General features: G+C 31.3%; 57 protein-coding genes and 1 tRNA gene (2 of these 58 only partly in view). 30 read left to right on the top strand and 28 right to left on the bottom strand.

Annotated elements, in window-relative coordinates:
• Together ACP15M_RS08940 and ACP15M_RS08935 are read right to left on the bottom strand one after the other, a co-directional pair.
• Window positions 1-957, bottom strand: the 5' portion of a protein-coding gene (locus tag ACP15M_RS08940) for an ABC transporter permease (protein ID WP_425076851.1). Its footprint begins 138 nt before the window's first position; 957 of the gene's 1,095 nt are visible here — the first part of the coding sequence; it begins with the start codon at window positions 955-957; its stop codon lies beyond the left edge, outside the window.
• 1 nt (window position 958) lies between these two features.
• Complete coding sequence (locus ACP15M_RS08935) at window positions 959-3,118, bottom strand: carboxy terminal-processing peptidase (protein ID WP_425076887.1); 2,160 nt, start codon at window positions 3,116-3,118, stop codon at window positions 959-961.
• 213 nt (window positions 3,119-3,331) lie between these two features.
• On the opposite strand from ACP15M_RS08935, the gene surE reads away from it, so the two are divergent.
• The 5 genes from surE (at window position 3,332) to ACP15M_RS08910 (ending at window position 8,188) form a co-directional block, all read left to right on the top strand.
• Window positions 3,332-4,108, top strand: a complete 777-nt coding sequence (gene surE / locus ACP15M_RS08930; protein ID WP_425076850.1) for a 5'/3'-nucleotidase SurE — start codon at window positions 3,332-3,334, stop codon at window positions 4,106-4,108.
• Window positions 4,098-4,382 carry a hypothetical protein gene (locus ACP15M_RS08925; protein ID WP_425076849.1) on the top strand — a complete coding sequence of 95 codons (285 nt, stop codon included), beginning with the start codon at window positions 4,098-4,100 and terminating at the stop codon, window positions 4,380-4,382. The genes surE and ACP15M_RS08925 overlap by 11 nt, the downstream gene beginning before the upstream one ends.
• A gap of 40 nt (window positions 4,383-4,422) precedes the next feature.
• Window positions 4,423-5,532, top strand: coding sequence for a lipid-A-disaccharide synthase (gene lpxB / locus ACP15M_RS08920; protein ID WP_425076848.1), 1,110 nt, complete (start codon window positions 4,423-4,425; stop codon window positions 5,530-5,532).
• A 75-nt stretch (window positions 5,533-5,607) separates the two neighbouring features.
• Window positions 5,608-6,114, top strand: a complete 507-nt coding sequence (locus ACP15M_RS08915) for a C40 family peptidase (protein ID WP_425076847.1) — start codon at window positions 5,608-5,610, stop codon at window positions 6,112-6,114.
• Between the two features lie 40 nt (window positions 6,115-6,154).
• Window positions 6,155-8,188 carry a ComEC/Rec2 family competence protein gene (locus ACP15M_RS08910; protein ID WP_425076846.1) on the top strand — a complete coding sequence of 678 codons (2,034 nt, stop codon included), beginning with the start codon at window positions 6,155-6,157 and terminating at the stop codon, window positions 8,186-8,188.
• 5 nt (window positions 8,189-8,193) lie between these two features.
• Here the strand turns inward: ACP15M_RS08910 and ACP15M_RS08905 are convergent, their stop codons facing one another.
• The 3 genes from ACP15M_RS08905 to ACP15M_RS08895 all read right to left on the bottom strand — a co-directional run bounded on the left by ACP15M_RS08905 (window position 8,194) and on the right by ACP15M_RS08895 (window position 12,855).
• Entirely contained in the window at window positions 8,194-8,748 is a 555-nt protein-coding gene (locus tag ACP15M_RS08905; RefSeq protein ID WP_425076845.1) for a thioredoxin family protein, read from the bottom strand.
• A gap of 86 nt (window positions 8,749-8,834) precedes the next feature.
• Window positions 8,835-10,952 carry a peptide MFS transporter gene (locus ACP15M_RS08900; RefSeq protein ID WP_425076844.1) on the bottom strand — a complete coding sequence of 706 codons (2,118 nt, stop codon included), beginning with the start codon at window positions 10,950-10,952 and terminating at the stop codon, window positions 8,835-8,837.
• A gap of 70 nt (window positions 10,953-11,022) precedes the next feature.
• On the bottom strand, window positions 11,023-12,855 hold the full coding sequence (locus tag ACP15M_RS08895) for a peptide MFS transporter (protein ID WP_425076843.1): 1,833 nt from the start codon (window positions 12,853-12,855) through the stop codon (window positions 11,023-11,025).
• 195 nt (window positions 12,856-13,050) lie between these two features.
• Here ACP15M_RS08895 and ACP15M_RS08890 point away from each other — a divergent pair, with 195 nt between their 5' ends.
• Both ACP15M_RS08890 and ACP15M_RS08885 read left to right on the top strand, forming a co-directional pair.
• Window positions 13,051-14,349: a hydroxymethylglutaryl-CoA reductase, degradative gene (locus ACP15M_RS08890; protein ID WP_425076842.1), complete on the top strand. Its 1,299-nt coding sequence runs from the start codon at window positions 13,051-13,053 to the stop codon at window positions 14,347-14,349.
• A gap of 3 nt (window positions 14,350-14,352) precedes the next feature.
• Window positions 14,353-15,297 carry a GYDIA family GHMP kinase gene (locus ACP15M_RS08885; protein ID WP_425076841.1) on the top strand — a complete coding sequence of 315 codons (945 nt, stop codon included), beginning with the start codon at window positions 14,353-14,355 and terminating at the stop codon, window positions 15,295-15,297.
• A gap of 51 nt (window positions 15,298-15,348) precedes the next feature.
• Here the strand turns inward: ACP15M_RS08885 and ACP15M_RS08880 are convergent, their stop codons facing one another.
• The 7 genes from ACP15M_RS08880 to ACP15M_RS08850 form a co-directional block, all read right to left on the bottom strand.
• On the bottom strand, window positions 15,349-17,502 hold the full coding sequence (locus tag ACP15M_RS08880; protein ID WP_425076840.1) for a SurA N-terminal domain-containing protein: 2,154 nt from the start codon (window positions 17,500-17,502) through the stop codon (window positions 15,349-15,351).
• A 170-nt stretch (window positions 17,503-17,672) separates the two neighbouring features.
• Window positions 17,673-18,962, bottom strand: a complete 1,290-nt coding sequence (locus tag ACP15M_RS08875; RefSeq protein WP_425076839.1) for a hemolysin family protein — start codon at window positions 18,960-18,962, stop codon at window positions 17,673-17,675.
• Between the two features lie 6 nt (window positions 18,963-18,968).
• Complete coding sequence (locus ACP15M_RS08870) at window positions 18,969-19,157, bottom strand: hypothetical protein (protein ID WP_425076838.1); 189 nt, start codon at window positions 19,155-19,157, stop codon at window positions 18,969-18,971.
• Between the two features lie 57 nt (window positions 19,158-19,214).
• Window positions 19,215-19,784 carry an LPS export ABC transporter periplasmic protein LptC gene (gene lptC, locus ACP15M_RS08865; RefSeq protein WP_425076837.1) on the bottom strand — a complete coding sequence of 190 codons (570 nt, stop codon included), beginning with the start codon at window positions 19,782-19,784 and terminating at the stop codon, window positions 19,215-19,217.
• A complete protein-coding gene (locus ACP15M_RS08860; protein WP_425076836.1) occupies window positions 19,785-21,167 on the bottom strand; it encodes a hypothetical protein in 1,383 nt (460 codons plus the stop codon).
• Between the two features lie 15 nt (window positions 21,168-21,182).
• On the bottom strand, window positions 21,183-22,490 hold the full coding sequence (locus ACP15M_RS08855) for an OmpP1/FadL family transporter (RefSeq protein ID WP_425076835.1): 1,308 nt from the start codon (window positions 22,488-22,490) through the stop codon (window positions 21,183-21,185).
• The gene (locus ACP15M_RS08850; RefSeq protein WP_425076834.1) at window positions 22,490-23,218 is read right to left on the bottom strand and encodes a type III pantothenate kinase; all 729 of its coding nucleotides are present in this window, start codon (window positions 23,216-23,218) and stop codon (window positions 22,490-22,492) included. The genes ACP15M_RS08855 and ACP15M_RS08850 overlap by 1 nt, the downstream gene beginning before the upstream one ends.
• 192 nt (window positions 23,219-23,410) lie before the next feature.
• Between ACP15M_RS08850 and ACP15M_RS08845 the strand changes: the two genes are divergently transcribed.
• Together ACP15M_RS08845 and ACP15M_RS08840 are read left to right on the top strand one after the other, a co-directional pair.
• Window positions 23,411-23,486 (top strand) — tRNA-Phe (locus ACP15M_RS08845).
• Window positions 23,487-23,577: 91 nt separating this feature from the next.
• Window positions 23,578-24,048 carry a nucleoside deaminase gene (locus tag ACP15M_RS08840; protein WP_425076833.1) on the top strand — a complete coding sequence of 157 codons (471 nt, stop codon included), beginning with the start codon at window positions 23,578-23,580 and terminating at the stop codon, window positions 24,046-24,048.
• A gap of 332 nt (window positions 24,049-24,380) precedes the next feature.
• Here ACP15M_RS08840 and ACP15M_RS08835 read toward each other — a convergent pair whose 3' ends face one another.
• Window positions 24,381-25,949 (bottom strand): tail fiber domain-containing protein, encoded by a 1,569-nt coding sequence (locus ACP15M_RS08835; protein WP_425076832.1) that lies wholly within the window; start codon window positions 25,947-25,949, stop codon window positions 24,381-24,383.
• Between the two features lie 3 nt (window positions 25,950-25,952).
• Complete coding sequence (locus ACP15M_RS08830; protein ID WP_425076831.1) at window positions 25,953-26,441, bottom strand: T9SS type A sorting domain-containing protein; 489 nt, start codon at window positions 26,439-26,441, stop codon at window positions 25,953-25,955.
• 240 nt (window positions 26,442-26,681) lie between these two features.
• Between ACP15M_RS08830 and ACP15M_RS08825 the strand changes: the two genes are divergently transcribed.
• The 6 genes from ACP15M_RS08825 to ACP15M_RS08800 all read left to right on the top strand — a co-directional run bounded on the left by ACP15M_RS08825 (window position 26,682) and on the right by ACP15M_RS08800 (window position 32,642).
• Window positions 26,682-27,701, top strand: coding sequence for a hypothetical protein (locus ACP15M_RS08825; RefSeq protein ID WP_425076830.1), 1,020 nt, complete (start codon window positions 26,682-26,684; stop codon window positions 27,699-27,701).
• A gap of 62 nt (window positions 27,702-27,763) precedes the next feature.
• Window positions 27,764-28,099, top strand: a complete 336-nt coding sequence (locus ACP15M_RS08820; RefSeq protein WP_425076829.1) for a DUF3291 domain-containing protein — start codon at window positions 27,764-27,766, stop codon at window positions 28,097-28,099.
• 119 nt (window positions 28,100-28,218) lie between these two features.
• A complete protein-coding gene (locus ACP15M_RS08815; protein WP_425076828.1) occupies window positions 28,219-28,764 on the top strand; it encodes a dihydrofolate reductase family protein in 546 nt (181 codons plus the stop codon).
• Window positions 28,765-28,836: 72 nt separating this feature from the next.
• Entirely contained in the window at window positions 28,837-30,033 is a 1,197-nt protein-coding gene (locus tag ACP15M_RS08810; RefSeq protein ID WP_425076827.1) for a histidine kinase, read from the top strand.
• Window positions 30,034-31,878, top strand: coding sequence for a sensor histidine kinase (locus ACP15M_RS08805; RefSeq protein WP_425076826.1), 1,845 nt, complete (start codon window positions 30,034-30,036; stop codon window positions 31,876-31,878).
• 5 nt (window positions 31,879-31,883) lie between these two features.
• Window positions 31,884-32,642 (top strand): LytR/AlgR family response regulator transcription factor, encoded by a 759-nt coding sequence (locus tag ACP15M_RS08800; RefSeq protein ID WP_425076825.1) that lies wholly within the window; start codon window positions 31,884-31,886, stop codon window positions 32,640-32,642.
• A 155-nt stretch (window positions 32,643-32,797) separates the two neighbouring features.
• On the opposite strand, the gene ACP15M_RS08795 is transcribed toward ACP15M_RS08800, so the two are convergent.
• Genes ACP15M_RS08795 through ACP15M_RS08770 form a run of 6 tightly spaced genes read right to left on the bottom strand, consistent with a single transcriptional unit; the run spans window position 32,798 to window position 37,545 of the window.
• Window positions 32,798-33,508 (bottom strand): LytR/AlgR family response regulator transcription factor, encoded by a 711-nt coding sequence (locus ACP15M_RS08795; RefSeq protein ID WP_425076824.1) that lies wholly within the window; start codon window positions 33,506-33,508, stop codon window positions 32,798-32,800.
• Window positions 33,505-34,611 (bottom strand): sensor histidine kinase, encoded by a 1,107-nt coding sequence (locus ACP15M_RS08790; RefSeq protein ID WP_425076823.1) that lies wholly within the window; start codon window positions 34,609-34,611, stop codon window positions 33,505-33,507. The genes ACP15M_RS08795 and ACP15M_RS08790 overlap by 4 nt, the downstream gene beginning before the upstream one ends.
• A 4-nt stretch (window positions 34,612-34,615) precedes the next feature.
• Window positions 34,616-35,278, bottom strand: coding sequence for a CPBP family intramembrane glutamic endopeptidase (locus tag ACP15M_RS08785; RefSeq protein WP_425076822.1), 663 nt, complete (start codon window positions 35,276-35,278; stop codon window positions 34,616-34,618).
• Between the two features lie 6 nt (window positions 35,279-35,284).
• Window positions 35,285-35,962: a hypothetical protein gene (locus tag ACP15M_RS08780; RefSeq protein ID WP_425076821.1), complete on the bottom strand. Its 678-nt coding sequence runs from the start codon at window positions 35,960-35,962 to the stop codon at window positions 35,285-35,287.
• Between the two features lie 3 nt (window positions 35,963-35,965).
• Complete coding sequence (locus ACP15M_RS08775; protein WP_425076820.1) at window positions 35,966-36,724, bottom strand: hypothetical protein; 759 nt, start codon at window positions 36,722-36,724, stop codon at window positions 35,966-35,968.
• A gap of 5 nt (window positions 36,725-36,729) precedes the next feature.
• Window positions 36,730-37,545 (bottom strand): ATP-binding cassette domain-containing protein, encoded by an 816-nt coding sequence (locus ACP15M_RS08770; protein ID WP_425076819.1) that lies wholly within the window; start codon window positions 37,543-37,545, stop codon window positions 36,730-36,732.
• 470 nt (window positions 37,546-38,015) lie between these two features.
• On the opposite strand from ACP15M_RS08770, the gene ACP15M_RS08765 reads away from it, so the two are divergent.
• The 10 genes from ACP15M_RS08765 to ACP15M_RS08720 all read left to right on the top strand — a co-directional run bounded on the left by ACP15M_RS08765 (window position 38,016) and on the right by ACP15M_RS08720 (window position 45,561).
• Window positions 38,016-38,186, top strand: a complete 171-nt coding sequence (locus ACP15M_RS08765; protein WP_425076818.1) for a hypothetical protein — start codon at window positions 38,016-38,018, stop codon at window positions 38,184-38,186.
• Window positions 38,187-38,293: 107 nt separating this feature from the next.
• Window positions 38,294-38,629: an arsenosugar biosynthesis-associated peroxidase-like protein gene (locus tag ACP15M_RS08760; RefSeq protein WP_425076817.1), complete on the top strand. Its 336-nt coding sequence runs from the start codon at window positions 38,294-38,296 to the stop codon at window positions 38,627-38,629.
• Window positions 38,630-38,747: 118 nt separating this feature from the next.
• A complete protein-coding gene (arsS, locus tag ACP15M_RS08755; RefSeq protein ID WP_425076816.1) occupies window positions 38,748-39,812 on the top strand; it encodes an arsenosugar biosynthesis radical SAM (seleno)protein ArsS in 1,065 nt (354 codons plus the stop codon).
• A gap of 1 nt (window position 39,813) precedes the next feature.
• Window positions 39,814-40,308, top strand: a complete 495-nt coding sequence (locus ACP15M_RS08750; RefSeq protein WP_425076815.1) for a rhodanese-like domain-containing protein — start codon at window positions 39,814-39,816, stop codon at window positions 40,306-40,308.
• Window positions 40,301-40,930 (top strand): TIGR04282 family arsenosugar biosynthesis glycosyltransferase, encoded by a 630-nt coding sequence (locus ACP15M_RS08745; RefSeq protein ID WP_425076814.1) that lies wholly within the window; start codon window positions 40,301-40,303, stop codon window positions 40,928-40,930. The genes ACP15M_RS08750 and ACP15M_RS08745 overlap by 8 nt, the downstream gene beginning before the upstream one ends.
• Complete coding sequence (locus ACP15M_RS08740; RefSeq protein WP_425076813.1) at window positions 40,923-41,735, top strand: purine-nucleoside phosphorylase; 813 nt, start codon at window positions 40,923-40,925, stop codon at window positions 41,733-41,735. The genes ACP15M_RS08745 and ACP15M_RS08740 overlap by 8 nt, the downstream gene beginning before the upstream one ends.
• A gap of 76 nt (window positions 41,736-41,811) precedes the next feature.
• Window positions 41,812-42,780: an arsenosugar biosynthesis arsenite methyltransferase ArsM gene (gene arsM / locus ACP15M_RS08735; protein WP_425076812.1), complete on the top strand. Its 969-nt coding sequence runs from the start codon at window positions 41,812-41,814 to the stop codon at window positions 42,778-42,780.
• A gap of 47 nt (window positions 42,781-42,827) precedes the next feature.
• A complete protein-coding gene (locus ACP15M_RS08730) occupies window positions 42,828-43,712 on the top strand; it encodes a sterol desaturase family protein (RefSeq protein ID WP_425076811.1) in 885 nt (294 codons plus the stop codon).
• The gene (locus ACP15M_RS08725) at window positions 43,713-44,672 is read left to right on the top strand and encodes a DUF547 domain-containing protein (RefSeq protein WP_425076810.1); all 960 of its coding nucleotides are present in this window, start codon (window positions 43,713-43,715) and stop codon (window positions 44,670-44,672) included.
• A 100-nt stretch (window positions 44,673-44,772) separates the two neighbouring features.
• The gene (locus ACP15M_RS08720) at window positions 44,773-45,561 is read left to right on the top strand and encodes a TIGR04283 family arsenosugar biosynthesis glycosyltransferase (protein ID WP_425076809.1); all 789 of its coding nucleotides are present in this window, start codon (window positions 44,773-44,775) and stop codon (window positions 45,559-45,561) included.
• Here ACP15M_RS08720 and ACP15M_RS08715 read toward each other — a convergent pair.
• Together ACP15M_RS08715 and ACP15M_RS08710 are read right to left on the bottom strand one after the other, a co-directional pair.
• Complete coding sequence (locus ACP15M_RS08715; protein ID WP_425076808.1) at window positions 45,558-46,289, bottom strand: metallophosphoesterase family protein; 732 nt, start codon at window positions 46,287-46,289, stop codon at window positions 45,558-45,560. The two genes, ACP15M_RS08720 and ACP15M_RS08715, sit on opposite strands and share 4 nt — an antisense overlap.
• Window positions 46,290-46,316: 27 nt before the next feature.
• Window positions 46,317-47,318 carry a glycoside hydrolase family 113 gene (locus ACP15M_RS08710; RefSeq protein WP_425076807.1) on the bottom strand — a complete coding sequence of 334 codons (1,002 nt, stop codon included), beginning with the start codon at window positions 47,316-47,318 and terminating at the stop codon, window positions 46,317-46,319.
• 93 nt (window positions 47,319-47,411) lie between these two features.
• Between ACP15M_RS08710 and ACP15M_RS08705 the strand changes: the two genes are divergently transcribed.
• The 5 genes from ACP15M_RS08705 (at window position 47,412) to ACP15M_RS08685 (ending at window position 54,138) form a co-directional block, all read left to right on the top strand.
• Window positions 47,412-48,716, top strand: coding sequence for an NAD(P)/FAD-dependent oxidoreductase (locus ACP15M_RS08705; RefSeq protein WP_425076806.1), 1,305 nt, complete (start codon window positions 47,412-47,414; stop codon window positions 48,714-48,716).
• A gap of 106 nt (window positions 48,717-48,822) precedes the next feature.
• Window positions 48,823-50,412 (top strand): 4Fe-4S binding protein, encoded by a 1,590-nt coding sequence (locus ACP15M_RS08700; protein WP_425076805.1) that lies wholly within the window; start codon window positions 48,823-48,825, stop codon window positions 50,410-50,412.
• 41 nt (window positions 50,413-50,453) lie between these two features.
• The gene (locus ACP15M_RS08695; protein ID WP_425076804.1) at window positions 50,454-51,146 is read left to right on the top strand and encodes a glycosyltransferase family 2 protein; all 693 of its coding nucleotides are present in this window, start codon (window positions 50,454-50,456) and stop codon (window positions 51,144-51,146) included.
• Complete coding sequence (locus ACP15M_RS08690; RefSeq protein ID WP_425076803.1) at window positions 51,143-52,633, top strand: cellulose synthase family protein; 1,491 nt, start codon at window positions 51,143-51,145, stop codon at window positions 52,631-52,633. Before ACP15M_RS08695 ends, ACP15M_RS08690 begins: the two co-directional genes overlap by 4 nt.
• Window positions 52,633-54,138, top strand: a complete 1,506-nt coding sequence (locus ACP15M_RS08685; protein WP_425076802.1) for a mannosyltransferase — start codon at window positions 52,633-52,635, stop codon at window positions 54,136-54,138. The genes ACP15M_RS08690 and ACP15M_RS08685 overlap by 1 nt, the downstream gene beginning before the upstream one ends.
• Before the next feature lie 19 nt (window positions 54,139-54,157).
• On the opposite strand, the gene ACP15M_RS08680 is transcribed toward ACP15M_RS08685, so the two are convergent.
• From ACP15M_RS08680 to speB, 6 genes are all read right to left on the bottom strand, one after another.
• On the bottom strand, window positions 54,158-54,502 hold the full coding sequence (locus ACP15M_RS08680) for a hypothetical protein (protein ID WP_425076801.1): 345 nt from the start codon (window positions 54,500-54,502) through the stop codon (window positions 54,158-54,160).
• 169 nt (window positions 54,503-54,671) lie between these two features.
• Window positions 54,672-55,085, bottom strand: coding sequence for a VOC family protein (locus ACP15M_RS08675; RefSeq protein ID WP_425076800.1), 414 nt, complete (start codon window positions 55,083-55,085; stop codon window positions 54,672-54,674).
• A gap of 88 nt (window positions 55,086-55,173) precedes the next feature.
• Window positions 55,174-55,947, bottom strand: a complete 774-nt coding sequence (locus ACP15M_RS08670) for an RMD1 family protein (protein ID WP_425076799.1) — start codon at window positions 55,945-55,947, stop codon at window positions 55,174-55,176.
• Window positions 55,947-56,270: a hypothetical protein gene (locus ACP15M_RS08665; RefSeq protein ID WP_425076798.1), complete on the bottom strand. Its 324-nt coding sequence runs from the start codon at window positions 56,268-56,270 to the stop codon at window positions 55,947-55,949. The genes ACP15M_RS08670 and ACP15M_RS08665 overlap by 1 nt, the downstream gene beginning before the upstream one ends.
• A 2-nt stretch (window positions 56,271-56,272) precedes the next feature.
• Window positions 56,273-57,250, bottom strand: coding sequence for a deoxyhypusine synthase family protein (locus ACP15M_RS08660; RefSeq protein WP_425076797.1), 978 nt, complete (start codon window positions 57,248-57,250; stop codon window positions 56,273-56,275).
• Window positions 57,237-57,671, bottom strand: the 3' portion of a protein-coding gene (gene speB, locus ACP15M_RS08655; RefSeq protein WP_425076796.1) for an agmatinase. The gene runs 507 nt beyond the window's last position; the window shows 435 of its 942 coding nt (coding positions 508-942); its start codon lies off the right edge, out of view; its stop codon occupies window positions 57,237-57,239. Before speB ends, ACP15M_RS08660 begins: the two co-directional genes overlap by 14 nt.

Genomic DNA, 57,671 nt, shown 5'->3' with positions numbered 1-57,671 from the left:
CATTGCTCCCCAACTTGACATTGGTGGTTGCGCTCCTATTCCTAGAAAACTAAGACCACTTTCAATTAAAATAGCAGCAGCAAAGTTAGCCGCAGAAACCACTATAATTGGCGCCATAATATTAGGCATTATATGTTTAGATATGATTCTATAGTCATTAAAACCTAAGGCTCTAGCTGCAGTGACATATTGCATTTCTTTAGCACTTATAACTTGTCCTCTCACAACTCTTGCCACTTCAACCCACATGGTTAAACCCACAGCTATAAACACTTGCCAAAACCCTTTACCAAGAGCTAAAGTAATAGCAATTACAAGCAATAAAGTCGGAATTGACCAAGTCACATTAATAATCCACATAACCATTGCATCAATTTTCCCACCATAATAACCTGCAATGCTTCCCATAGCAATCCCAATAATCAAAGAAATAAAAACTGCTATAAACCCTATAAAGAAAGAAATACGCGATCCAACTAAAATACGACTCAACAAATCCCTTCCGTACTTATCTGTCCCGAAAAGGAATGTTTTTTCTTTAATGTATGTTTTATAATCTTGATTTGGAAAACGATTTAAATCGATTGATTTTCTTTCACCAGTTAACCCATCTGAAGCATATTCAGTGTAAATTAGCATTTGATTATCAACCTCATATTCTGAAATTGGTATTTCGGTATCTGTTTTTAATTTTCCGTAGAAAACTTTAGATAGATAACTTTGATTGTCTTCTATTGTTGAAGGCAAACTCAATAAAGTTACTTTAAATCCTGGAGGTTTAGAATGTATAGACAAATGCATCTGATTCGCATTTTGCGAATCGTCTGGAGCGATAACATAGGCAAAAATAGAAATGAGACCAATAACAACTATGAGCCAAAAACTAAAAACGCCCCAAAAGTTCTTTTTGAACTTTTGAAGCGCTAATTTGCTTAATGAGCCCGAACTATTACTCATCTTAATTTTGTACTGAAGACGCTACTTTTCTTTTAATTCCGTAAGTCATTTTTAAATCGTTTAGCACATTAAGCGCTTCTTCGATGTAAACATCTTTACTTAGACTAGCAAACCATCGTTCGCGTTTTTCTTTTAAAACAGAATCTTGATCCATTAGCTTTAACTCTTGAGATAATGGTTGAAACGTTAAGTTGTTTTTATAATTTGAGAGTTCTTCAAAACGTTTTGCTTCATTTTCACTGGCATCAATAGACGCCTTATAATCGTCATATTTAAGCGAAAACAACTCTTTGTCTCTTATCTTTTTTACCCATTTTGCATTTTCGTCGATAAGCTTCAATTGTTCATTATTTGCCATTCGTGCTTTACTCTTTGCAATGGTCGCATCATAATCAAAATAACTATCCCATTCCTCATATTCTGCAGGTTCTATTTCGCTCCAAGGCAATGGATTTTCTTCATTCTTTTCACCAATATCAATATAACTGTATCGGTTAGGAATAACTACATCACTTTTTACGCCTTCAAGCTGATTTGAACCTCCATTAATTCTGTAAAATTTTTGGATTGTAAATTTCAAATCTCCTAAATCAATATCTGAATTTCTCACTAAACGATTCAAATCAAAAACGGTTTGAACTGTTCCTTTTCCGAAGGTTTGATTACTACCAATGATAATTGCTCTTTTGTAATCTTGCATTGCAGCCGCTAAAATTTCGGATGCTGAAGCTGAAAATTCGTTTACTAAAATAACTAAAGGACCATCCCAAACGATAGAGCGATCTCTGTCTTTATGCACTTCTTTTTCGCCATCAATTGTTTTGACTTGAACAACTGGACCATCTTTAATAAAAAATCCAGCCATATCTACAACAGTTTGTAAAGAACCTCCTCCATTATTTCTCAAATCGATAATAAGACCTTCCATGCCTTCAGACTTTAATTTTTCTATTTCTAGTTTTACATCTGAAGCTGCATTTCTATTATTAACATCATCAAAATCTACATAGAATTTTGGCAAATCAATGATGCCATACTTTTTGTCATCTTTGATTACTGTAGATGATTTAGCATACGTTTCACCCATTTCTACAACATCTCTTGTAATGGTAATATCTTGAATGGTACCATCTACTTTTTTTACAGTAAGTGTCACATCAGTCCCTTTTGGTCCTTTTATAAATTTTACTGCATCACTAGTTCTCATACCAACAACATTAAGGCCTTCCTCTTCATCTTCTTGTCTTACCTTTAAAATTTTATCACCAACTTCTAATTCATTTTGTCTCCAAGCTGGTCCTCCTGCGATAACTTCCATAATGGTAATTACATCCATCTTTTTTTGAAGTCTAGCTCCAATGCCTTCAAACTTTCCTGAAATTTCAGCATCGAAACGATCTCTATTTTCAGGTTCATAGTAGGCTGTATGCGGATCATATTCTCTAACAATGACATTAACATATACAGACAATAAGTCTTTTCGTTGCCTGTCTTCCATATATTCATAGAGTTCATCAAGAGATTTTTGGGTAAGTTCTCTTGCTTCTCTTTCAAGTTCTGCTAAAGATTTTTCTTCTGGTATTTCTTTCTTTTCATCAGCATCAGCTTCTTTAGCCTGTTTAATTTCATTTTCTTGTTGCGAAATTAAATCATCGTAATTAGCTATAGTTGAAAACTTAAGTTGATGTCTCCAACGCTCTTTCAGCTCTTTCTTAGAATTCACAAAAGATAAGTCTTCATATTTTGTAGAAAACGCTTCATCAATTGAAAAATCAAATGGTTGCTTAAGAACTTCTTTATAGATTTCTTTAGATTCAGCTAAGCGTATAAGATAACGCTCATACGTTAAATTAAAGAATGACAAATCATACGCTTTTATTTGATCGTCTAACTCGGTTTTATGAGCTTCAAACTCTTTAATATCTGAAGCATGAAAATAACGTTTTAAAGGATCTAATTGCTGAATGTATTCTTCAAAAATCTCTTGAGAAAAATCATCATTCATCTCCTGAGGATTAAAATGATTTTGTTCTAGCATATAAGTTACTAATTGAACTAATAGCTGGTCTTTATTTGGGTCTTCAAACTTTTTAGATGTAAAACTGCAAGACGCGAAAGCCAACAGTAACACCAAAAGCAATAATTTATAATTTCTTCGCATAATATTTTTCATAGTACATTTTTTATGTAACATCATATTTTAGGGCTTTAAAGTAAGCTAATATACACAATGACATAGAATTTCATAATTTCTACTAAAGTAAAAGAAAAAACCATGCCAATAAAATTGAGTGCTACTAATTTTTTGTTAAACCTCTATTTATAGGAATTTCAAGCGTGTTTATGTACTTTTGACCTATTATAAAAGCTAGATATGTCAAAAAAACCTCTTATTTTAATTACCAATGATGATGGCATCACTGCTCCAGGCATTAGAGCTTTAATTGAAGTCATGACTACACTTGGTGATGTTGTAGTTGTCGCTCCTGATAGTCCACAAAGCGGAATGGGTCATGCAATTACCATAAACTCAACATTACATGTTGAAAAAGTAACTATTGAAGACGGACAACAATTAGAATACAGCTGCTCTGGAACTCCAGCCGACTGCGTAAAACTTGGCGTAAAGCAATTACTAGATAGACGACCTGATTTGTGTGTTTCTGGCATTAATCATGGTTCAAACTCGTCTATTAATGTTATTTATTCAGGCACGATGAGTGCTGCTATTGAAGCTGGTGTAGAAGGAATTCCAGCGATAGGATTTTCACTTTGTAATTATAATTGGAGTGCTAATTTTGAAGCTTGTAAGAGCTATGTAAAAACCATAGCAGAAAATGTTTTAAAACATGGTTTAGATAGTGGAATTGTGCTTAATGTAAACATTCCTAACCTTGAACAAAAACACATAAAAGGAATTAAAATTTGCCGACAAGCTAAAGCAAATTGGGAAGAAGAGTTTGACAAACGTACCAATCCACAAGGTAGAGAATACTACTGGCTCACAGGTAAATTTGTCAATCTAGATCAAGGAGAAGACACAGATGAATGGGCTTTGGCAAATGGTTATGTTTCTGTAGTTCCTATTCAATTTGACTTAACAGCTCATCATAGCATTCAACAATTAAATACTTGGACATTTGGAGACTAAAGAAACTATCATTGGAATCGTTATTGGCATCATTGCAAGTGCTATTGGATTAACCTTATCCTTATTGTTTTTTGGAACTGGCGATTCTATTAGCGATTCGTTAAGTATTGCTATAGCTCAAGGCGTATTTACAAAACTCGTAAGCATTGGAGCACTTTTAAATTTAGGTGCTTTCTTTTTGTTTATAAATACGAACAAAGAAGCTAGAGCAAAAGGTGTTCTTATTGCAACAATAGTTGTTGCCTTAATTACCATTATTATTAGATTTACATAACTGAATAATTGGCATTTATAATTCAAGGGATTTTTAAATAATGAAGTATTATATCATTGCTGGTGAAGCCTCTGGCGACTTACATGGTTCTAATTTAATGAAAGCATTACAAAAGCAAGATGTAAATGCTGAATTTAGATTTTGGGGAGGCGACCTTATGCAATCTGTTGGCGGCACTTTAGTTACGCATTATAAAGATCGTTCGTTTATGGGTTTTGCTGAAGTCATTTTAAATCTTCGGAAAATCTTAGGCCTAATTAGTTTCTGCAAAACTGATATTAAAAGCTATCAACCTGATGTTATTATTTTTATAGATAATTCAGGATTTAACCTTCGAATTGCAAAATGGGCAAAAGAACACAATTACAAAACACACTATTATATTTCTCCCCAAGTTTGGGCTTCAAGAGCTGGTCGTGTTGAAAAAATAAAACGTGATATTGATGCTATGTATGTCATTCTTCCTTTTGAAAAGGAGTTTTATGCAAGGTACAATTATGACGTTCATTTTGTTGGCCATCCCTTAATTGATGCAATCTCAGATAGAACTCAGGTTGACGACAAAGTTTTTAGAACAGCATATAATCTTAGTGACAAACCTATTATTGCGCTTTTGCCTGGAAGCAGAAAACAAGAAATTACAAAAATGCTAGGTGTTATGCTTAGTTTGGTTAATGATTTTAAGGACTATCAGTTCGTTATTGCTGGAGCTCCGAGTCAAGAGTTTGACTTCTACAAGTCTTTTATTAAACAAGATAATGTCTCATTTATATCGAATAAAACGTATGACTTACTAAGCGTCTCTCATGCAGCTTTGGTAACTTCAGGTACAGCAACTTTAGAAACCGCTTTGTTTAAGGTTCCTCAAGTGGTTTGCTATAAAGCCAATTCAATTTCATATCAAATTGCCAAGCGAATCATTACTTTAAAGTTCATTTCACTCGTTAATTTAATAATGGATCGCGAAGTGGTTACTGAATTAATTCAAGGTGACCTGAACAAAAAGCGACTCAAAAAAGAGTTAGAACAAATTCTTGATGAAAACAGGCGTGTACAAATGTTTATAGATTATTATGATTTGGAAAAGAAACTAGGCGGAAAAGGCGCCAGCAACAATGCTGCAAAGCTAATTTTTGAGTCTTGTAAATAACATTGTTAAAAACACAATGGTTTTCTTTTAACTACATTCAATCTAATATCTATTTTTGAGAATTAAATGTCTTCTATGAAAAAGATTATTCTACTACTTATATTATGCATCAGCTTTGGCAGTTGTAATTCTTCAAAAGGTATAAAAACCAAAAAACCAAAAACGACTAGAACAAAAACAGTTTCTTCTAAACCATCAAAAACTATTGCAAGCATCATAGATTATGCTCAAACTTTTGAAGGCACACGATATAAATATGGAGGCACAACAAAACTTGGCATGGATTGTTCTGGCCTTGTAGTTACTGCATTTCAAAAAGAAAACATTCAATTACCTAGAACGACAGCCGACTTAAAGAATACTGGACAATGGATTGATGTAAAAAAAGTAAAAGAAGGTGATCTTTTATTTTTTGCAACTAAAAAAAACAGCCGTAAAGTAAATCACGTTGGTATCGTTACTAAAACCAGACCTGGTTATGTGGAGTTTATTCATTCTACTTCTAGCAAAGGTGTTATTACTTCAAATTTATCAGAGCGTTATTGGTATTTAGCTTATGTTCAAGCTAGAAGAATATTGTAGAATATTTACTAAATATTAGATTATTTACTATATTGAGTGTGTGAAAGCTCTCAATTTTATAATCATCAAATTAACTTTCTTCCTTGTAGTAGGCATTCTGCTTGCGCATTCTTTTCATCTATCCTTAGCACATACATTTTACATTATCATTGGTGTCATAATTCTGTCAGCCATTACATTTTATATAGAAAACCAATCATTTAGCAAACATATTTGGTTTGGACTATTAGCATACATCTTTATGTTAGTGTTGGGAATGTTTACTTACAACACACATCATCATAAAAATTTTGCTCGTCATTATTCAAACATAAAAAGTGTTGATATTACTGATTCGAACTATATATACTTCAGAATAAAAGAACGATTGAAACCAACTCAATATCATAACAAATATGTTGTTGAATTAATAAAGTTGAATGATCATTATGCTAAAGGAAACACACTATTAAACATTAAAAAAAGTCAAAATTCAAAACCCTTTAGTGTAGATGATATATTATTAGTTCAGTCTGCATTTGAAGATATTGGCAGTCCGTTAAACCCAAATCAATTTAATTACAAAGCCTATTTAGAAAAGCAATACATCTATCATCAACTGTATACACAACAAGAACACATCTTTAAATTAACTTCAAATCATAAAACCATTTTTGGTTATGCAGATATGCTAAGGCAAAACATTAATAAGCAATTAATTACTTATGATTTTAAACCTGAAGAATTAGCGATTATCAACGCACTTATACTTGGTCAGCGACAAGATATGGACAGAGAAATGTATACCAACTATGCAAATGCTGGAGCCATTCATATACTAGCAGTTTCTGGCTTACATGTTGGGATCATACTTATGATTTTAAATATTGTTTTAAAGCCTTTGGAGCAGTTAAAGCGAGGACATATTATTAAAGTCATTAGCATTTTAATGCTTCTGTGGAGCTTTGCTATTGTCGCTGGATTATCGGCTTCAGTTACAAGAGCTGTGACGATGTTTAGCATTGTTGCAATAGCGATGCATGTAAAACGACCAACAAACATTTATAATACACTATGTATCTCAATATTCATTCTGTTGTTGTTTAAACCTATATTCTTGTTTGATATTGGGTTTCAAATGAGTTATTTAGCTGTATTTGCAATCGTTTCAATTCAACCTTTACTAAGCAAATTATGGATTCCTAAATGGAAGCTTTTAAATTATTTCTGGCAAATATTTACTGTTACTATTGCTGCACAACTTGGTGTATTACCAATTAGTTTGTTCTATTTTCATCAATTTCCAAGCTTATTCTTTATTTCAAACTTGGCAATTATTCCATTTTTAGGATTGATTTTAGGCTTTGGAATTTTAGTCATTATGCTATCAGTCATCAATATGCTTCCCGAAATGCTAGCCAATATCTACGGAAGTCTTATTAGCACAATGAATCTTGTAGTCTCTTGGGTTTCTAAACAAGAGGCTTTTTTAATTAAAGACATCTCTTTTGATGCCTCTCAGGTTATTACCAGTTATATCTTCATACTAGCTTCAGTATTAGCCTATCGGAAATTTCATTTTAAGCGAATTATAATGTTTTTAATATCGATAATGTTATTACAAGGTACTTTCATACAATTAAAACACATAAACAGCACTGAAGCATTTGTAATATTTCATAAGAGTAGGCATAGTATTATAGGAAAAAAGAAAAACGACGATTTAAAAATATGGCATAGTTTAGATAATGATGCCATTCAAAACGAAAACATAATTAGCAACTATAAAGTTGGAAACTTTATCAATTCAATCTCATTCGATTCCTTATATAATGTTTACAAAACGCCACACAAAACGCTTTTAGTTGTTGACAGCTTAGGCGCATATAATGTAAGTTTTAAAACAGATTATGTTTTATTGAGGAATTCACCACGAATTAATTTAAAACGTTTGATTGATTCGTTACAACCCAAACTCATTATTGCAGATGGCAGTAATTATAAATCGTATGCACAACGATGGAAAGCAACTTGCTTAAAAGAAAAACTCCCTTTTCATTATACATATGAAAAGGGAGCATTTATATTAAAATAAACAATTTATTGTTGAAATTCTGGCTTAAAAGCAGCATAATAGGCATTAAATTCTTCTTGAGTGGTCATAGACTTATAGTCATCTCCAAGAAATAATTTTAAGTACAATTCAATTTGTTGTGGTTTTTGATAACCTCTAATAGGTGAGATCACCTTAGCATCTACATCAAAAAATACAATTGTTGGATATGCACTTACTTTTAAATAACGTGTAAGCTCGTGCACACTATTTCTTCTACTTTTTAATTCCTCCTTGTAGTTAGGATTACTAAAGGTTTTACCATCATATTCTAATGTAGAATTACCTTCAGCATCAAATTTAACAGCGTAGTAATTCTTATTTACAAACTCAACCACATCTTTATTATGGAATGTATTTTTATCTAACATTTTACAAGGTCCACACCAGTTTGTGTAAACATCCATCATAATTTTTTTTGGATTTTTTTTCTGAAGTTCTAAAGCCTCTTCAAAGGTTACCCAATTAATTTCTTGTACTTGAGCGAAGCTACTAAGCGAAGTTAATAGCGCTAAAACGAATATATAAGTTATTTTTTTCATAATAGATATGTTGCAATTTCTGTTCCGAACTTACAAAAAATGCTCCATAAACGGAGCATTTTGCGATATTTTTAACGATTTACTCGTTATTTAACACCATGCATTAGTTTTTTTAATACAGGGTTTAAAGCAAAAACCAATAGACCTGCTACAACAGGAACAATTGTAAAAATTAAGAAAAATGTCGACAAACTATACTCTTCAGTTATATTCTCAATTTGACCTCCCAATACAGCCGCTAACTTATTTCCAATAGCTATTGCCAAGTACCACATCCCGAACATTAGAGCTATCATTCTCGCTGGAACAAGCTTACTAACATAAGACAATCCAACTGGAGACAAACATAACTCACCAAGAGTATGAAACAAATATGCCAAAATCAACCATATCATACTAACCTTAACTCCATCAACAAGGCCATGTGAACCAAAAGCTAAGAGTCCAAAACCTACTCCCATAACTATCAATCCTAAAGCATATTTTGTTGCAGCACTAGGGTTATATTTACTTTCCCACCATTTTGAGAAAAAAGAAGCAAAAACAATAATGAAAAATGAATTTAAAATACTGAACCAAGACACAGTGATTTCAACTTCATTATCTCTAACTTTAGTTATTTCAGCTGAAATAATTCCATTATCTCTTTTTAATTCTAAACCTCTATTCTTAGTAAACTCTAGTCTCTTTTCATCTAAGAAACCAAATTCAGTACCATCATTATTTTTGGCTATAATATTTAATCTGTCTCCAACATTAAAGCTTAGAGGTTCTGCAATTGATGTCGTTTGCATTACAACTTTATCAATAGAACCATTAGGTTGATTATTCTCTGTTATTGGAATATATATATACTTAAGGTTCCCTAAATCATCAGTTTTTTGGTTACCCTTTTCGTCAATATCAGGCTTTTCAATCGCAGAATAACTGACATCATATGCTATGGTATTGAAGTCTCTATTAAGCATCCAACCAACAATTCCCCACATAAGCAAAAAACAAATAACTAAAACCACATTTGATCCTGGAACTTTCTTAAATGTCTTTTTCCAAAGAAGATATAGTACCCACGAAATTATAATTAATGGTATTACTGTAAGTAGAGTATTGATAATATTAAATGCAATAGCAGAATTACCACTTAGCATTCTATCAACACTATCTCTTGCAAAAATCACCAATGATGAAGCACCTTGTTCAAAAGACAGCCAGAAAAACACTGTGAAAAATGCAAATATTATAAATGCAAACATTCTATCTCTAACGATTGCAGAATATCTTAAAATTCTTCCTATAACTAAAATCAAAAACAATCCTAACGCAAATAACACAGCTGTATATTGACCTTCAAAATCTCCTATCTGAAAAACTGAAAAAATGTCTATTCCTGCAATTTTTGACATTGGATCATTTATAGCATAACCAAGTCCAATTACAGAAGAAACAACAATAAGTACTTTATCAAATAATGTAAAAGGATTTGGTTTTTCAATATCTTCATCTAAATGATTGTCTACATTCTTTTCATTAATATTCTGTGGTAATTCAACCTCATGTATTTTAGTTGGTTTAGCTCCAATTTTCCCAAATAAAGATCCTGCCAACCAAAATTGAAGAGTTCCTAAAAGCATAAAAATTCCAGCCAATCCAAATCCATAAGCCCAACCTATTTTCTCAGCTAAATAACCACAAAGCATCATTCCAAAAAATGCACCAGCATTAACTCCCATATAATAAATAGTATAAGCACCATCTTTTTTCTCTGGATTTTTTTTATACATTTCAGAAATTATAGAGGTCATAGTTGGCTTAAAAAAACCTGTACCAACTACAAGTAATACTAAACCTAAATACAATGAAAACTCTGTTTCTAAAGCCATAGATGCATGACCAAGAGTCATTATCAAAGATCCAATAATTACTGCCCAACGATAACCTGTGTATTTATCAGCAATATATCCTCCAATAATTGGTGTTACGTACAACAACATCGCATAAGTACCAAATAAAGCTCCTGCATTTTCTACCGACCATTCCCAACCTGGATTATACCCAATGGCAGCCATGGTTAAGAAATTAACAAGAAGCACTCTCATACCATAAAATGAAAAACGCTCCCACATTTCAGTAAAAAACAATACAAAAAGACCAGCAGGATGGCCTAAAACTTTGTCTTTAAACAGGTTTTCAATATCAGTATTCATAAAAGAAAGAATTTAGTTAAAAAAGAGAAACCCATAAACTATAGTTAATAAGGTTTTTTTATATTTAGTATTAGCTATTAGATTTTGAATCAGCAAGTTCAAATCCTTCGGTTTCTTCGTTAATTGTTCCTTCTTTATCCTCTGCTCCATGAGTAAGTTTCTTCAATTTCTTTAAGAATAAAATTAACAACAGGCCAAAGATAACAGTGAAAAATGTTAGGAACTGAAATATCTTATACTCTTGTTCATTCTGTTCTTCTTCAATGACAAAAGACACTCCATAATTCTTTCCGTCTCCTTTGTTTTCGACAACCTGTGCTTTATCAGCATCTTTTTCAAACTTTAAATTAACATGATAAGGATTGTCAGCTGTAACATTGTTGTCGTTCAAATATTGAATTAAATTCTCCTTAGAATCATTTACATCATTTAAGGCAAAAGTGTTTCCTAAATCTTCACCATTTTTATAGCCTTTAAAAACAACATCGTTATTCTCTACATATACTTTACCTTTTATTGAAAAGTTTTTATCTTCTTCAATTGGATATACAAATACATCATTAATTACCTTCTTACCGTCAACAATTTTTTTAACCTTAATACTATCCTTTGAAGTAAATTTATATGTATCTTCTTTACTCATAGTCATTGTTCCTTGATATGCTTCAAGTTGGGCAGATTCTCCAATACTTCCTGCTAGTTTATTACCAAAACCTGTAGCAGCAAAATAAATTCCCATCATTATAGAGGCGTATTTTACTGGTGCTAATTTTGTAATAAATGACAATGAAACTGGAGATGTACAAAGTTCTCCAATTGTGTGAAACAAATACGCTAAAAAGACCCAAACCATTGCAGCCTTACCAAACTCTACAGAGCCAGCTTCCTTAGAAGCAAACATCATAAAAACATAACCTAAGCCCATGATTATAGTTCCAATTGCCATTTTGAATAATGACGAAGATTCTCTTCCTTTCTTTTTCCACCAAATCCAAAAACCTCCTATTATAGTTCCAAAAATGATGATATATCCAGCATTAAGTGACTGGAATACTGCTGCAGGTATTTCAGTAAGTGATGCAAAATTTATTGACCTATCTACCTTAGCATCTGTGTAAAGATTCATTAAGCCGCCAGCTTGTTCAAAAGCTCCCCAGAACACAATAACTATTAAGAAAGATATTAATAATACTATTACTCTATCTTTTTCAATTTTAGTCAATGGTTTGTTCATTGCTTCCTTTTCTTCAGGATTTTCAGATTTCCCTAAAAAGTTACCTACATGTTTTAAATGCTTTTGTCCAGCAATAAAAACTAGCTGACCTATTAACATTCCTATTCCTGCTAATCCAAATCCATAATGCCATCCATATTTATAAGCGACTAAACCTACAATAATACTTGACAAAAATGCACCAATATTAATCCCTATATAGAAGATTGTAAAGCCGCTATCTCTTCGAATATCTCCTTCTTTATATAGTCCTCCAACCATCGTAGAAATGTTTGGTTTCAATCCTCCTACTCCTAAAATAATTAATACCAAACCTGTGAAAAAAGCCCAAGTTGTAGGTATGGCAAGGACACCATGTCCTAAACACAACAAGAAACCTCCTAACATTACCGTTTTTTTCTGTCCTAAAAATTTATCAGCAATCCAACCTCCAGGAATAGATGCTACATACACTAACATGGTATACCATCCATACAACCATATTGCATCTTTACTCGACCATCCTAAACCAGGATCAACTGCTGTTGCTGATGTTGCAATGTATAAGGTTAATAAGGCACGCATTCCATAATAAGAAAAGCGCTCCCATAACTCAGTAAAAAATAAAACATAAAGCCCTATTGGATGCCCAAATAATTCTTTTTCTTTAATTGTAGTCGCTGTTGACATAAAATTTAGTGTTAGTTAGTATTTTTTGTTCTTGATAATGCATCAAGAATCATGCTATTTTTCGATAAAAATATGTCAAGTTTACTAAAAATTAAGCAAAAAACCCTAACTATTAACAGTTAAATGTGCAATTATAATTCCTTTAAAGAAAATTACATTCAAGAATAGTATCTTTGTATCCTTAAATTCAAGTTAATGCATAAAACAGTTACAGGCTTTTCTAAATTATCAAAATCTGAAAAAATTGATTGGATTGTTACCACATACTTTCCAAATCATAAAAATGCTGAACATATTTTAAAGCAGTATTGGAACAACAACGAAAAACTCCAACTACTACATGATGAATTTATAGAAAATACAATTTCAAATTTCTATTTACCTTTTGGTGTTGCTCCAAATTTTTTAATAAACGGAAAGACTTACACCATACCAATGACTATTGAAGAAAGCTCAGTAGTTGCTGCTGCCAGTAAAGCTGCTAAATTTTGGTTTGATCGTGGTGGATTTAAAGCTGAAGTGATTTCAACTACAAAGATTGGACAAGTTCATTTTACATACGATGGCAATGCTGAAGATTTAATACCTTTTTTCAATCAAATAAAGCCTCTGTTTTTTGAAGACACTAGTGCTATTACTAAAAGCATGAACAAACGTGGAGGAGGAATTTTAGATATTGAATTGAAAAACAAAACTGAAACTCTAAATAATTATTTTCAATTCCATGCTACATTTGAAACCATGGATGCCATGGGAGCAAATTTTATTAACAGTTGTTTAGAACAGTTTGCAACTACTCTTAAACGTGAAGCAGATGTGTCTTTAAACGGAAACTTAAGCATCATCATGAGCATTTTATCTAATTATGTTCCAGACTGTCTAGTAAGAGCCGAAGTGAGTTGCAAGGTTGAAGATCTCACTGAAAATCCTGATATTTCTGCTGAAGCATTTGCTGAAAAATTTCTTCAAGCAGTTAAAATTGCTGAAATAGAACCTTACAGAGCTGTCACACACAATAAAGGCATTATGAATGGTATTGATGCTGTTGTATTAGCTACTGGTAATGATTTTAGAGCTGTTGAAGCTGGTATTCATGCGTATGCGTCTAAAACTGGTAAGTACACTAGCTTAACACATGCCGAAGTTAATAATGGTATTTTTAAGTTTTGGATAGAAATTCCCTTAGCACTTGGTACTGTTGGCGGATTAACAAGTCTGCATCCTTTGGTAAAATTGGCTCTTGAAATGCTTGGTAAACCTTCGGCTAGAGAATTGATGCAAATTGTAGCTGTTACAGGATTAGCTCAAAATTTTGCTGCGTTGCGTTCTTTAACCACTACTGGTATTCAAGAAGGTCATATGAAAATGCATTTGATGAACATTTTAAATCAGTTTGAAGCAACTCCTGAAGAAAAAGAAAAACTCATTGCCCATTTTAAAACTAACACAGTTACTCATAGTGCTGTAGTTGAAGCTATTAAATCTATAAGATAACTAGTGAAACGTTTTTACAGTCACGGAAAATTATTACTTACAGGAGAATATGTTGTTCTTGATGGTGCATTGTCTTTGGCTATTCCAACAAGATTTGGACAAGATTTAAAGGTTGAAGAAAATTCTTCGGAAGAATTGCATTGGACTAGTTTTGATGAAAACCAGCATGTTTGGTTTGAAGACACTTTCAAAATTCAAAATAACAAGGTTCTGAAGCAAGTTCAGAATGACGATACAATTTCTAATAGATTGCTTGAAATACTAAACGTTGCAATAGATCTTAATCCAAAATTTTTAAATAAAAACAAAGGTTATAACATTACAACACAACTTGAATTTCCAAAAAATTGGGGTTTAGGCACATCCTCTACTCTAGTTAATAACATCGCCAATTGGGCAAATGTTAATCCGTATGAATTATTAAACCTAAGCTTTGGCGGAAGTGGTTATGATATTGCTTGTGCTGAATCTCAAGAGCCTTTAACCTATCAGATTAAGAATAATGAGATCCTGAATCAAGTTCAGGATAACCAAAAAAGAGACATCGAAACGGTAAGTTTTAATCCTACGTTTAAAGATCACTTATATTTTGTTCACTTAAATCAGAAACAAAATAGTAGAGATGGCATTGCTCAATACAAAGCAAATAAATCTGATTTAAAACACGATATTGAAGCAATTAATAATATTACTCAAAACATGATTGATTGCAAATCATTAGTTGATTTTCAAAACCTTATAAATCGTCATGAAGACATTATTTCAAAAATCATATCTCAAAAACCTATAAAAGAAGAACTGTTCAAAGATTTTGATGGCAGTGTAAAAAGTCTTGGTGCTTGGGGAGGCGATTTTGTGTTAGTCGCTTCAAAACACAATCCTACAGACTATTTTAAATCTAAAGGCTACCTAACAATTATTGAGTACAACCAAATGATTTTAAACTAAAAAAGGCTTCATATAATATGAAGCCTTTTAAATATATTTCATTTAAAAGTTCTAGAAAAATCTAGCTCTATTATCTTCGATATCAGCAGTTTCTTTTAAAGCATTATACACTTTAGTTTGTGCTGCATTAGCTCTTGCTGTACTTAAACGATTAGCAATAGCTTGATAATTATCTAATGTTGTAGTTTCATTAACTTTAGTAACTTCAACCACATAAACACCTTTATTTCCTATTATTGGTTTAGACACTTCTCCTTCTGCTAATCCAAAAGCTGCTCCAACTACTTTAGGCTCAGAACCAGCTCCTGATAAGGTTGGGTTTTTCATATTAACTGCAGAAGCTCTACTTGTAGCTCTATTTTGATTTTTAGCAATATCTGCAACAGTTGTTCCAGTAATTTTTCCTAAAATCATATCTGCCTTTTTCTCGTTTCTAATTTCAGTAAGCACTGTAGCCGAAGCACTCTCAGCATCCATTAATCCTTTTTTAGTTGCTTTAACAACCTGAACCACAGCATAACCTCCACTCGGAATAGAAAAACGCTTATAATCACCTATTCTAGTTCCATCTTCAAAAGCCCATCGTACAATGGCTCTTTGACTTCCTAAACCTGGAATATTCTCATCAAGAATTTTAATTCCGTTAACTGGTTTAACGTCTAAATCACGTGATTTTGCTGCCTCTTGAAAATTTTCTTTTTGTAAAGCTAATTCAAACTTAGAGGCTTCAGTAAATGTAGCATCAATTGTTTTTTCAGATGGCTCAATCTTACGAGCTATTGTTGCAACTTTTACTGCTCTAGCTTTGTTTTTTTGATCTAATATTTCAATGATATGAAAACCAAATACTGTTTTTACTACACCAATATCTCCTACATTATTTTGGAATTCAAAATCACTAAACGGCTTTACCATTTGAGTAATTGGGTGAAAATCGTATTCTCCTCCATTGTTAACACTTCCTTGATCTGAAGAAAATTCGGTTACTAATTCAGGGAATTTAGATGGATTAGTTGTAACTACAGTTTTAATACTATCTGCTAAAGTTTCGGCATCTGCAACTGATCTAGTAACATCTGGTTGTGCACTTTGCGCTCCAATATGCGGAATTAAGATGTGTCTTACTTTAACTGAATCTGGCATTTGTGTTTCTGCTACAATTTTAGATAATTTATAGAATCCTCCATCTTTATAAGGTCCATAAATACCACCAACTGGAGTGTTATAAATTGTATCAGCTTCTGTTTTTGGTAATTGAGATTTTGTTACAAATTCATCGTTGTAAGTAATATCAGAATTAGAGTTTACAAAATTTTCAACATCGTTAGTATTTCTAAATCCGATAATGGTATCAGTATTGTTTGTTGCTTCATTAAACACTGCTTGATTGTCTAATAACTTAAGTAAATCTGCTTTTAAGTTATTTTCATCTTCAACACTTGCAACCTCTTTAAATTCAACAAAACTAATGTCTCTAGACGCTTCAACTTCGTATTTATCTTTATGTGCACTAATATACTTTGTAATATCAGATTTAGAAACTTCTACTAAACTATCTGCAATAGATGTAAAAGGCACTTGAACATAATTTAAATCACGTGTTGCGTTTTCTAACATATAATCTACTTCAGCCTCACCTAATGTTGCGTTTACACCAGCTTTAACCATGGCATAGTAAGCTCTTTCTTGAGCGCCTAAAGCAATGTTATTTTCTGTGCTTACCCATTGTTGGTAGTTGATTTGAAATGTTCCTAAAGGAGCGCTTTGCCCATTTAGTGCTTTTAAATTATTTACAAACTCGGTTAATTTATTTTCATCAAAAATGCCAGCTTCATTTTGAAGTTCTGGGTAACTAGAAAAACTTTGTTTAAGTAAGTCTTTCATTTGATCTTGCTCAACACTTAACCCAAGGTTTTCAAATTGAGATGCCATAATTGCTTTTCTCACTTCTTGATCGTAAACTCTATTCATTGCTTGAGTTGACGTAGAATTTGGACCTAGCTGACTTTGCATTTGCTCAACTCTGTTCATAAATTCAACTCGGTTAATGTTAGTGCCATTAACTGTAGCAACTACATCTTGCGAACCTCCAAAAAGAGCATCACTATTTCTAAACAAATCGGTAAGTACAAATGAGAACAATGCTAATGCTATGATTAGAATCAAAAACAAAGAACGTTGTCTAATTTTATTTAAAACTGCCATTTTATGTATAATTTATCGAATAATAAGTGGGCGAAAATACCATTTTCTATTAAATAATAAAAGTAGAATTATGTTTTTATTAGCTAAAAACTAACGGATAAACGAGTCTTTTGTTGAGTGAAGGATTTCATCGATTAAATGCTTTAGAATTTATATGCAATTTTAAAGCATTAATCTTCTTCTGTAACATGCAATTCGACAATGTTAATTTTTGTTGAAGACACCTCTAAAATTTTAAATTTAAAAACGTCTATAGTAACTTCATCACCTTCTTGCGGAATGTCTTCGGCTTCATTAACAATTAAACCACCTAGTGTTTCATAATTTTCACCTTCTGGAAGATTTAGCTTGTATGTTTCATTGATATAATCGACTTCTAATCGTGCAGAAAACTTAAAACGATTACTATCTATCTTTTCTTCAGTAAGTTCAACACTATCGTGCTCATCTTCAATTTCGCCAAAAAGCTCTTCTATAATATCTTCAACTGTCATAATACCAGCTGTTCCTCCATACTCGTCAATAACTACAGCAATACTTTTGCGCTTTTTTGTTAAAATATTAAGTACATCTTTTACCAACATTGTTGCTGGTACATACACCACAGGCAATGTAATAGCTTTGATTGATTTAGGTTTTTTAAATAGCTCAAACGAATGCACATAACCTAGAATATCATCGATAGTATCTCGATATACCAAAATTTTTGACAATCCGCTATCAATGAACATGGTTCTAATATTTTTTACAGACTCATTCACGTCAACAGCAATAATTTCGGTTCGAGGCACCATCACTTCGCGAGCTTTAACTTCGGAAAACTCTAGAGCATTTTGAAAAATTTGAATTTCGCTATCCACTTCATCATGTTCTTCAACAGACTGCATTTGCTCACTTATATAATTACCAAGCTCTACTTTTGTCATTGCCAATTGAATATCATCTCCATTTGTTTTAAAAATTGTTTTTAAAACTTTATCTGAAATCCAGATAACAGACGACGATAAAAACCAAAATAATAGGTAAAACAAATACGCAGGAAATGCAAAAATTTTCAAGAAGGAATTGGCATAAATCTGAAAGAATACTTTTGGTAAAAATTCGGCTGTTATTAAAATTACAACCGTAGAAATAATTGTTTGAGTAAGCAGACTTAAATCATTAAGTAAATAATTAACAACTTGATAATCTGTTGGAAGTTTAGACTGAAACCAATTTACCAAAACATCTCCCATTACCAATCCATATACGACTAATGCTATATTGTTTCCAATAAGCATTGTAGCGATAAATTTAGAAGGTTTTGCCGTTAAGCGTGTTAACAACCTAGCAAGAAAATCGCCTTGCTTTTTTTCAATTTCAATATGAATTTTATTAGACGACACATAAGCAATTTCCATACCTGAAAAGAAGGCAGAAAGCAATAACATTAAAATAATGACAAGGATGCTTAAATCCATACTTAATTAGTTATTCTTGTCGTCAAATTTTTTTCTGAAACGTTTTCTGAAGAAAAACATGAATATAGATAAACCAGCAAACACAAATGATATAATTGATCTATTTGTACCATCATTTAAACTAGCAAATCCATCATAGATAAAAAGTACAGCAAAAAAGAGGTATACGTATTGAAAAAACTGAAGTAGCTTCATTTTGAATATAAATATTTACTACAAAGATAAAGATGTTTTGCTAAACTATTTCAACTATTAATCTTTTAAAAGCATATCTCCACTTCCTTCAAGAATGGTATAGTTTTTAAATTTGGTATCGGAATCAAAAATATTTCCTCGACCATTATTAGAGGTTGCAGATTTTAATCTTACTTGTTGATTGGTAAATAACCATTCTCGTTTTTGATCGTAATACAGTTGATCTGCAAAAAGACTATCATTTTGAGGCGTGATTAAAACCACATTACCTTGTAAATCAATCAAATCAGTTTTGTTATAAACGATTGCATAATCAGCCAGAATAATATTTTTGTCTCCATTTTCATCATAAAGTGATAAATGTACACCTTCGGGAAATTCTGAAAACGAAAAACTTCGATTTGAGTAATCTAGCATTTTAGGGCTTTTCAAGTTAGCAATAACTCTTCCATTGTCATCTTCAACTTCGGTATATCTTAAATCGATATTTTTAGCTTCACCTATAGGTTGGTTTTGTAATATTCCTATTTGTTGTACTTCTTTAAAATTGTTTTTACATGAAAAAAACATAGTCACAACAATTGTTGTGACTATGTATATATTAATATGTAAAACCTTAATTTTCATTTACAGATTAGGAACTTTTACACTACCACTAATCCAACATCCAATGTTAATCGTTTTACCAGCCATTCCTTTTTCAAAAATCTCAGCCCTAGAAGGCGCATTTGCATTATATGAATTTGCAGCTTGTTGTGCACTCTTTTTCATACTTGCATCAACTCTTCCCGCTTTTAGAGCTTCTTGTGCAGCATACCAAAACACAGCTCTTTTAGTAAAATTATCTGTTCCGCAACTGTTTGCACTTTTTGCATACATAGACGCAATTTGTAAGTGAGGTGCTCCATCTGAAGGGTTAAGTTTTAAGGCTTCTCTGTAATATTTTCTAGCAGCACTATAACTTCCTCTTTTCTTGTAGCCATTAGCAATTTTCTTTGCTAAACGTCCTTTTTTAAAGACATCAGTTTCTAACTCATAAGCTTGTTTGATATAATCATCTCCTTCGCTATTTTTACCTTGCTTGTATAAAATTGTAGCTACAAAGTATTTAGTATCTGCTGAAGGTGCTGTTGCATCATACGCTTTTACCAATTCAACATATAAAGGATCATCTGTACATTCTTTATTATACATTCTACTTACAGCTCTTTTTAACCAAACTGCATCGTCTTTATATGTAGGAAAATCTTTTTTATACAAAGGAATCAAATTTTCACAGTTTGCTAATTGACCAAGATATGTATCTAAACTTCCTGAAATCTTATTATTAGCTTCAATAGATTTTTGATAAAACGGTTTGTATTTTTTATCACTCTTAGTTAATGCTTGACTAGCTTCTTCCTTTTCAATGATCTTGTTTAACTTAACCGTATAATCTTTGTTAATTGTTTCTAATTGTTCTGACACATCATCGTATTTATTAAATACATCTTGAATTGGTGCTTGATTAGCTTTAAACAAATCAACAATTTTAGTAAAGTATACATATAAACCTTTAGCACTTGTAAAGTGTTTAAGATCTGTCGTGTATGCTTTATCAAAAGCATCGTACACTTGTTTATCGGTTAAACCAAGTTCTTTTTGATTATCATACATTAATAAGCCTTTATCTCCTAAAACCTCTCCTAAATCATATTTGCTTGGATAGTACTCCATACCTTTATCCCAAACAAGCATTAGATCATTGATAAAATCTAGCTTCTCTTGACCAGTAGAATTTTTAATTTTGTGCTTCAATATTTTTTCACCGTAAGCATATATTGCATAACTAAACTTAGGACATTTATTTCTAACTTTCATCCAAGGTTCGTAAGCTTCATCATATTTTTTACTCTTAACAAAGTCACTCATTAAGGTGAGGTTAAGCATACACTCTTCATCTTGTTGAGCAAAACTAAAGTTTGCTGTTAAAAACAAAGCAGCTAATACTAAAATAATTCTCGTTTTCATTATATTCATTTTACGTTAGTTATATTTTCTTTTTTGGAACCATCTATCATTTAATGATAAACTTAGTTGGAAATTCACAAAATTTTCTTGTATTAAATTTTGGCTAGTTGTTCCTCTTCTGCCAAGTTCAAATCCAAGGTTAGCATTTGAAAACCATTTCCCAACTGGTAATCCAACTCCAAAAGATATGCCAAACTCATTAATTTTTTCATTATTGATTTCTAAACCTGTATTTTCAAAATGAATTCCTGCTCTATAAGTCATTCTTTTTAAATAACTAGAAAAGGAATTATAATCAGGAACAAAAAAACCTCCTAAAGATATATTTGAGGCATTAACAAAAGTTGCATTTTCAATAGTAATAATTGGATTAGAGAACTTACTTGTGTTTTGAAATGTATATTCAGCTCCTAAAAACCATTTTCTAGGTTTACCTATTCCTGCTCCAATTGAAAACCTAGAAGGCAGAGTTAAATCTGTTTTATCTAATCCAAGTGATTCTAAATCGGCATCGATAGAATTGACTTCAAACTCCTGTTCACTTTGCTCACTTAATACAATTGTTGCATAAGAACGAGTGTTTCTTGACACAATATTACTTTGAGGTGAATATGTTAATCCTGATTGTAATTCAAGCTTATCACTTATCATGGTTTTATAAGTTAAACCAAGGTTAACATTTAATCCACTAAGTTCAGACCTATTATGCTCTCTTGACTTATACTCTATTGGCACACCATCTTCATCATATAAAAATTCTATTGCAGTATTTTCTATGTTTCCAAAATTATAATTCACATCAACACCAAAACTAAGTTTATCAGTAATTCTGTAACCCAATCCTAAAAACACTCTATTCAAACCTCCTTCGCCTCTATACCTGTTCTCTATTTGATTATTAGAAAAGTCTTCTAACTTATAACCTACTGAAGTATAAGGCAGTATCCCTAAACCAAATCCAAATTTATCTCCTAATGGCATTGCCATTGCCAGATAATCAACTGTGGTAGCACTTGTTTTTTCGCTTCCAGAATCTGATTTTAAATCACTACTGTTATGACTTGCAGAAATTGCAAACTTAACAGGGCGACTTTCATTATTAAAAAGCTTTAAGTTTGGACCAACATAAGCTGCTGGATTTCTCAGGTTTACATGAATACTATCGGTATAAATACTCAATCCTCCCATACTTCTATTCTCAACTGTGCCTTTAAATTTTAAAGATCCGATTCCATAAAACGAATATGGCGAAGCTGTACCCTCTTGAGCATTTATTTGTAATGCAAAAAAAGTAACGAAAACTATTACAATTTTTTTTATCATTATTGTGAGTTATATTCTAAAATAAAATTCAAACCTTCTAAAAGAAAATTTGAATTCGCAAATATGCCATTTTTTAATTGTTTAGACAAGAAATTGGTATCACCACCTGTTAAAATAACTGTTAAATCTGAATATTTTTTGTTGTACTCATTAATAACACCATCTATTTCTTTTAAAACACCAAAAATTACTCCAGAATGAATTGAACTATCGGTTGATTTTCCTATAAGGGATTCAGGCAGTTTAGAATCTAATAACGGAAGGTTTGCGGTTAAATTATGTAAGCTATGATATCGTAATCTGACACCTGGAGAAATTGCGCCTCCTAAATATTCATTCTTATCAGTAATAAAATCATAAGTAATACAGGTTCCTGCATCAATAATTAACACATTATTATTAGAATGTTGATCTACAGATGCAGCAACTAGAGCAATACGATCAACACCAAGAGTTTTAGGTGTTTTGTAACTGTTCTTAAATGGTAATCTGGTATTTGAGTCTAGTAATAAAAGATTTATTTTAGAAGCTACTATTTGAACATCTTTGCTTTTTAGTTTTCCAACAGAAGATATGACTCCTTTAGAAATGATAGGATACTTCTCTAATATCTTTAGAGCAGTTTTTAAAAACTCATTATACTCAACTGTTAATTTTTCAAACAATACATTGTTATGAAAAACTGCTAGTTTTACATAAGTGTTTCCTACATCTATGATTAAATTCATTCAAAAACCAATAAGCCGTAAACTTACAAAATGCAAAAAATAGTTACTATCTGTTTAACCAAAAAATAACATAATAATCTATGGAAATATTGAAGTTATTCTTTTAATACATAGAAAAGCTGTAAATTTTTAAAATTTCTTTTTGGTAATACTAAAAATGCATATATATTTGCACTCTCGTTTAAAACGACTGGTGCCTTAGCTCAGTTGGTAGAGCAAAGGACTGAAAATCCTTGTGTCCCTGGTTCGATTCCTGGAGGCACCACCACTAAAAGCCCGATTCTAATTGAATCGGGTTTTTTGGTTTAAGAATTAAATTAAAAAATTAACTTATACTTTTTAAATAATCGCGTTAAATTATGTGCAAAGATAAATTTATGAAAGAAGCTGTAAATGCTGCTCTAAAAGGAATGAATAACAACGAAGGTGGACCATTTGGATGTGTGATTGTTAAAGACGGAAAAATTGTAGGCAGAGGAAACAACAAAGTCACATCAACAAATGATCCAACTGCTCATGCTGAAGTTACAGCTATTAGAGATGCATGCAAAAACCTCAACTCATTTCAATTAGATGGCTGTGAAGTTTACACCTCTTGTGAACCTTGCCCAATGTGTTTAGGTGCCATTTATTGGGCTAGACCTGATAAAGTTTATTATGGAAGCAATCAAGTTGATGCTGCTAATATTGGCTTTGATGATGAGTTTATCTATAAAGAAATTCCGCTTCCTTATTCTGAAAGAAGTATTCCTTTTGAGCAATTGGCTCGAGATATTGCTTTAAAGCCATTTCAAGAATGGACAAAAAAAGAGGATAAAATTGATTATTAAACCATTTTATATCCTCAATTCTTAAATTTTATGCAATTCTTACCTAATAAGGTTCTCAACCAAAGCAGAGATATTTCATATTTTAGTCTATATAACTATTAAATAGTCTCATGCAAAAAACATATTATGACTCAACTTATTGTTACAAAAATCAACTCTATACTTTATCATTTTTCATTTTTTTATAGTATGGTTAATGATCTTACTTTCTTTTCTTGTAAAAGAACCTATTGTGAATAATAAGTAGATTCAAAACTACCCATAATCAATATTCTTAATAAGAAATATGAATAAAGAATGTATTACTAACCTATATTTCATTCTTTCGTAAATTATTTGTTTCCTAGATTTTCTTCTAAAACAGCCAAGCGTTTTGCAAAAGTCTGCATTATCTTATCTTGCTTATTTATAATAACTTGTTGCTCTTGTATGGCTTTAATAAGTACAGGAATCAATTCTGTGTAACTTACACCATACTTATCTTGTTTTTTATCATATGTTACTATACTCTCTATAACTTCATTTACTTCTTGAGCAATTAGACCTAATGATTTGTGTTTTTGAATTTTATTTTTCCAAAAATACTCTGTTGGACGCAACATAAGAATTTCGTTTAAACCAAAAGAAATATCTTGAATATCTTCTTTTAAGCGTCTATCGGAAGCATAAACAATGGTTCCACCTACTCTAACATTTCCACCTTCATTTTGTAAAAATAAATCTGATGCCAATCCACCATTTCTAGCTTGAATTTCATCACCATCCATAGCTAAATTATGCTCTAATTCATTTCCCAAAACAACTACACCTGTTGCTATTTCTAAACTAACATCATTATTTGTTGTAATGTGTAACGGCGCATTAGGTGTGGTTGTGCCAATACCTACTTTAGCATCAAAACCTAATATATGATTATCAAATTCACCATAAATTAACGGTATACTAGTTACTGACCCTGAAGCAGCATTATCAATAATAAGTGTATTATTGGCATTATGAAAATCTGATTGGCTTCCTGCGCTTGAACCTATAAAAATATTGTTAGTTCCTAAATTATTTAATCCAGCAAAAACTCCGATGGCAATATTTCTAGTACCATTAATATTATGATACAAAGCTCCATTTCCTAAAGCAATATTTCTAGTGCCATCAATATTATTATGCAGAGCATTAAATCCTATTGCTAAATTATTTCCTCTATAACCAATGGCATTACTAGTTTCTAAATTTGATAAACTTCCAACACCCATTGCAATGTTAGCATTACTTCCAGTATTTTTCTTTAAAGTATTAGTTCCTATACCAATATTTGTATTTGTATCAGCACTAAGACTTAAAGATTCACTTCCTAAAGCTATGTTATTATAACCATTAATATTACTTTTTAAAGCTTCGTTCCCTATACCAATATTATTATTGTCACTAAAATCATCATCCTGTCCTACATTATCACCAATATAAATTGAACCTCCTGTTCCTTTAGGTGTAACACCATTTTTATGGGCTTGCCATTTTCCTATTGCATAAGCATAAGGAACACCCAAAAATTGAGTTGTACCAACCTCTACACCATTAAGCCATACATTTAAATAATGTGTATCTTCAGCCCAACTTACCAAATCGTAAGGTATAGCTGATGGTGTCCCTTGCCCAATTACAATTGAAAAAACACCATTAGCATCTGTCATAACATTATGTAATTCTCCATAAGCAATTGTACCATTGGGCACTCCTTTTCTAATTAAGATTTCTAAATCTATACTCTCGCTAACCATTAACTGCCCTTCAGTGTTTCTAGCTACACCTTGATAATTAATTCCTGATTGAGCGTATAACAAGCTACTTGACAACACAACTATTAGTGTTGTTATAATTCTTAGTATTGGTAAAACTAAATTCATAATTTATTGTTTTAAGATTTTTAAAGTTTTATTATAATTTGATTTGATTTCAGTTATTTTTAAAAAATAAACTCCTGTTTGCACATTAGAAACATTTAACAACTTAACCTGGTCATGAGACCAAAATGCTGTAGAAAAAACTTGCTTCCCTAAGCTATCAAACAATTGAGCTAAATATTTTTTTGTGTGATTAGTGTTGAACTTAATTTGAATAAAATCTGCTACAGGATTAGGATACACATTGACCTCTTTTAACAAAGAAGCACTTAAAGACAAGGTCTCATCGTTAACTAAGTTTGCCCAAAAACCTTGATTAATTACACTGCCATTTTCTACCTTACCAACAATTACTTCTCCAACTGTAAAGTTTGTAGTGTACATATTGTTTGCAAACTCTAAACCTGAGCTACCTATGACCTGTTTTGAAACAGTCTGTGCTTTAATACAAATTGTCGTAAATAGGAATACGACACAAGTAATTTTAAACTTCATACTTTATTATTTTAATTCACATCAAAACTAAAGACTTAGATAAGTGATATGCTTCAATATTTGATTATTGGTTGGTTTGAATTGATGTATGGTGTCTTTGAATCAAAAAATTAAAACATCATCAAGACTTAATAACTTAAAAACCATTAATCAATTACAAAATACCATTCGTCAATTCTTATAAAATCGTTCTGCTTCACATGTCTAGGTTTGCCTTACCAAATTTTAAAACAAATTATCATGACGTATTTAAAAACAAATCAAAAGTTTAACTTCAAAAAACTACAGTTAAATCATTTAAGAACCTTGTGCTATTTTACATTTTTAGCAGTTATTTTAACTAGCTGTAGTAGTGATGACGACAGCACTACTACTAATTCAGATCCTGAAACAGAATACATACAACCTACAGTTGTGCTCACAAATGGTGAAGAAGGTATTTTTGATGCCGTTTTAGGAAGTCCGACTTTAGGCACTCTAAATCATCAAATTAATGCAGTAGCAGAAGATGGCTTTGATACACTAACAATCTACAAAGTGTTTGATGGCAATACAACTGAATATGAAACTATAGACACTAATCATCCTAATTACATTAGCAATAGTAATGAGTTTACATATGAATTAAATTACATTTTAAATAGCGAAAATGAAGTGGAAACCGAACTCTACTTTCAAGCAGTTATCACAGACGTAAATGGTAATAGCGCTTCGTTGAATTTTGCTGAAGTAAATGTTAGAAGACCTATGACTAAAAGCCAAGTTACTGTTCAAACTGTAAATCCACCAAATGGAAATATTACCATTCCTTACTATCTACATGTAAATAGCACAAGTCATGTAAGTGCAGTAAATCATGATACTGCTGTAGATGTTAATTTAGATCAAGACATTTTTGCAATCTTTAGTGTAAACGAATCTGGTTTCTATTTAGGTTCGCCAAATATCATTGCAGAAGCCGTTTTAACCAATGGTATGCAAAATAAAGCTACTACAACATTTAAAGAACCTGTTTTTAGCCCAAGTGAATCTCTTATTACCAGCACATATAATATTTTTGATGTTTACGAAATAGAGCAGGCTTATACTTACACCCCATTTACAGAGGCTAATGAACAAAAAGCAGAACAAATAGATATTGTAGGAAGCTTATTCTACTTTAAAACAGACGATGGCAGAACTGGTGTTTTACAAACAAAAAGTTTTGATTTTGATGGACAAAATGCTTCACTCACTTTAGACATTTTTATTACTCAATAATTAATTATTACGATTGCATCTTTTGGTATAAAAGATGCAATCGTAATAAAAACACGCAAACTATGGTAGTTGCAATTTCATCAATAAAACTAAAATCAATATTTCACTTTTTTCAATTATCACACTATGCTCTATTTACAACCTTACAACTTAAGAAAACCAACTGTATAAAATTTAAAAAACGAGGATTCTGGACAACACACTATACAATAACCATGTGGCGCAATGAAGAAGATATGAAATCGTTTTCTACTTCTGGCGCACATCTTAAAGCTATAAAGAGCAGTAGTAAAATTGCTAAAGAAATACGTACAACTGTTATATATAGTAATGAAATTCCTAATTGGTCTGAAGCAAAAGATTTATTAAAAAAAGGAAAAAAACACAACCTCAATTAAATAAACAATACTTTTATTCTAAAGTTGAAAATACATATCTTATTAAGAAGCTTTTAAAGCTGAAGATTATTTTTCAATTTTTGATAGAGAATTTTTTAGAATTATTAAAAAGTAATAAAATGAAAAAAGTAATATATTATGTTGCAAGTTCTTTAGATGGTTATATTGCTGGTTTAAATGATGATGTAAGTAAGTTTATTTTTCAAGGAAAAGGAATAGAAAAATATCAAACCGACCTTTTAAAATTCAAAACAGTTATTATGGGACGTAAAACATATGAGTTCGGATATCAATACGGTCTTAAACCTGGACAACCAGCATACCAACACATGAATCATCATATTTTCTCTAACACACTTAAGATTGATAATCTTTCAAAACAGGTTAAAATAGAAACCATTGACATTGAAAAAGTAAATGAAATAAAAAACAACTCTGAAACAGACATCTATTTATGTGGAGGAGGACAATTTGCTGGATGGTTACTTGATAATGGGCTGATTGATCAATTAATATTAAAACTAAATCCTATCATATTAGGTGAAGGGGTTTCTTTATTTGGAAAATCAAAAACCATTAATACTTTCGATTTAATTAATAAAGAATCTTATGACGAAGGTCTAATAACACTTACATATAATCTAAAAAAACAAAACGCCAATTAATCATAAAGGTTTTAAACGTTAAAAACCATTAACTTAATAAACATAAAATTTATTATTTTTAAATTAAACTCAATGACCCAGCTAAATAAGAAGCCTATTTTAACTGTAGAACAATTTGAAAATCTTTTAGTTTATTTCTCTAATTCGTTTATTGGAAAAGAAAATGAAGATGATATTCTTTGGGACTTAGCGAAGAACTGTATCTCAAAATTAGGCTTGGTAGATTGTGTTATTTATGTATTAGATAAACAGAAGAATGTTCTTGTTCAAAAAGCGGCTTATGGTCCAAAAAATCCTAAAGATAAAAACATTCATAATCCTGTTGACATAAAACTTGGTGAAGGCATAACTGGATCTGTGGCAAAAACTGGAAATCCCGAAATTATTTCAGACACCTCTAAAGACAACAGATATATTATAGATGATGAGCAAAGGTTATCTGAAATATGCGTTCCAATTGCATATGAAGATATTATTTATGGTGTCATTGATTGTGAACATCCTGAGAAAAATTTTTTCACCAATCAACACTTAAAGATGTTCTCTGCTATTGCTTCTATTTGTGCTGTGAAAATTAAAAGTATAAGAGCTAACAACGCATTAATAAAAAAACAGCAGAAATTTCTTCAAATAAAAGAAGAGATGTTAGCTTTAAAATTACAAGCATTAAAATCACAACTAAACCCTCATTTTGTATTTAATGCTATAAATGCTATACAATACTTTATCACCGAAGGAAACAAAAAATCATCTTTAGAATATTTATCAATTTTTAGTAAGCTCATTAGATTTTACTTAAAATATCTTGAAGAAGATTTAGTTTACTTAAAAGATGAAGTAAATATGCTTAACTGGTATCTTAAACTGCAAGAACTACGTTATAGCAATAGATTTAAATACACTATCAATATTGATAACAGCTCTGAATTAGAAAACACAAAAATTCCAGCATTCGTTATTCAAACTTTATTTGAAAACATTATTGAATACGCTATCATAAATCAACACAATAATCAATCATTAAATGCTAATTTTAAAGTTAACAATAACAATGTAATTTTAACTATAGAGCATAAATATGACGCCATTCTTGAAAGTGAGATTCAATATTCACCAGAATACAGAACTCAAATCACAAAATGGCAAGACCAAATACAATTACTCAATACAATTAAAAATTACAATATTGAAAAACATATTACTTTAATTAAAGACAACTCGTTATTAAAAGGCACTCTTATCACTTTAAAATTACCTAATCTAAATTAAATGCGTCTGTTAATAAAATCTATCACAGTATTCATTATAACATTATTCAGTATTTTTTTTAATACTTATGCGCAACAAGCTACACCTTATACAGGTAATCATATAGATTTTACAGTATTCAAAACCAACGACACTACTTTAGGCATCAATGATGTTTTAAATAACCCAAACAATTTTAAAAGTCCAAATAGCTTTAAAGAAAAAACAAATGCAGATGACATTTATTGGATTAAGCTAAATCTTAAAAATCTAAATAACCAGAACAAAAATCACTTTTTTTTAAAGTTCAATTCGTTTGACTACGGACAGTTATTTTTTTTAGACAATCAAGTTAGCTCAAAAAACATAGGCCTTTTTGACAAGAACTCAATACGTAAAAAAATTCGATATAATAATTATTATTCTGAAGCTAAATTAGCTTCAGAATTAATTCTAGATCACGATTTTTTATACTTAAAAGTCAAACGAGTTACCTTTAATGAACCTATAAGTAATTGGAAGTTCAAAAGCGCTTCATCTTCTTTCAGCAGAACCTTTTCTCAAAATGATTTAACCCAATTAATGCCGTATTACATTTTTACTGGCATTTGCATTTTAGCTTGGTTTTGGAGCCTCTCATTTTTCTTTATGATTAAGAAGCCCGAATTCTTCTATTATTCGCTATATATTATTACGCTGTTTTTTTATTCCTGCGGATATAAATTAGGCATCTACCAATTTCTTTTTAAAGACAATTACACTTTACTGTTCTGGTGCTCTCAAAGCATTGTTTATTTAGCTAATTTGGCTTATGTTTTTTACATCATGAGCTATTTACAAACCAAAAGTAATTACCCAGTATTTCACAACATATTAAAGATTGTAATTAGTTCTAACATACTAATTATTATAGCCTTATTTATATTTGGCATTAGTCAAAATTTTAAAGGGTTAATTTTTATAAACACCTATTTATTTAACTTTTACTACATAACAACCATACCTTTACTTTTATATCTCATTTATATTGCAAAAAATCGTCTTGCATATTTTGTTGCATTTGCAACATTATCATTATGTATATCTGCATTAGCACATATTCTTTTTGTACAACCTGAAGATGGATTATTTCTAGATAGTCTCTATTTTATTATTATAGGCTGCGCAACAGAAATTATAATTTTTGCATTTGGATTAAATTATAAAGCACGCACCAATATTTTAGAAAAATTTAAACTAAAAAACGAAGCATCTATTAATAAAAATCAAGCTTTACGAGCTCAAATTAATCCTCATTTTATATTTAATTCGTTAAGCGCTATACAGCATTTAATAACCACAGACAACAAAATATCTACTTTAAAATATTTATCAAAATTTAGTCGCCTTATCAGAAACGTTTTAGAAAATTCAATAAAAACTAATGTTGTTATTTCTGATGAGATAAAACTTTTAACAGATTATCTCGAACTAGAGTCTTTACGCTTTGATGGTGTTTTTAATTATAAAATTACTGTAGATCAAAAAATAGATACAGATTTAATTGAAATTCCGTTTATGATTTTACAACCTTTTGTTGAAAACGCTATAATTCATGGACTATTACCAAAACTTACTGAACCAAAAAACATTGATATTATATTTACAAAACAAAATGATTTTTTGATATGTAAAGTAGACGACAATGGCATAGGTAGAGAAGCTTCTAATCATAAAAAGCCTATACAATCTAGAGGTTTAGAGGTTACAAAGCAAAGGTTAGAGAATTTAAATACTAAAATTAATACTCTTGAAATTATAGATAAAAAAGACTCTAACCAAAATCCTTTAGGAACGACCGTTATTATAAAAATTCAATTAAAATAAAAATTATGAGCTTAAGAGCAGTTATAGTTGAAGATGAAAGACATAGTAGAGAAACCTTAAAAAATCTTTTAGAAGAGTTTTGTGTAGACATTACTGTTATAGGCACTGCTGCTAATGTAAATGACGCTATTAAGACTATTAAAGAATTAAAACCAGATGTTGTTTTTCTAGACATTGAATTACAAACAGGCACTGGATTTGATGTTCTTAGTCAAGTATCACATCTTAATTTTGAAGTCATCTTCACAACAGCTTTTGAACAATATGCCATTAAAGCTGTTAAATTTAGTTCTCTTGATTACCTTTTAAAACCTATAGATTTAGACGAATTACAACTTGCAGTTAATAAAGCTCAAACCAAAAAAAACCAAGCTGTTTACAAAAAACAATTAGAAACTTTGATGCTTAATTTAAAATTGCAAAAACCTAAATTGAATAAAATTTGTTTGGCAACATCTGATGGATTTGAATTTATTGAAATTAATGATATCATTTACTGCAAAGCCGAAGGTTCTTATACCATTTTCAAGCTTAAAAATTCTGAAAAACTACTCGTTAGTAAAAACTTAAAAGAATACGAAAACTTACTTTTAGAGCAAGGTTTTATGCGTGTACACAATAGTTTTCTTATTAATTTAAAAGAAGTAAAAAAATATATGAAAGCCGATGGTGGCTATATTATTATGAATAATAATGACACTGTTAGCATTTCTAGATCTAGAAAACTAGATTTCTTAAAAGTAATGTCTACTCTAGCAAACTAATACAGTACATTTTCTTTATTTGTAATCAGCTTCCATTAATATAGTTGCCCCATTTTTTTTGAAGACTTCCTATTTAAAAAGAATGGTCAGTCGTAAAAAAACAAGAAAAGAAAAACAGCATAACACAGTATTTTTAACACACTCTCAAACAGACACTATTTTATCTTTAATTTTTGCATCAAATTTTCTTTGTATTTGCTTCCAATAGGTAATTTAATAGCATCTCCTATTTGAACTGTGTTTCCGTAAATAGATGTTATCGTTTCTTGAGGTACAATATAAGATCGATGTATTCTTGTAAATATTTTTTCTGGCAATATGGTTTCTAACAACTTTAAATGCATACTTACCAGTAAAGGTTTGTCTTTAGAAACAATATAACTATATTCTTGTTCTGCTTTTATATATATAATATCTGAAAAAATAATTTTTAAAAGCTTGCCTTCGTACTTAACAAAAAAGTAATTGTGCTCTTTTTCACGTGTTTTTAATGCTTCGTTTTTAGTTAAAAACTTGGCATTTGCTTTTTCTACTGCTTGAAAAAAACGACTGTATGAAATTGGCTTTAACAAGTAATCTACAACATTTAATTCAAAGCCTTTTAAAGCATATTCACTATACGCAGTCGTGAAAATAACCAAAGGCGGATTTTGTAATGATTGAAGAAACTCAACACCTGATATAACTGGCATTTGTATATCTAAAAACAATACATCTATATCATGTTTTAGAAGCGACTCATAGGCTTCTTCAGCATTTATACATATGTCAATAACGGTCCAGTTTGGAACTTTATCTATAAAGGTTTGAATGATTTCTCGTGCAAGAGGCTCATCATCTACAATTAAAGCATTTATGGTTTTCATTTTAAATCAAGTTTAAGATAAGCTTTATAAATAGAATTCTTAATGTCTACTTTATAAACATAGGTGTCTATAAAATACAAGTCTAATCGTTTCTTTAAATTACTCAAACCCAATCCTCCTGAATCGTTTTTTGTTTTATGATTGCCAAAAGTATTGCTAATACTAAACTCTAGTGTATGATCTTGTATCATTAAATGCATTTTTATAGTAGTATCTTTTTTATCGACGTTGTACTTAAAGGCATTTTCTATTAGAGGAATAAACAATAAAGGTGGTAACTTTTTATCGCTCTCTTCTGCATTAGTTACAAACACTACTTTAGTATAATTTAAACGCAGCTTTTCAAGTTCAATATAGTTTTTTATTAATTCAATTTCTTCTAATAATACAAGATGCTTTTTGTTGGCATTTTCTAATGAATAACGCATAAAATCTGAAAGTCGCGTTACCGTTTCTGCTGATGCTTCTGTACGTTTATGAAGTATTAAACCATATAAGTTATTTAAGGTATTAAATAAAAAATGAGGATTAACCTGAGCTTTTAAAAAATTAAGCTCTAATTGTGCGTTCTCTTTTTCTAAATGAAGGTTTTTAATATAAAACTCATAATAACCTAAACTGCTTTTTATGGAGATGGGAAGTATAAGACTTGAAAACAGACTAAAAAACAACCCAATATTAGAAGCCTTATATAATATATTATCGATAAGCCCTTTTTGAAGAACGCTTAGGTGTGCAGGATTTTTATCTTCTGCGATAATACGACAACTGTCACAAAAATGAAACATCATTTTCTCGCCTAAAGCCTCAATAAAAACATATAAAAAAATGAGTGTTGAAACATAAAGAATAAGAATATGCCATTGCTTTGTTTTCAGAAACCGAGGAATTAAAACATACATTAACGGATAAAAAACCACTACTAAACCAATTGTATTTTTTATTGGCTCTAAATAACTTACAGGTGTATCTTTATATACGCTGTATGAATTTTTTATAAAAAAATACGAACTAACACTTACTAAAAACCAAAACAATACATGTATTAGTATTCTAATAGTTAGAGACGAATTTTTCTTTTTAATAAAATAATCTAAAGTCATAAAATTAGATATAACCTAAATATAGTGATGTTATTACAATTGTATTATAAAAGCCATGGCAAAATATAGCATACCATAAATTTCTTTTATAAAATAAAAATAGCCCTAAATAACCTGCTCCAACCAAAAACGCATTAATTGTATCTGCTGCTCCCAATTGCAAATGATATAACGCAAAAATTAAAGCCGTAATTAAAAAACAAATAACCGTTTTAAATCTTCCATTTATAATGTTTTCTAAACGTGTAAATATGAATCCATGAAAAACTATTTCTTCATAAACTCCGCCTACAAGCCAACTCGAAATTAAAATAAACACAAAATAAGCAACATCTTTACTTCTAATACTGTTGTATAGTTCTACATCTACAGGCTTAAATTCTACAAAAATTTCTATTATCGGAAAGAAAACAAACTGCATAAAGAGGAATATTAGTATTGCAGATAACAACCCAACCAATAATGGTTTAATTCCAATGTCTTTTAGACTAAACCCAATATCTTTAAAAGACGCTTTGTCTCTTTTTAAATACCACCAAACAAATGCAATTATCGGAACTGTATAATCAAAAGGAAAAAAATTCAAAAATCCAGTATGAGGTAATATAGTAACAAATGTAATGGCAAAAATAACAGTCGATATTGTTTTGATATTTACAACGTTCATCTCGTTTTATTTTAATATGTTTTTAAAAACACCTTTAGACAACACAACTACAACACTATCGCTTAAACGATGTTTTAGAGATTGAAAATGAATTTCTTGCATTCTAGCAATTGACTTATCTCTCATGGTCATATCTAAAGAATCTGCTGTATTGGTGGTTACAAACTCTATCTGACTATTATTTTTCATATCAACTTCAAGTAAATTAATGTTGCAATCACTTATTTCTGTATATGAATTCCCTTTTAATACAAGTTTTAAATCTTGGTTGGAAAAACCAGAAACTCGATTATGAGTATCAGCTATTTCAATACTTGATAATTTATTTTTCCCAACAATAATACCTGGTGGTGTGTTAGAGTTAAAACGTTGTTGCATAGAAATATTTGAGCCTGTAAATTCAATAAACAATGTATCATTCTTTACAATACTCTTAAAATGGCTTAATCGAGAACGCAATACTTTAATATCGTTTGTTTTTTGATACCTTACTTCAATTGGATAACCATTACTTCCCGAAATATCTAACACAGAGTAAGCTTCAGCTGCTACAGACACATAATTTTTATGCGGATTTGTTAAATCAATTTTCTGATACTCTTTTTTTAGATTAACGTTTGTTAAGATCATTCCAGCAACTACAACGATACTCAAGCCTATTAAAAACAGATTACTTTTTTTCATATTCTAAATTTCTTTTTCTTTTAACTTTAACCATACTGCAAACCAAATTGAAATAGGCAACACAACATTAACAAATACCCAACTTGGTACGTCTGCTTTTTCTGTAAGTAATACTTTTATATTTTCACCTTGATGAGAAAATAAAAAGCTATCAAATGCTACACTAGAAATGAGAGTTGTTTCTGGAATAAGAAACTCTAGAATTGTTGTATTGATGTAATTAAACAAGATCAAAAACAAAACTCCTGTCAATAAGGTCTTAATAAAGCTATGTGTATTAAAAACAACACTACCTAATAAAATGAAACCATTAAACAATAAATACAAAAAGAAAAATTGATAAAAATTGTCTTTAAACGGATTTAGTATGGCTTGTAAATCCTGACTACTTATTAGCATTAAATACAAGATGTCTGCTATATAAAACAAAGCAATGTATACAAGTAGAAAAAACAATGTAGACATTATAATACTACTCACTACTTTCTCAGAATGCTTTGCAGGAATACTCAATAACCACATGCCACTTTGAGGGCTTGAAAACTCATGAAACATAGCATTAGAAAAAACACCTCCTCCTAGAAATAAACCGATTACAAAAACGCCATTTTGAACAGCTCCCGAAAAACTATCTTGCCATTGATGCACTATTAAAAAAAGAAACAACAATAATGCAAGTAGAACCAAAAGACCAATACCATAAATTTTAAAACTCTCTTTAAATTGCCTTTTAATTAATAATGTAATTACTGAAATACTCATAACAATTAATTTAATTTATTAGCCAATACTGCGTTAAACAATAATTCGATATCTACATATCCAGACATGTTCGTTGTATTTTTTTTGATTGATGCATAGCCATTGCTAACCTTCTCTTGATAAAGAATAGTGGCATCGTCTTTTGATGAATCAGACAATTCAAATTGTAATTGCTTTGCAATTTGCTCCTTATCATTATTTAAAAGAATTTTTCCGCCATTCATGATGATTATAGCATCAATTAATTCATCTAAATCTCTTACTTGATGAGAGGTTATAATTACGATACGATCTTCTTTAAAAGAATCTTTTATCATATTTCTAAATGTAATCTTCGAAGGAATATCTAAACCATTCGTAGGTTCATCCATAATTAAGACTTTGGTATTAGCAGATAGAGCAAAACCAATTAATACTTTCTTTTTTTGCCCTAGAGACAATTGTGTGGTTCTTTTACTTTTTTCAATCTTAAACTCGTTTAAATATGTATTAAACTGATTGACATCAAAATTGGGGTAAAAATCTTGATAAAGATTTACCAATTCTTGAATCTCTAAACTTGGAAGATAATACTCTTCTGGAACGAAAAACAACTCCTTTAAAAAACCCACTTGTCGCTTTTTAGGACTAAAGCCAAAAACTTCGCAAACACCTTCAGTAGGAAAAAGCATTCCTGTAATATTCTTTATAAGTGTCGATTTCCCAGCGCCATTTTTTCCTAAAAGCCCATATATTTTCCCTGAGGCAAAACTTAAATCAAGCTTGTTAAATATTTGCACCTTTTTAGAGTAACTATATCCTAAGTTATTGATATTTATCATGACTAAAACTTCTATTATTATTTACAATGCTAAACTAGAAGTAATGTTAGAATCAATAAAAAAGAATCAATAAAACAGGTTGTTTTTTTAATAAAGCTGCAAAAATGACCAACGTAATCATATCTGTAAACCAATGAAATACAAATAATCAGGAGTAGATTAATAATTCTAGATAGAAAAAATGATTATTAAACATTAAGCTATTTATAAATAACTATTTTTATAAAAATGCTCCCAAATACGTGCTTGAACACACACGCTTACTATTATGCACAAAAGATTACTTTTAAATTTTAATCATAAACAAAATGACCATAAAAGACTATTCAGATACACACATGCGCAAAATGTTTAGCTTCTGGAGGCACCACCACTAAAAGCCCGATTCTAATTGAATCGGGTTTTTTGGTTTAAGAATTAACTTATACTTTTTAAATAATTGCGTTAAATTATATGCAAAAGATAAATTTATGAAAGAAGCTGTAGATGCTGCTAATATTGGCTTTGATGATGAGTTTATCTATAAAGAAATTCCGCTTCCTTATTCTAAAAGAAGTATTTCTTTTGAGCAATTAGCTCGAGATATTGCTTTAAAGCCATTTCAAGAATGGACAAAAAAAGAAGACAAAATTGATTATTAAACCATTTTATATACTCAATTCTTAAATTTTATGTAATTCTTACCTAAGGTTCTCGACCAAAGCAGAGATATTTCATATTTTAGTCCGTATAACTATTAAATAATCTCATGCAAAAAACATATTATAACCCTTCCGATCTTAAAAAATTTGGAAAAATCACTGAATGGAGTGAAGAATTAGGTCAAAAATTTTTTGAATACTACGGAAAAGTATTTGAAGAAGGCGCACTTACAGCTCGTGAAAAATCTTTAATTGCATTAGCTGTAGCACATACCGAACAATGCCCTTATTGCATTGACGCTTACTCTCAAGACGGACTTCAACGTGGCATTACTAAAGAAGAAATGATGGAAGCCATTCATGTTGGTGCCGCAATTAAAAGTGGAGCGACTTTAGTTCATGGTGTTCAAATGATGAATAAGATTAACAAATTAGATGGTTAATATTTTGGCGTTACCTAAAGGTCAGGCTTTCGGCAGTCGCTCTCTTTGAGGAGCTTCAACAAAGCCTCAATCCTTAACGCAAATCACAACAAATAGAAACCTAAGTCTTAAAACAAATATGACAAAATTAAAAACCCAATCTTTACATAAAAAAGGAAGCGATTTAGCACATAGCAATAGGCAATTAGAAATTTTGTCAAATGGTATTTTTCAAAATGGAACCTTACCAACCTTTAAAGCTAAAATAGCCGAAACCAGTCAGTTTCCATTAAAAGCTAAAACACTAGAAATTTTACAAATTAATGTTGGTTATATGTGCAATCAAGTTTGCACACATTGTCATGTTGATGCAGGTCCTGACCGAAAAGAAATCATGACCAAAGAAACCATGCAACAATGTTTAAATGTGATTAAAACTTCTGGTGCACATACTTTAGATTTAACTGGAGGAGCTCCAGAAATGAACCCAAATTTTAGATGGTTTGTCGAGGAAGCTTCAAAAATTGGCATCAAAGATTTTATTGTACGCTCTAACCTAACCATTATAAGAGCTAATAAAAAATACAATGACTTACCAGAGTTTTTTAAAAAATATAATGTTCATGTGGTAAGTTCAATGCCACATTGGACCAAAGGAAAAACAGATAAGCAACGAGGTGATGGTGTGTTTAATAAATCTATCAAAGCTTTACAAGAATTAAACGCTGTTGGTTATGGCATGCCAAATAGTAAGCTCAAATTAGATTTGGTTTATAATCCTTCAGGCGCTTTTTTACCTGGAGATCAAATGGCAATGGAAAAAGATTTTAAAAAGGCTTTAATTGAAGAGTTTGGAGTTCAGTTCCATAATCTGTTTGCCATTACAAACCTTCCTATTTCTCGTTTTTTAGATTACTTGATTGCGTCTGAAAATTATGAAGATTACATGTATCAATTGGTTGAAGCTTATAATCCAGCTGCAGTGTCAAACGTTATGTGTACAAATACCTTATCGGTAAGTTGGGATGGCTATCTTTACGACTGTGATTTTAATCAAATGCTAGAACTGCCTGTAAACAATAAAATAAAACATATTTCAGAGTTTAATGAAACCTTATTAGAAGGTCGAAACATTGTCATTTCTCAACATTGCTTCGGATGCACAGCTGGTGCAGGAAGCAGCTGTCAAGGTACTGTAGCATAATATGAAAACATTATTTTTTTACATGGCACTCTTGTTTTCAGTCATAGGAAATTCTCAAGAAACACTTTCAGAATTACTTAAAAAATATAATACTGAAGAGGTTTCTTATACTTGGGTTGAAGACATACAAGTAACGTCTTCAGAAATTATATTTCTCGATGCTAGAGAATTAGAAGAATACAATGTAAGTCATCTTAAAAATGCCATACATATTGGGTATAAAGATTTCAATTTAGAACAAGTTGAAAAACAAGTTCCAAATAAAAACCAAAACATTATTGTGTATTGCTCACTTGGTATTCGCTCTGAAACCATTGCACAAAAATTAATTGACGTAGGTTATACAAATGTCGAAAACTTATTCGGCGGAATTTTTGAGTGGAAGAATAATAATTTCAAAGTATACAACCTTCAGCAAAAAGAAACTGATAGCGTCCATGTATATTCTAAAAAATGGAGTAAATGGCTAAAAAAAGGAATTAAAGTATATGAGTAAAGATTTAGTTATTGTTTTTGTCAAGAACATCAAATTAGGCAAAGTAAAAACCAGACTTGCAAAAACTATTGGCAATCAGGCTGCATTTGAAGTTTATAAAGAACTTGTAACCATTACTGAATTAGCAACTAAAGCGCTTGACGTTCCTTTGCATATTTATTTTTCAGATAAAGTCATTGACACAAAATGGGAAACTGCTTATAAAACTGTTCAAAAAGGAAGTGATTTAGGCGAACGCATGAAAAATGCTTTCACAAATGGATTCAAAAAAGGCTTCGAACGCATCGTTTTAATTGGTTCTGATTTACCAGATATTAATGCAACTCATATTCAAAATGGTCTAAATGCCTTAAATCATTCTGAAGTTGTTTTCGGTCCAGCAGAAGATGGTGGTTATTATCTTGTTGGTATGAGCAAAATGAATCCTCAAATTTTTGAAAACAAACCTTGGAGTCAATCAAACTTACTAGAAAAAACCTTACACGAGCTAGATCAACTTAATCTTTCTGTTAGTATTTTAGATATGCTTAACGACATCGATACTTATGAAGATTTAATAGCTTCAGATTTTTATAAAAACAATGTAGAATTACAAGAAAAAACTAAACAATTACATGATTAAATTTATTTCAGAAACTGCCAATTACTTAGTTGATAAAGGGTTTGAAAATCCCGAAATTGGAGTCATTTTAGGAACAGGTCTAGGGCAACTCACAAATCACATTGATATTATCAGTGAAGTGAGTTATAATCACATTCCTAACTTTCCAACAGCTACAGTCGAGTTTCATAAAGGAAAATTAATTTACGGACTCCTATCTGGCAAGAAAGTCGTTGTTATGCAAGGTCGCTTTCATCTATATGAAGGTTATTCGCTACAAGATGTTACATTTCCTGTTAGAATTATGGAAAAATTAGGCATAAAAACACTTTTAGTTTCTAATGCTGCTGGAGCTATCAACTTAAATTTTAAAAAAGGCGAACTTATGCTAATTGACGATCATATTAATCTTCAAGGCAGTTCTCCGTTGGCTTTTAAAGGTGTTGAAACTTTGGGTGAACGTTTTACTGATATGAGTGCACCTTACAACTTAGAAATCAACTCAAAGTTTAAAAGCATTGCAGATAAAAACAATATTAAACTACACGAAGGTGTGTATGCAAGTGTTGTTGGTCCTCAACTTGAAACTAGAGCAGAATACAGAATGCTAAAAATAATTGGTGCAGATGCTGTTGGTATGAGTACTGTCCCAGAAATTATAGTTGCTAATCATTTAAATATGAAAGCTGCTGCAATATCTGTATTAACAGACGAATGTGATCCAAACAATTTAAAACCTGTCGATATTTCAGAAATCATTGCAATGGCAAGCAAAGCTGAGCCGAATATGATTGTATTATTTAAAGAATTAATTAAAAGTATTTAATGTAAAGTAAAGAATCACTTTACACTTTACACTTTACACTTCATACTTTACACTTTTTACTAAATACTAATAAAACATGAGTTACTTAGAAGCAACAAACACCTTATACAAAGAAGCAGCACTAACACCAGATGTTGGCTTATGTTGCACAACTAATCCGATTTGGGAATTACCAGGATTAAAAATCCCGAGAATCATGCAAGAAATGAACTATGGTTGTGGCAGCACAGTTCATGCACGTGATTTGACCAATAACCCAAAAATGCTTTATGTTGGTGTTGGAGTTGGAATGGAATTACTTCAATTTTCATATTTCAACCGACAAAAAGGTGGAGTGATTGGCGTCGATGTCCTTGACGAAATGCTAGAAGCTTCGCGTAAAAACTTCAAAGAAGCCGAAGCTCAAAACGATTGGTTTAAATCGGAATTTATAGAGCTTAAAAAAGGTGATGCTATGCAACTTCCTGTCGAAGATAATAGTATAGATGTGGCTGCTCAAAACTGCTTGTTCAATATTTTTAAAGCCGATGATTTAAAAAAAGCAATTGCCGAAATGTATCGCGTGTTAAAACCTCATGGTCGATTAGTCATGAGTGATCCCACTTGTGAACAACCCATGAATGATGAGCTAAGAAATGATGACAGGCTAAGAGCTTTGTGTTTAAGCGGAAGCTTACCTATTGCTGAATATGTAAAAATGCTAACTGATGCTGGTTTTGGAACTATTGAAATTAGAGCACGTAAACCTTACAGAATCTTAGATCCTAAGCATTATCCTACTGAGGAATTAATTTATATTGAGTCTATTGAAGTCGCTGCTATTAAAGATCCTATGCCAAATGATGGACCTTGTATTTTTACAGGTAAGGCTGCCATTTATTATGGAGAAGCAGACTACTTTGATGATAATGCTGGACACGTTCTATTAAAAAATCAGCCCTTAGCCATTTGTGATAAAACTGCTGAAGCTTTGGCTAATTTACAAAGAGATGATATCTTTATAAGTAAATCTACCTTTCACTATGATGGTGGAGGCTGTTGTTAGGCGATAATCGCCATTTTATTTATCTCACTCATTTGTGAAACCTATTTATGGAAAAGTATTTAGAAATTATACAAAACTCCTATTCTGGTTATTGGAATTACCTTAAAAATGAAATTCTAATGCAAACGAATTGGGTGAATTATTTTTATGGACTCATACTTATTTCAATTGCAGTTTGGCTGTTAGAAATTGCTTTCCCTTGGCGAAAAAATCAAGCGTTATTTAGAAAAGACTTTTGGCTTGACACCTTTTACATGTTTTTCAACTTTTTTATTCTGAATCTCATTGTATTTATTGCCTTATCTAATACTGCTGCCGAAATTTTAAATGACATCTTAGGGACAATTGGTCTATCCATTTCTAGCTTTCAATTGTTTGATGTCGATGATTTACCAAAGTGGCTAGGCTTACTCATTTTCTTCTTGGTGAGTGATTTTGTGCAATGGAACACACATCGACTATTACATCGCGTGCCTTTATTATGGAGCTTTCACAAAGTACATCACAGTGTCAAAGAAATGGGCTTTGCTGCGCATTTACGTTACCACTGGATGGAACCTGTCGTTTACAAATCTCTACTCTATATTCCAATTGCTATTATAGGTGGATTTGATGCGCAAGATGTGGCCATCGTTTACTTTATTGCCATAGTGATAGGCCATTTAAATCATGCCAATTTAGGCTGGGATTATGGTGTTTTAAAATACATATTCAATAATCCGAAAATGCACATTTGGCATCATGCAAAAGAACTTCCAAAGCATGTTAGGTTTGGTGTTAATTACGGACTAACTCTAAGTATTTGGGATTACCTTTTTAAAACAAATTATGTTCCGCATAATGGTCGAGACATAGAATTAGGTTTTGAAGGCGATGAAAACTTCCCAAATGATTTTATAAATCAGGAGTTATATCCTTTAAACAAAAAATAAATGCCTCTTAAACCTATTTTATTTTTAGTGGCTGTTTGTTTCGTATTATCCTGCGGAAGCACAAAAAAAGTGGCTAATTCTAAATCTGAAACCGCTTCAAAAACTGAAACATCTAGCTCAACCACCAAGAAGCAAATTAAAACTGAAGATGAAGTTATTGTTGACGTTGATGAAAACACCGAAACCAAAGACAAAACAAAAACTGAAACTAAAGTTTTAGAACTAGAAAAAGAAGAAGTGCCTGAAGACACATTTGAAGATACTGAACCTGAAATGGTAGAAATGGATGTACCTCAACCTAAAGAGCTAACTCTAAAAATGAATCATCACATTTGGAATCAGCTTTTACAAAATCATGTTTCGAGCAATGGTAATGTTAACTATAAAGGATTCACATCTAATAGAGTAAAATTTTATAGATATATAGAACAGCTTCAAAATCATGTTCCAAAAGACACATGGAGTAAAAATGAAAAACTAGCATATTGGATTAATGCTTACAATGCATTTACAGTAGATTTAATCCTTAGAAATTATCCTTTACAAAGCATTAAAGACATTAAAGATCCTTGGGAGCAACGTTTATGGAAAATTGGTGAAAAATGGTACAACTTAAATGACATTGAACATCAAATTCTTAGGAAGATGAACGAACCTCGAATCCATTTTGCTATAGTCTGTGCTTCAGTATCTTGTCCTAAATTACAAAATACTGCCTTTACTGCTTCAGAATTAGAAATGCAACTAACAGAAGTTACGAAAGCATTTTTATCAGATAAATCAAAAAACAACATTTCGGAAAATCATATAGAACTTTCAAAAATTTTTAAATGGTTTAGCAAAGATTTCAAAACAAAAAACAGCAATTTAATTGATTTCTTAAATCAATATTCAGATATTAGAATTTCTAAAAGCACTAAGAAAAATTTTCTAGATTACAATTGGAATTTGAATGAATAACACATGTCATTACAAGTGGTGAAATGACGTAGTCATCTTTTTAACTAACCTGAATTAGATTGCCATAGCTTTTTTCACAAAAGCTTCGCAATGACACTTTATGAAGCAGCAAATCTCTATTATTATTCCCACGCTTAATGAAGCTGAAATTATTGGTCTGCTACTAAATTACCTTATTGAAAATTCAACCTCTAAAAACATTACTGAAATTATAGTTGTTGATGGTGGAAGTATGGATAACACAAAAGAAATTGTTCGTGATTTTGCTGCTTCGAGTGATTCTGAACAAAACAAAGAACCGCATCAAGAAACAACTAAAGTTCTCGATACAAAATTCTCTAAAAAGAATGTTACTCGAACTAACGTTAAACTCATTTCTTCAAAAAAAGGCAGAGCAAAACAAATGAATCTTGGAGCACAAAATGCTAAAGGTGATATTTTATACTTTCTGCATGCCGATTCGTTTCCACCAAAACATTTTGACCAACATATTGTTTATGAAGTTGAAAATGGGAACTTAGCAGGTTGTTTCAGAATGCAATTTGACAGTAATCATTGGTGGCTTAGACTTGCGAGTTGGCTTACCCAATTTTCATGGCGAGCATGTAGAGGAGGTGACCAAAGTCAGTTTATAACCAAACAGCTTTTTGAAGATATTGGTGGTTATGATGAAACCTACATTATCTATGAAGACAACATTTTAATTAACGAGTTATACGCTAGAAAACAATTTACAGTTATTAATAAGAAGATTAAAACTTCAGCAAGACTCTACAAAAAACATGGCATTTGGAAACTACAATATCACTTTTGGACGATTTATGTAAAAAAATGGTTTGGTGCTTCAGCCGAAGACCTATATGCTTACTACAAAAAACACATTAGTTAACTTTTATTTCTTCCTAGTTCATTAGGATATAAATCTGTTAACATATCACTCTGAAAAACTTCTTTTGTATCAACATCTATTGCAGATAATTTCCCTGTAAATGCAGCTCCAGTATCTACGTTCCAAACATTAAGCGCTTGCATAGGTTTATCTTCATAAAAATTAATTGTTGGTGTATGACCAATATAAATCTCTTTGTAATGCTTCAGTTGTTTTGGATATAAATCTGAGTTTTCGGCAACTTTAGCTTTCATGTGTACTACCATATTCCACAAGGTACGATCGTAATAAAAATTCCGAAAATTGTATTCTTTTTCTATGCCTTCTTTAGCAGTAAAACCAGCATGAACAAATAATCTATTAGCCTCATCAATATGATACAAACTCATATCGCTAAAAAAATACAAATGCTGCTTTTTTTCTTCTTCTGTAAATGACGCATAACTTTGAACCGTTTCTTGTCCTCCATGAGCTAACCAAACAGGTTCTGTTGCACCAGTTCTAAGCCAATCTTCACACCATACATCGTGATTCCCTTTTATAAAAACACACTCATTGGTTTTAGAGATGGCTATTAAATACTGAATAACTTGCGCAGATTCGCTCCAACCATCTACATAATCTCCAACAAAAACAAGGATATCATCATGAGTGATTTTTGCTCTTTCAAAAAGTTGAATGAGGCCTTTTAAACCTCCATGTATATCTCCTATTACTAGTGTTCGCATTTTTTATCTATTTATAATTAACTGTAATTATTCCGATTTATAAAACGATTTAATTACCATTTCTACAGGTTTATTTTGTGGTGTAAACTGATTGTCTTTTTCTCCTCCACTCTGTTCGTAATTATGAAACCATTTCCAAACAAAACCTCCAGCAAACCAATCTTCATTCCAAAACGCTTCATAAAGCGCTTGAGTTGCATTGACTTGCCCTTCTAAATTCAAACTTGTATTGGTATGGTCACTATTCCAAGGTGCTTTACCAGTAAAATCCATACTTCTATAACCATACTCAGTAAAAAGAACAGGTTTACCATGCGCTTCTGATACTGATTTGATAAGCGCTTTATGCTTTTGCCAACCAGCAACACATTCTTGAACAGTTGGTGTTCGTTTATCACTCACAGGAAAATACGCATCAACTCCAATGTAATCTAATTGGCTCCAAAAAGGTGTTCGTTTAAATTCATCCCAATTAGCAGCATAGGTCAATTGACCTTTATAAATCTTACGAATCTCTATAATGAGTTGATGCCAATACTCAGGACGTTGGTTTACAAAACTTTCTAATTCTGTACCAATACAAAACAATTCAGCATTAGTTTCATTAGCTAATGCAGCATATTCTAAAATAAAGCTAGAATACGAATTTTCAAAGTTTTGCCAATCGGCTTCATTAAGCATTTCTATATGACCAGTAAACTCTCCATGCCAAACCCAAATTTGAGGTTTAATCATGATTTTGATATTAGACTTCTTTAAGGTTTCAATGTATTGCTTGGCTCCAGCTCGAGTTTCACCAAACCATTGTTTGTTGGTATTATGAATTATTTCTGAATGAGTTAAACTCCTCATAAAGCCAAAAGGCATGATTGCTGTATAGTTAGCACCAACATCAATCACTGGTTTTACATGAGAATCATTAATGACTTCTGGTGAAGCTACAAAACTGAGTCCATTTATTTTTTCTTTAGGAACAGCACAAGAGATTACTGTAAAAAATAAAATGCAGAACTTAAAAATTATTCTCATACCTAAAATTTAATCTTTAAATTTAAACAAAAAGCATAAAGCGTTTAAGGTTTTAACAAAACCTTCGACAAAAGATGCAACTAATCAAAATCTATGGAGCATATCGTTATTATTGGAAACGGAATTTCTGGAGTTACTTTAGCAAGACATATAAGAAAACTTTCAGATAAAAAAATTACGATTATTTCAGCAGAATCTGAATACTTCTTCTCTCGAACTGCACTCATGTATATTTACATGGGACATATGAAATTTGAACACACACAGCCTTATGAAAATTGGTTTTGGAAAAAGAATCGAATTGAATTGCTCAACGCTTATGTTGAAGCTATAGATACTGATAACAAATCTCTAAAACTCGCTAACAAATCGTCTCTCAATTACGACAAACTTGTTATTGCAACAGGAAGTAAACCTAATAAATTTGGTTGGCCAGGACAAGATTTAAATGGTGTAATGGGATTATATCACAAACAAGATTTAGAAACCCTTGAAAAGTATGCGCCAAACAACAAAGTTTGTAAAAAAGCTGTTATTGTTGGTGGTGGATTGATTGGAATTGAACTTGCAGAAATGTTGAGTTCTCGACATATTCCAGTAACCTTCTTAGTTCGTGAATCTAGTTTTTGGAATGGTGTTTTACCTGAAGGTGAAAGTGAAATGATTAACAGGCATATCAAAAACCATCATATCGATTTGAGATTGTCGACTAATCTGAAAGCAATTAAATCTGATAAAAACGGAAATGTAAAATCTGTAATTATTGAAGAAACAGGAGAAGAAATTCCTTGTGATGTCGTGGGCTTAACTGCTGGCGTATCTCCAAACATAGAATTTATAAAATCCTCAAAAATTGAAACTGGAAGAGGTGTAAAAGTTAATCGTTACTTAGAAACCAATATTGCTGATGTGTACGCTATTGGTGATTGTGCCGAACAACATGAAGCTATTGGAAATCGTAGACCAATTGAAGCCGTTTGGTATACAGGACGGATGATGGGAGAAACTTTAGCGCAAACCATCTGCGGAAATCGCATACCATACAATCCTGGTCATTGGTTCAATTCTGCTAAGTTTTTCGATATTGAATACCAAACCTATGGTTGGGTTCATGGTAAAAAAGGGAAACCCGATTATGAAGCACATTTCCATTGGAAACATGACGACGACACCAAATGCATTACTGTAGCTTTTAATAAAAACACCAATGAATTTTTAGGGATTAATACTTTCGGGATTCGAATGCGTCATGAAACTTTTGACAAATGGCTGACTGAAAAAAGAGATGTTGATTATGTTATGAGTCATCTTTCTGAAGCTAATTTTGACCCAGAATTCTATAATCATCATGAAACTGAAATACGATCAGCTTACAACAACCAATTACAAACTGTTTAACAAATAAAAAGAGGTTGATGGCTAAAAAATAAAGCCACAATTAAATGCACTTCGTGAACACTTCAACATACTCAGTGTGACATCTTAGTGCTCAAAATAAAAACAAATGAGTCATAAATTAAATCATAGCATGTCTTTAGCTAAACCTGATGCCCTAGACATTACAACCAAACAAAAAGTAGCATTAGCAGTAGGAATTGTAGGTCTACTAATACTTGCATTAGCATTGTTTAACACCAACTTTCCAAATCAAGGTTTATTTTTATCGTTAGCATTAGGAATGATAACTCTCGGTACTATTATTTATTCTAGAGAAGCCTATTTAACAAAATTAGAAGGTATTAAAAACGATGGTACTTGGTTTAAATCTATTTCTTCTCGTGGTATTTTAGGATGGACTACTGGTGTTGTTTTAACAGGATTTTACATTGTTCTTTATTTCTTTCCAGAATATTTAGGTTTAGGTGTAGATGGAGCAGCAAACACAGGTTTAATTAGTTTATTTGATCCATTGAGTCAGTTATTAAGTGGTCGAAATGCTAGTCAATGGTTTGTTTACGGAACCCTTTATACAATTGCAATTTTAGCTTTTGGATATAAGTTTATTTTAAAATACAGACATAATCGCTACCAACAAATAAGGACTATTTCGGTCATGTTTTTTCAATTAGGATTTGCATTCTTAATACCAGAGTTTATGTATGTTATGAATAATGATTTGCCTTATTATGATCTAAAAAGTATTTGGCCATTAAACTATTATATTTTTGATGAATGGTCTGTAAAAGGATTTTTGTCTAATGGAAATATTGGCTTAGCACTTATTCTCTTCGGAATCTTATCCATATTCGTTATTACTCCAATTTTAACTTACAAGTATGGGAAACGTTGGTATTGCTCATGGGTTTGCGGCTGTGGTGGTTTAGCCGAAACTGCTGGTGATGCCTTTAGACATTTATCTTCTAAAAAAATGTCTGCTTGGAAACTAGAACGCTGGTTAATACACCTTGTTTTAGTTTTTTCTGTTGTTATGACAACTGCTATGGTATACACCTATTTAGGATATGATAATAATAGCTTTTGGTTAACGAGAGGTGTTTTCATTAGTCTAGTCATTGGATTCTTGTCTTTAATCTTTATAGGAGTTATGCTTTTTAAAAGAAACGAATTAGGCAAAGATGCCAAATATGGAGCTATTGGATTTTTCACTGTGATACTATTATTAATCTTTATGCATTTAACAGGCACAACCAATGACGTATTTTATGTTCAAGCTGGAAGTTTAAGATCTGCTTATGGCTTTTATATAGGTTCTATTTTTTCTGGTGTAATTGGTACTGGTTTTTATCCCATTTTAGGTAGTCGTTCTTGGTGTCGTTTTGGTTGTCCTATGGCAGCAATACTAGGATTTCAGCAACGAATGTTTTCTAAGTTTAGAATTACAACTAATGGTGGACAATGCATTTCTTGCGGCAACTGTTCAACCTATTGCGAAATGGGAATTGATGTTCGTGCTTATGCTCAAAAAGGTGAAAACATTGTACGTTCTTCTTGCGTTGGCTGCGGAATTTGTTCTGCTGTTTGCCCTAGAGGAGTTCTTAAATTAGAAAACGACAGCATGCAAGGACGCATTAATCCAACGGAAATCTTATTAGGAAACGACGTAGATTTGATGGATTTAGTGAATAAGAAATAAACGGAAACAATGTATTTTTGTCGCTTCAAAAAAAACAGTACATGTCAATCATAAAAGTCATCATTCCTGCTTATAATGAAGCAGATTCCATTGCACATGTTATAAACGATATCCCAAGTTTCGTTAATGAAATTATTGTAGTTAATAATAATTCTTCAGACACAACTGAAACTAACGCACAAAACGCTGGCGCAACTGTTCTTACCGAAACCAGAAAAGGTTATGGCTATGCTTGTTTAAAAGGTATGGATTACATTGCAAATCTTTCAAAAAAACCAGATATCATTGTGTTTTTAGATGGTGACTACAGTGATTATCCTGAAGAAATGACTAAAATTGTTCAACCCATTATTGAAAACAACATCGATTTTGTTATTGGTGCAAGAGTGAAACAATTAAGAGAACTAGGCTCAATGACAACGCCTCAAATCTTTGGAAATTGGCTTGCAACGAGTTTGATGAGATTATTTTTTGGAGCAAAATTCACAGATTTAGGTCCTTTTAGAGCCATTAAATACAAAAAACTATTGCAACTAAACATGGAAGACAAAACCTATGGTTGGACAGTAGAAATGCAATTAAAAGCTTTAAAACAAAAGCTAACTTATACTGAAGTTCCTGTAAACTATAGAAATAGAATTGGTGTTTCTAAAGTTTCGGGCACTGTAAAAGGTGCTATATTTGCAGGCGTAAAAATCTTAGGTTGGATTTTTAAATACAGCATAAAAAAGTGATTTTAGAAACAATAATCATCGTCATTTACACCATTGCTATCATACTAATTTTTATGTATGCATTAGCACAACTTAATTTGCTTTATAATTACTTATCTTCAAAAAAAGCAACCAAAAATTGTGACACATTTGATTTGTCTAATCCTAATGAAGTTCCTTTAGTTACTATTCAATTACCTGTATTTAATGAAATGTACGTCATGGAACGCTTGTTAGATAATATTGCTCTAATAGAGTATCCAAAAGACAAACTAGAAATTCAAGTGCTCGACGACTCAACTGATGAGAGTGTTTCAGATACAAAAAAACGTATTAAAAAGCTTCAGTCTACTGGTTTAGACATCAAACACATTACCCGAACCAATAGAATTGGGTTTAAAGCAGGTGCTTTAAAAGAAGGCTTAAAAATTGCTAAAGGCGAATTTATTGCCATTTTTGATGCCGATTTTTTACCTAATCCGAACTGGTTAAAACGTACAATTCCTTATTTTAAAGATGAACATATTGGAGTGGTTCAAACACGATGGAGCCATATTAATCGCAACTATTCTTTGCTTACTAAAATTCAAGCGTTTGCTTTAGATGCACATTTTACGCTTGAACAAGTTGGACGAAATAGTAAAGGTCATTTTATTAATTTTAACGGAACTGCAGGTGTTTGGAGAAAAGCATGCATCATCGATGCTGGTAATTGGGAAGGTGACACACTAACAGAAGATCTAGATTTAAGTTACAGAGCACAACTAAAAAACTGGAAATTTAAATACCTTGAAGATGTAGAAACTCCTGCCGAATTGCCTGTTGTAATTAGTGCTGCACGATCTCAACAATTTAGATGGAATAAAGGAGGTGCAGAAAACTTTAGAAAAATGCTTAAACGCGTTATTAAGTCAAAAAATATTTCAACAAAAACTAAAATTCATGGTTTACTGCATTTACTTAACAGTACGATGTTTTTAAATGTGTTTATTGTTGCTATTTTAAGTATACCAATGCTTTACATAAAAAATGAATATGAGCATTTACGCATCTATTTTTATTTTATGAGTTTCTTTGTGATGAGCACTGTTATTTTCTTTGTTTGTTATTGGTTTATGTATAAACATATTTATGGTAGTGGTTTAAAAAAATTCTTCAGCTATATTGGAATGTTTTTTACATTCTTTTCAATAGCTATGGGCTTTTCTTTACATAATTCAATTGCTGTTTTAGAAGGTCATATAGGAAAGCGAAGTGAATTTGTACGTACACCAAAATTTAATATCAACACCTTAAAAGACTCATGGAAAGGCAACAAGTATTTAAAAAAGAGTTTATCACCTCATATCATTATTGAAGGCTTCTTAATGCTTTACTTTGCTTTTGGATTATATAGTGCATTTGTAGTAGGAGATCAAGGTGGTGATTTTGGTTTATTTCCTTTTCATCTTATGCTCTTCTTAGGATTTGGTTACGTATTTTTTAAGTCTTTATCTTCAAAAATGTAATGCAGTTCTGGAAACTTAATAAAGTGCCTTTGTTGCTCACATTTGTAAGCGTTACTCTCTATTGGTTTTTTGCATACGATTTAATTAGAACAGAATACACGAAACTCATCGTTTTATACAGCTCACTTTGGCTCTTATTCATTTTACTTTTAAAATATGCTGAAGATAACATTCGGTTGTTAACAATTGTTGCCTTTTTGTTTAGAGCTGTTTTTATTTTAGCCATTCCAAACCTGTCACAAGATTTCTATCGTTTTATTTGGGATGGACGCATGATTCTAGAAGGCTTTAACCCTTATATATACACTCCTGAAGCTTTTGTTCAAACTCAAGAATTTCCTATTTCTCAATCGGAAGAATTATATGCTGGAATGGGACAGCTCAATGGCAGTCATTTTAGTAATTATCCACCAATAAACCAATTGTGTTTTGTTATTGCTGGATTGTTTTCAAGTCATAGTATTTTAGGTTCCGCTGTTATATTAAGACTCATAATAATTGCTGCAGATTTTGGAACATTAGTGTTTGGAAAACGCTTATTGAAACAACTAGATATGTCTGAAAAAAACATATTTTGGTATTTGCTTAACCCTTTTATTATTATTGAACTTACTGGAAACCTTCACTTTGAAGCTGTGATGATTTTCTTTTTAGTTTGGAGTTTGTATGTATTACATTCCGGTCGATGGAAATGGGCAGCAGTGATTTTTGCTTTATCTGTTTCAGTAAAATTAATTCCGTTACTATTCTTACCATTGTTATTTTGGTATTTCAAAAAAAGTAATAATAATAATGCTCTAAAACATACTTTGACGACGCTCAATACAAGAGTTCAAAATAACAAGTCTATTACACAAATAGAGTCATCTGTCATTTCGAGCGAAGTCGAGAAATCTCTTAGACCTCTCGACTTCGCTCGAGGTGACAACCCGATTGATTACAAAAGATTAATTTCATTCTACAGTATTGTTGGAATCATCAACCTTTTACTATTTCTTCCATTTTACAATTCTGAATTTATAACTAACTATTCAAAAACCGTCGCACTCTGGTTTAATAACTTCGAATTTAATGCTAGTGCGTATTACTTAGCAAGAGAAATTGGATATCTGCTTAGTGGTTATAATGAAATTGCGATTATCGGAAAAATTCTTCCTGCAATAGTCTTCCTCTACATTATTTACTTAGCTATATTCAAGATACAAGTCAACACAAAAGCTTTAATAAAACACATGCTTTTGGCTTTTACATGCTATTTGTTTTTAAGTACAACAGTACATCCTTGGTATGTTGCAACCTTATTAATATTAAGTGTATTTACCAATTACAAGTTCCCTTTGGTTTGGAGTTTTGTAATTATCCTAAGCTACTTAGCTTACATTAACTTAAATAGTGCAGATAAATCAGAAAATTTATGGATTATTGCTTTAGAATACAGTATTGTCTACGCAGTATTTATTTGGGAAACATTTATAAAAAAAGCCAGCTCTACTAAGCTGGCTTGATTTATTAAAAAGCTCAATATTACAATTTTTTAAGTGCAGTAATCGTATAGGTTTCAATATCTAGTTCGTAATCATCATCATCTGTTTCGGTTTCGATGCTTATCGTGTAAGTCACCATAAACTTCTCTCCTATTAACTTTTCAGAATTTAGATCGAACGTTTTTAAAAGTGATGCATCAATCTCATGAAAAGTCATTGTATATTCTTCGTCGTCTTCATCGATTCCTATAAAATTGTAGCCATAATCTTCTTTGCTATCGTAAATCCCTACAAAAGTTTCAGTAGAATTTAGAGTTTTCATTGATGTAAAAGAAAAGAAGCATACCATTAAAAAGCTGACTATAATTGCAGTTTTTGTTTTCATTTTAATAAAAATTTAATGTTGAAATGATTGTTTTTTTTCTTCGGAAGTTTACCACCTCAAGTCCGAGAGTGCTTTTAGTAACATCATTTAATGATATACATGTGGAATAGGAATAGTATATACGTTTCTTGCAGTTTATTTAGATTTTAAGTTTAACACAAAAAATGGCTTAGGCTTTAAAAACATTGTCTTTGTCTTTAAAACATTTAAATTCTAACATATAGTCGTTAGGATCTTTAATAAAATAAGATTGATGCTCTCCAGCTTTATCTTTTAAAAACGAACTTTGGTCAACGAGCTGTAATTGCTTTTCTTTAAGCTTCTGATAAATCGTTTTCCAAGTATTTTCATCAACTATAACTCCAAAATGAAATGATGGTAATATTTTACCTTCAAAAACATAATTTGGACTATTAAAATTAAATTTCTGAGCTTTAATAAATGTTAGTTGATGCCCAAATAAATTAACATCGATCCAAGTTTGAGAAGATCGACCAATAGAAGCTCCGACAATATCAGTGTAAAAGCTTCGTGTTTCCTTTACACTTATGCAAGGTAAAGACATGTGAAAGACAGTTTCCATAATTTAATGAATTAAGATAAGTAGTTAATTACCAGTAAGTAATTTACGAAATTATACGATGTGAATTTCAAAAAAGATCTAGTTGAATTTATAATAATTTTAGAACAAACATATCTACAACTTCAACAAGAATGAGAATAATGATGATCCATTCTAATTTACTGCTTTCTTTATGATCCATAATATCTTTAAAGAGTTCTAAATTTTCTTTAATAATATCAATTCGATCATGAATAAAACGATAGCGATCTTTGAGATCGAAAGTTTGTTTTAATCCTAAATTGAGTTTGTTTAACGTTTCGTCTTCCCAAACGATATCTGGTGCATCAAAAATGTATAAGTTTTCAGAAATCTTATTCTTAATATTTAATGTCTTACCAATAAAGCGTTTGAGTTTAGATCCTGAAATATCTAATTTACCCTTGCTCTCAAGATATTTTGTGTGCTCATTAGTTTCAACAAGTAACGCTTCAGTAATTTCAGAATAACGTGTTAGTGCTACAGATTGTGAAGCATTTAACATCACTAAACGAATCATTTCGGCATTAACTTTAGGTAAAATGATTTTATCAAATTCAACTTTAACAGTATCTTCAATACTCACATTAACTTCTTCTGATAATTTTTCAGCAATGTAATCCTTACAAAATGGTCTAATCTTAATTAAAATCTGATAGATTTCTTCAGAAGTTAGATTGAAGACACTCACCATTCCATATTGAAATATGTAAACATATTTATGAGTATCGTACTCATAAAACAGCTCATCACTATCTTGAAATAAGAGTGTATAGCTTAAGCTTTGCTTCGCTTCTTTAACATTAATAGCGTTAGCAACCTGATAGGCAAGAACCTTATACATTAGTCATCGTCAGACATCTTGTCTGATTCCAAATCTGGATCTTGAACAGCATTAGGATCATCATTATCAAAATCTTCATAGTCATCTTCATCATAATTTTCCATAGTTACTTCAAGCTTAGTACTTACTTTTACAAGGTACTTAGTGTCATGAGTAGTCACTTCGACCGCTTCAACAATTTCATTATTAATATTCTTAAATGAAATGATATGATCATCATCATAGCCATAAGGATACTTTTCGACCAACATAGCCAAGATTTCTGGTGTCAACTTTTTAAAGTCGACAATTACGCGTTTTAAATTGTCTTTTTTATTCATCATAATTACATATCTAATAGGTAAGCAAAAATGAGAGGCGCAACAATTGTCGCATCACTTTCAATTATAAATTTTGGTGTATTAATATCTAATTTTCCCCAAGTAATTTTTTCATTTGGTACAGCTCCAGAATACGAACCATAACTTGTTGTTGAATCACTTATTTGGCAAAAATAGCTCCAAAAAGGTGTTTCTGTACGTTCCATATCTTGATATAACATTGGCACCACACAAATAGGAAAATCTCCAGCAATGCCTCCTCCAATTTGAAAGAAACCAATTCCGTTTTCAGAATTATCTGTATACCAATCGGCCAAAAAGGTCATGTATTCAATTCCAGATTTCATAGTACTAGCTTTAAGCTCTCCTTTTAAAACATAGCTAGCAAAGATGTTTCCCATCGTACTATCTTCCCATCCAGGACAAACGATTGGTAGATTTTTTTCTGCTGCAGCATACATCCACGAATCTTTTAAATCAATTTCATAGTGTTCTTCTAATACTCCAGACAGCAGCAATTTGTACATAAATTCATGTGGCAAATAACGTTCATTATTAGCTTCAGCATCTTTCCAAATCTTTACAATATGCTTTTGTATTCTTCGGAAAGCTTCCTCTTCTGGAATACAAGTATCAGTTACACGATTCAAACCTTTTTCTAACAAATCCCATTCATCTTGAGCTGTCAAATCACGATAATCTGGAACACGTTTATAGTGTGAATGTGCGACAAGATTCATAATATCTTCTTCAAGGTTTGCTCCTGTACAAGATACAATATGAACTTTATCTTGACGAATCATTTCAGCAAAAATCTTTCCTAATTCTGCAGTACTCATAGCACCTGCTAAAGACACTAACATCTTAGCTCCAGAATGTAACTGATCTTCATATCCTTTTGCAGCATCAACTAATGCTGCGGCATTAAAATGCAAATAATACTTTTCAATAAACTGTGATATGTGTCCTTTAGTTGTCGTCATTGTCATTAAATTTAGAAAATTTATTAATTCCAGAAGTTGTTTCGTTAAAATTACTTTCGTAATCATCCTCAGCATCTTCGTCTAAAAATTTGTAGCTTAATAATTTGTAATACAGTTTTGCAGCTAGAAAGTCGGATGCTTTCTCATTTGGATTTGGGCATAACTCTACAATATCAAAACCAATCACATTTTTTTCTTCAAACACCTGACGTAAAAAGTCTAGCGTTTCGTACCATAACAATCCTCCAGGTTCTGGAGTTCCTGTTGAAGGGCAAATAGAGGGATCAAACACATCTAAATCTATGGTAATATAAACATTCTCTGTCATTTGATCTATAACCGAATCTACCCAACTATCATCTTCGGTCATTTCGTGAGCAAAATATGTTTTCTCCTCATCCATAACAGTCGTTTCAATAAC

The sequence above is a fragment of the Psychroserpens sp. S379A genome (genome assembly GCF_049800755.1).
In the GTDB taxonomy this organism is placed as follows: Bacteria; Bacteroidota; Bacteroidia; order Flavobacteriales; family Flavobacteriaceae; genus Psychroserpens.
Note: the sequence above shows the minus strand (reverse complement) of the source record. Positions and strands in the feature narration are given on the sequence as shown.

Coding starts and splice junctions, on each gene's coding strand:
- ACP15M_RS08705 (WP_425076806.1), top strand. CDS start 47,412: ATGGAGCATATCGTTATTATTGGAAACGGAATTTCTGGAGTTACTTTA.
- ACP15M_RS08820 (WP_425076829.1), top strand. CDS start 27,764: ATGGTAGTTGCAATTTCATCAATAAAACTAAAATCAATATTTCACTTT.
- ACP15M_RS08805 (WP_425076826.1), top strand. CDS start 30,034: ATGCGTCTGTTAATAAAATCTATCACAGTATTCATTATAACATTATTC.
- ACP15M_RS08875 (WP_425076839.1), bottom strand. CDS start 18,962: ATGGATTTAAGCATCCTTGTCATTATTTTAATGTTATTGCTTTCTGCC.
- lptC (WP_425076837.1), bottom strand. CDS start 19,784: ATGAAAATTAAGGTTTTACATATTAATATATACATAGTCACAACAATT.
- ACP15M_RS08880 (WP_425076840.1), bottom strand. CDS start 17,502: ATGGCAGTTTTAAATAAAATTAGACAACGTTCTTTGTTTTTGATTCTA.
- ACP15M_RS08670 (WP_425076799.1), bottom strand. CDS start 55,947: ATGTATAAGGTTCTTGCCTATCAGGTTGCTAACGCTATTAATGTTAAA.
- ACP15M_RS08740 (WP_425076813.1), top strand. CDS start 40,923: ATGATTAAATTTATTTCAGAAACTGCCAATTACTTAGTTGATAAAGGG.
- ACP15M_RS08855 (WP_425076835.1), bottom strand. CDS start 22,490: ATGATAAAAAAAATTGTAATAGTTTTCGTTACTTTTTTTGCATTACAA.
- ACP15M_RS08685 (WP_425076802.1), top strand. CDS start 52,633: ATGCAGTTCTGGAAACTTAATAAAGTGCCTTTGTTGCTCACATTTGTA.
- ACP15M_RS08775 (WP_425076820.1), bottom strand. CDS start 36,724: ATGAGTATTTCAGTAATTACATTATTAATTAAAAGGCAATTTAAAGAG.
- ACP15M_RS08895 (WP_425076843.1), bottom strand. CDS start 12,855: ATGTCAACAGCGACTACAATTAAAGAAAAAGAATTATTTGGGCATCCA.
- ACP15M_RS08900 (WP_425076844.1), bottom strand. CDS start 10,952: ATGAATACTGATATTGAAAACCTGTTTAAAGACAAAGTTTTAGGCCAT.
- ACP15M_RS08790 (WP_425076823.1), bottom strand. CDS start 34,611: ATGACTTTAGATTATTTTATTAAAAAGAAAAATTCGTCTCTAACTATT.
- ACP15M_RS08750 (WP_425076815.1), top strand. CDS start 39,814: ATGAAAACATTATTTTTTTACATGGCACTCTTGTTTTCAGTCATAGGA.
- ACP15M_RS08870 (WP_425076838.1), bottom strand. CDS start 19,157: ATGAAGCTACTTCAGTTTTTTCAATACGTATACCTCTTTTTTGCTGTA.
- ACP15M_RS08760 (WP_425076817.1), top strand. CDS start 38,294: ATGCAAAAAACATATTATAACCCTTCCGATCTTAAAAAATTTGGAAAA.
- ACP15M_RS08830 (WP_425076831.1), bottom strand. CDS start 26,441: ATGAAGTTTAAAATTACTTGTGTCGTATTCCTATTTACGACAATTTGT.
- ACP15M_RS08810 (WP_425076827.1), top strand. CDS start 28,837: ATGACCCAGCTAAATAAGAAGCCTATTTTAACTGTAGAACAATTTGAA.
- ACP15M_RS08890 (WP_425076842.1), top strand. CDS start 13,051: ATGCATAAAACAGTTACAGGCTTTTCTAAATTATCAAAATCTGAAAAA.
- ACP15M_RS08850 (WP_425076834.1), bottom strand. CDS start 23,218: ATGAATTTAATCATAGATGTAGGAAACACTTATGTAAAACTAGCAGTT.
- ACP15M_RS08815 (WP_425076828.1), top strand. CDS start 28,219: ATGAAAAAAGTAATATATTATGTTGCAAGTTCTTTAGATGGTTATATT.
- ACP15M_RS08800 (WP_425076825.1), top strand. CDS start 31,884: ATGAGCTTAAGAGCAGTTATAGTTGAAGATGAAAGACATAGTAGAGAA.
- ACP15M_RS08660 (WP_425076797.1), bottom strand. CDS start 57,250: ATGACGACAACTAAAGGACACATATCACAGTTTATTGAAAAGTATTAT.
- lpxB (WP_425076848.1), top strand. CDS start 4,423: ATGAAGTATTATATCATTGCTGGTGAAGCCTCTGGCGACTTACATGGT.
- surE (WP_425076850.1), top strand. CDS start 3,332: ATGTCAAAAAAACCTCTTATTTTAATTACCAATGATGATGGCATCACT.
- ACP15M_RS08710 (WP_425076807.1), bottom strand. CDS start 47,318: ATGAGAATAATTTTTAAGTTCTGCATTTTATTTTTTACAGTAATCTCT.
- ACP15M_RS08915 (WP_425076847.1), top strand. CDS start 5,608: ATGAAAAAGATTATTCTACTACTTATATTATGCATCAGCTTTGGCAGT.
- ACP15M_RS08840 (WP_425076833.1), top strand. CDS start 23,578: ATGTGCAAAGATAAATTTATGAAAGAAGCTGTAAATGCTGCTCTAAAA.
- ACP15M_RS08725 (WP_425076810.1), top strand. CDS start 43,713: ATGCCTCTTAAACCTATTTTATTTTTAGTGGCTGTTTGTTTCGTATTA.
- ACP15M_RS08715 (WP_425076808.1), bottom strand. CDS start 46,289: ATGCGAACACTAGTAATAGGAGATATACATGGAGGTTTAAAAGGCCTC.
- ACP15M_RS08795 (WP_425076824.1), bottom strand. CDS start 33,508: ATGAAAACCATAAATGCTTTAATTGTAGATGATGAGCCTCTTGCACGA.
- ACP15M_RS08905 (WP_425076845.1), bottom strand. CDS start 8,748: ATGAAAAAAATAACTTATATATTCGTTTTAGCGCTATTAACTTCGCTT.
- ACP15M_RS08720 (WP_425076809.1), top strand. CDS start 44,773: ATGAAGCAGCAAATCTCTATTATTATTCCCACGCTTAATGAAGCTGAA.
- ACP15M_RS08680 (WP_425076801.1), bottom strand. CDS start 54,502: ATGAAAACAAAAACTGCAATTATAGTCAGCTTTTTAATGGTATGCTTC.
- ACP15M_RS08745 (WP_425076814.1), top strand. CDS start 40,301: ATGAGTAAAGATTTAGTTATTGTTTTTGTCAAGAACATCAAATTAGGC.
- ACP15M_RS08835 (WP_425076832.1), bottom strand. CDS start 25,949: ATGAATTTAGTTTTACCAATACTAAGAATTATAACAACACTAATAGTT.
- ACP15M_RS08700 (WP_425076805.1), top strand. CDS start 48,823: ATGAGTCATAAATTAAATCATAGCATGTCTTTAGCTAAACCTGATGCC.
- ACP15M_RS08860 (WP_425076836.1), bottom strand. CDS start 21,167: ATGAAAACGAGAATTATTTTAGTATTAGCTGCTTTGTTTTTAACAGCA.
- arsM (WP_425076812.1), top strand. CDS start 41,812: ATGAGTTACTTAGAAGCAACAAACACCTTATACAAAGAAGCAGCACTA.
- ACP15M_RS08785 (WP_425076822.1), bottom strand. CDS start 35,278: ATGAACGTTGTAAATATCAAAACAATATCGACTGTTATTTTTGCCATT.
- ACP15M_RS08695 (WP_425076804.1), top strand. CDS start 50,454: ATGTCAATCATAAAAGTCATCATTCCTGCTTATAATGAAGCAGATTCC.
- ACP15M_RS08665 (WP_425076798.1), bottom strand. CDS start 56,270: ATGATGAATAAAAAAGACAATTTAAAACGCGTAATTGTCGACTTTAAA.
- ACP15M_RS08765 (WP_425076818.1), top strand. CDS start 38,016: ATGAAAGAAGCTGTAGATGCTGCTAATATTGGCTTTGATGATGAGTTT.
- arsS (WP_425076816.1), top strand. CDS start 38,748: ATGACAAAATTAAAAACCCAATCTTTACATAAAAAAGGAAGCGATTTA.
- ACP15M_RS08825 (WP_425076830.1), top strand. CDS start 26,682: ATGACGTATTTAAAAACAAATCAAAAGTTTAACTTCAAAAAACTACAG.
- ACP15M_RS08935 (WP_425076887.1), bottom strand. CDS start 3,118: ATGCGAAGAAATTATAAATTATTGCTTTTGGTGTTACTGTTGGCTTTC.
- ACP15M_RS08675 (WP_425076800.1), bottom strand. CDS start 55,085: ATGGAAACTGTCTTTCACATGTCTTTACCTTGCATAAGTGTAAAGGAA.
- ACP15M_RS08780 (WP_425076821.1), bottom strand. CDS start 35,962: ATGAAAAAAAGTAATCTGTTTTTAATAGGCTTGAGTATCGTTGTAGTT.
- ACP15M_RS08730 (WP_425076811.1), top strand. CDS start 42,828: ATGGAAAAGTATTTAGAAATTATACAAAACTCCTATTCTGGTTATTGG.
- ACP15M_RS08770 (WP_425076819.1), bottom strand. CDS start 37,545: ATGATAAATATCAATAACTTAGGATATAGTTACTCTAAAAAGGTGCAA.